Source organism: Mycobacterium sp. ACS4054 (genome assembly GCF_001667275.1).
In the GTDB taxonomy this organism is placed as follows: domain Bacteria; phylum Actinomycetota; class Actinomycetes; order Mycobacteriales; family Mycobacteriaceae; genus Mycobacterium.
Genome location: NZ_LZHV01000050.1, coordinates 1 through 56850, shown reverse-complemented (window position 1 = coordinate 56850; position 56850 = coordinate 1). Strand labels below are relative to the sequence as shown.

Annotated in this window: 53 protein-coding genes, 1 pseudogene and 1 riboswitch (1 of these 55 only partly in view); of the genes and pseudogenes, 31 read left to right on the top strand and 23 right to left on the bottom strand. The window is 67.9% G+C overall.

Going from position 1 to position 56850, the window contains the following annotated elements:
- The 3 genes in view from A5730_RS13150 to A5730_RS13140 are tightly spaced (at most 1 nt apart) and all read right to left on the bottom strand, a layout consistent with a single transcriptional unit that may run on beyond the window.
- Positions 1-397, bottom strand: the start of a protein-coding gene (locus A5730_RS13150) for an AMP-binding protein (RefSeq protein ID WP_067901105.1). 1220 nt of this gene lie to the left of the window's left edge; only the first 397 of its 1617 coding nucleotides appear in the window; the start codon lies at positions 395-397; its stop codon lies off the left edge, out of view.
- A 1-nt stretch (position 398) separates the two neighbouring features.
- A complete protein-coding gene (locus A5730_RS13145) occupies positions 399-1148 on the bottom strand; it encodes a GntR family transcriptional regulator (RefSeq protein ID WP_067900751.1) in 750 nt (249 codons plus the stop codon).
- Complete coding sequence (locus A5730_RS13140; protein ID WP_067900747.1) at positions 1148-2758, bottom strand: SMP-30/gluconolactonase/LRE family protein; 1611 nt, start codon at positions 2756-2758, stop codon at positions 1148-1150. Before A5730_RS13140 ends, A5730_RS13145 begins: the two co-directional genes overlap by 1 nt.
- A 213-nt stretch (positions 2759-2971) precedes the next feature.
- On the opposite strand from A5730_RS13140, the gene A5730_RS13135 reads away from it, so the two are divergent.
- From A5730_RS13135 to A5730_RS13100, 8 genes are all read left to right on the top strand, one after another.
- A complete protein-coding gene (locus tag A5730_RS13135; RefSeq protein ID WP_067900744.1) occupies positions 2972-3826 on the top strand; it encodes an SDR family NAD(P)-dependent oxidoreductase in 855 nt (284 codons plus the stop codon).
- Positions 3826-5226 carry an SRPBCC family protein gene (locus tag A5730_RS13130; RefSeq protein WP_067900741.1) on the top strand — a complete coding sequence of 467 codons (1401 nt, stop codon included), beginning with the start codon at positions 3826-3828 and terminating at the stop codon, positions 5224-5226. The genes A5730_RS13135 and A5730_RS13130 overlap by 1 nt, the downstream gene beginning before the upstream one ends.
- A complete protein-coding gene (locus A5730_RS13125; RefSeq protein WP_067900738.1) occupies positions 5223-7070 on the top strand; it encodes an NAD(P)/FAD-dependent oxidoreductase in 1848 nt (615 codons plus the stop codon). The genes A5730_RS13130 and A5730_RS13125 overlap by 4 nt, the downstream gene beginning before the upstream one ends.
- Entirely contained in the window at positions 7067-8017 is a 951-nt protein-coding gene (locus A5730_RS13120; RefSeq protein WP_067900736.1) for an SDR family NAD(P)-dependent oxidoreductase, read from the top strand. The genes A5730_RS13125 and A5730_RS13120 overlap by 4 nt, the downstream gene beginning before the upstream one ends.
- Positions 8018-8030: 13 nt before the next feature.
- The gene (locus A5730_RS13115) at positions 8031-9227 is read left to right on the top strand and encodes a CaiB/BaiF CoA-transferase family protein (protein WP_067901102.1); all 1197 of its coding nucleotides are present in this window, start codon (positions 8031-8033) and stop codon (positions 9225-9227) included.
- The gene (locus tag A5730_RS13110; RefSeq protein WP_067901099.1) at positions 9227-10945 is read left to right on the top strand and encodes a thiamine pyrophosphate-binding protein; all 1719 of its coding nucleotides are present in this window, start codon (positions 9227-9229) and stop codon (positions 10943-10945) included. Before A5730_RS13115 ends, A5730_RS13110 begins: the two co-directional genes overlap by 1 nt.
- Positions 10946-10959: 14 nt before the next feature.
- Positions 10960-12396 carry an aldehyde dehydrogenase family protein gene (locus A5730_RS13105; RefSeq protein ID WP_067900733.1) on the top strand — a complete coding sequence of 479 codons (1437 nt, stop codon included), beginning with the start codon at positions 10960-10962 and terminating at the stop codon, positions 12394-12396.
- A gap of 200 nt (positions 12397-12596) precedes the next feature.
- The gene (locus A5730_RS13100) at positions 12597-14600 is read left to right on the top strand and encodes an acyltransferase family protein (RefSeq protein ID WP_067900731.1); all 2004 of its coding nucleotides are present in this window, start codon (positions 12597-12599) and stop codon (positions 14598-14600) included.
- Here A5730_RS13100 and A5730_RS13095 read toward each other — a convergent pair.
- On the bottom strand, positions 14597-15256 hold the full coding sequence (locus A5730_RS13095; RefSeq protein ID WP_067900728.1) for an O-methyltransferase: 660 nt from the start codon (positions 15254-15256) through the stop codon (positions 14597-14599). The two genes, A5730_RS13100 and A5730_RS13095, sit on opposite strands and share 4 nt — an antisense overlap.
- Before the next feature lie 113 nt (positions 15257-15369).
- Positions 15370-15547, top strand: a riboswitch (M-box (ykoK) riboswitch).
- A gap of 267 nt (positions 15548-15814) precedes the next feature.
- Between A5730_RS13095 and A5730_RS24715 the strand changes: the two genes are divergently transcribed.
- The 5 genes from A5730_RS24715 to A5730_RS13075 all read left to right on the top strand — a co-directional run bounded on the left by A5730_RS24715 (position 15815) and on the right by A5730_RS13075 (position 20211).
- Positions 15815-16036, top strand: coding sequence for a hypothetical protein (locus tag A5730_RS24715; protein ID WP_156745796.1), 222 nt, complete (start codon positions 15815-15817; stop codon positions 16034-16036).
- Entirely contained in the window at positions 16033-17745 is a 1713-nt protein-coding gene (locus tag A5730_RS13090) for an NRAMP family divalent metal transporter (RefSeq protein WP_082946820.1), read from the top strand. Before A5730_RS24715 ends, A5730_RS13090 begins: the two co-directional genes overlap by 4 nt.
- Before the next feature lie 40 nt (positions 17746-17785).
- Complete coding sequence (locus A5730_RS13085; protein ID WP_067900725.1) at positions 17786-18397, top strand: hypothetical protein; 612 nt, start codon at positions 17786-17788, stop codon at positions 18395-18397.
- A gap of 70 nt (positions 18398-18467) precedes the next feature.
- A complete protein-coding gene (locus tag A5730_RS13080) occupies positions 18468-18758 on the top strand; it encodes a YiaA/YiaB family inner membrane protein (protein WP_067901093.1) in 291 nt (96 codons plus the stop codon).
- 136 nt (positions 18759-18894) lie between these two features.
- The gene (locus A5730_RS13075) at positions 18895-20211 is read left to right on the top strand and encodes an acyltransferase (protein ID WP_067900722.1); all 1317 of its coding nucleotides are present in this window, start codon (positions 18895-18897) and stop codon (positions 20209-20211) included.
- Between the two features lie 42 nt (positions 20212-20253).
- Here A5730_RS13075 and A5730_RS13070 read toward each other — a convergent pair whose 3' ends face one another.
- Genes A5730_RS13070 through A5730_RS13060 form a run of 3 tightly spaced genes read right to left on the bottom strand, consistent with a single transcriptional unit; the run spans position 20254 to position 22839 of the window.
- A complete protein-coding gene (locus A5730_RS13070; RefSeq protein WP_067822496.1) occupies positions 20254-20916 on the bottom strand; it encodes a response regulator transcription factor in 663 nt (220 codons plus the stop codon).
- Positions 20913-22052 (bottom strand): MacS family sensor histidine kinase, encoded by a 1140-nt coding sequence (gene macS / locus A5730_RS13065; protein WP_067900719.1) that lies wholly within the window; start codon positions 22050-22052, stop codon positions 20913-20915. Before macS ends, A5730_RS13070 begins: the two co-directional genes overlap by 4 nt.
- A 31-nt stretch (positions 22053-22083) precedes the next feature.
- Positions 22084-22839, bottom strand: a complete 756-nt coding sequence (locus A5730_RS13060) for a L,D-transpeptidase family protein (protein WP_067900716.1) — start codon at positions 22837-22839, stop codon at positions 22084-22086.
- 237 nt (positions 22840-23076) lie between these two features.
- On the opposite strand from A5730_RS13060, the gene A5730_RS13055 reads away from it, so the two are divergent.
- Positions 23077-24009 (top strand): LysR family transcriptional regulator, encoded by a 933-nt coding sequence (locus A5730_RS13055; RefSeq protein ID WP_067901091.1) that lies wholly within the window; start codon positions 23077-23079, stop codon positions 24007-24009.
- 3 nt (positions 24010-24012) lie between these two features.
- On the opposite strand, the gene oxc is transcribed toward A5730_RS13055, so the two are convergent.
- Positions 24013-25737: an oxalyl-CoA decarboxylase gene (gene oxc, locus A5730_RS13050; protein WP_067900713.1), complete on the bottom strand. Its 1725-nt coding sequence runs from the start codon at positions 25735-25737 to the stop codon at positions 24013-24015.
- Positions 25738-25986: 249 nt separating this feature from the next.
- On the opposite strand from oxc, the gene A5730_RS13045 reads away from it, so the two are divergent.
- Positions 25987-27564: a FadD7 family fatty acid--CoA ligase gene (locus tag A5730_RS13045; protein WP_067900711.1), complete on the top strand. Its 1578-nt coding sequence runs from the start codon at positions 25987-25989 to the stop codon at positions 27562-27564.
- A 4-nt stretch (positions 27565-27568) separates the two neighbouring features.
- Here the strand turns inward: A5730_RS13045 and A5730_RS13040 are convergent, their stop codons facing one another.
- Both A5730_RS13040 and A5730_RS13035 read right to left on the bottom strand, forming a co-directional pair.
- Positions 27569-29728 (bottom strand): elongation factor G-like protein EF-G2, encoded by a 2160-nt coding sequence (locus tag A5730_RS13040; protein WP_067900706.1) that lies wholly within the window; start codon positions 29726-29728, stop codon positions 27569-27571.
- 131 nt (positions 29729-29859) lie between these two features.
- Positions 29860-30276 (bottom strand): TIGR03668 family PPOX class F420-dependent oxidoreductase, encoded by a 417-nt coding sequence (locus A5730_RS13035; protein WP_067900703.1) that lies wholly within the window; start codon positions 30274-30276, stop codon positions 29860-29862.
- A gap of 142 nt (positions 30277-30418) precedes the next feature.
- Here A5730_RS13035 and A5730_RS13030 point away from each other — a divergent pair, with 142 nt between their 5' ends.
- The 4 genes from A5730_RS13030 to A5730_RS13015 all read left to right on the top strand — a co-directional run bounded on the left by A5730_RS13030 (position 30419) and on the right by A5730_RS13015 (position 35485).
- Positions 30419-31468, top strand: coding sequence for a S1C family serine protease (locus A5730_RS13030; RefSeq protein WP_067900700.1), 1050 nt, complete (start codon positions 30419-30421; stop codon positions 31466-31468).
- A gap of 121 nt (positions 31469-31589) precedes the next feature.
- Positions 31590-33368 (top strand): maltose alpha-D-glucosyltransferase, encoded by a 1779-nt coding sequence (treS, locus tag A5730_RS13025; RefSeq protein ID WP_067901088.1) that lies wholly within the window; start codon positions 31590-31592, stop codon positions 33366-33368.
- Positions 33361-34710 carry a maltokinase gene (locus tag A5730_RS13020; RefSeq protein ID WP_067900697.1) on the top strand — a complete coding sequence of 450 codons (1350 nt, stop codon included), beginning with the start codon at positions 33361-33363 and terminating at the stop codon, positions 34708-34710. Before treS ends, A5730_RS13020 begins: the two co-directional genes overlap by 8 nt.
- Before the next feature lie 64 nt (positions 34711-34774).
- Positions 34775-35485, top strand: a complete 711-nt coding sequence (locus A5730_RS13015; protein WP_067900695.1) for a YoaK family protein — start codon at positions 34775-34777, stop codon at positions 35483-35485.
- A gap of 37 nt (positions 35486-35522) precedes the next feature.
- Here A5730_RS13015 and ag85C read toward each other — a convergent pair whose 3' ends face one another.
- The 7 genes from ag85C to A5730_RS12980 all read right to left on the bottom strand — a co-directional run bounded on the left by ag85C (position 35523) and on the right by A5730_RS12980 (position 42764).
- Positions 35523-36554 (bottom strand): diacylglycerol acyltransferase/mycolyltransferase Ag85C, encoded by a 1032-nt coding sequence (gene ag85C, locus A5730_RS13010; protein WP_067900692.1) that lies wholly within the window; start codon positions 36552-36554, stop codon positions 35523-35525.
- A gap of 187 nt (positions 36555-36741) precedes the next feature.
- A complete protein-coding gene (locus A5730_RS13005; RefSeq protein ID WP_067900689.1) occupies positions 36742-37560 on the bottom strand; it encodes an ABC transporter permease in 819 nt (272 codons plus the stop codon).
- Positions 37550-38380 (bottom strand): ATP-binding cassette domain-containing protein, encoded by an 831-nt coding sequence (locus A5730_RS13000; protein WP_067900688.1) that lies wholly within the window; start codon positions 38378-38380, stop codon positions 37550-37552. Before A5730_RS13000 ends, A5730_RS13005 begins: the two co-directional genes overlap by 11 nt.
- Positions 38380-38838, bottom strand: a complete 459-nt coding sequence (locus A5730_RS12995) for a MarR family winged helix-turn-helix transcriptional regulator (RefSeq protein WP_067900685.1) — start codon at positions 38836-38838, stop codon at positions 38380-38382. The genes A5730_RS13000 and A5730_RS12995 overlap by 1 nt, the downstream gene beginning before the upstream one ends.
- 57 nt (positions 38839-38895) lie before the next feature.
- Positions 38896-39393 carry a metallophosphoesterase gene (locus A5730_RS12990; RefSeq protein ID WP_067900682.1) on the bottom strand — a complete coding sequence of 166 codons (498 nt, stop codon included), beginning with the start codon at positions 39391-39393 and terminating at the stop codon, positions 38896-38898.
- Positions 39394-39417: 24 nt separating this feature from the next.
- Positions 39418-42336, bottom strand: a complete 2919-nt coding sequence (locus A5730_RS12985; RefSeq protein WP_067900678.1) for an RND family transporter — start codon at positions 42334-42336, stop codon at positions 39418-39420.
- Positions 42333-42764, bottom strand: a complete 432-nt coding sequence (locus A5730_RS12980) for an MmpS family transport accessory protein (protein WP_067900676.1) — start codon at positions 42762-42764, stop codon at positions 42333-42335. Before A5730_RS12980 ends, A5730_RS12985 begins: the two co-directional genes overlap by 4 nt.
- Positions 42765-42989: 225 nt before the next feature.
- Between A5730_RS12980 and A5730_RS12975 the strand changes: the two genes are divergently transcribed.
- From A5730_RS12975 to A5730_RS12965, 3 genes are read left to right on the top strand one after another with little or no spacing between them, the layout of a single operon-like run.
- Positions 42990-43298 carry a metal-sensitive transcriptional regulator gene (locus A5730_RS12975; protein WP_067900675.1) on the top strand — a complete coding sequence of 103 codons (309 nt, stop codon included), beginning with the start codon at positions 42990-42992 and terminating at the stop codon, positions 43296-43298.
- 25 nt (positions 43299-43323) lie between these two features.
- Positions 43324-43932, top strand: a complete 609-nt coding sequence (locus A5730_RS12970) for a hypothetical protein (RefSeq protein WP_067900672.1) — start codon at positions 43324-43326, stop codon at positions 43930-43932.
- 23 nt (positions 43933-43955) lie between these two features.
- On the top strand, positions 43956-44357 hold the full coding sequence (locus tag A5730_RS12965; RefSeq protein WP_067900668.1) for a DUF302 domain-containing protein: 402 nt from the start codon (positions 43956-43958) through the stop codon (positions 44355-44357).
- Between the two features lie 25 nt (positions 44358-44382).
- Here the strand turns inward: A5730_RS12965 and A5730_RS24950 are convergent, their stop codons facing one another.
- Entirely contained in the window at positions 44383-44556 is a 174-nt protein-coding gene (locus A5730_RS24950; protein ID WP_197506248.1) for a hypothetical protein, read from the bottom strand.
- A 102-nt stretch (positions 44557-44658) separates the two neighbouring features.
- On the opposite strand from A5730_RS24950, the gene A5730_RS12960 reads away from it, so the two are divergent.
- Complete coding sequence (locus A5730_RS12960; protein WP_067900667.1) at positions 44659-45114, top strand: MaoC family dehydratase; 456 nt, start codon at positions 44659-44661, stop codon at positions 45112-45114.
- Positions 45115-45148: 34 nt separating this feature from the next.
- Here the strand turns inward: A5730_RS12960 and A5730_RS12955 are convergent, their stop codons facing one another.
- The gene (locus tag A5730_RS12955) at positions 45149-46444 is read right to left on the bottom strand and encodes an acyl-CoA dehydrogenase family protein (protein WP_067900664.1); all 1296 of its coding nucleotides are present in this window, start codon (positions 46442-46444) and stop codon (positions 45149-45151) included.
- An 82-nt stretch (positions 46445-46526) separates the two neighbouring features.
- On the bottom strand, positions 46527-47225 hold the full coding sequence (locus A5730_RS12950) for a GAF and ANTAR domain-containing protein (RefSeq protein ID WP_067900662.1): 699 nt from the start codon (positions 47223-47225) through the stop codon (positions 46527-46529).
- 173 nt (positions 47226-47398) lie between these two features.
- Between A5730_RS12950 and A5730_RS12945 the strand changes: the two genes are divergently transcribed.
- Positions 47399-48295: a manganese catalase family protein gene (locus tag A5730_RS12945; protein ID WP_067900659.1), complete on the top strand. Its 897-nt coding sequence runs from the start codon at positions 47399-47401 to the stop codon at positions 48293-48295.
- A 53-nt stretch (positions 48296-48348) separates the two neighbouring features.
- On the opposite strand, the gene A5730_RS12940 is transcribed toward A5730_RS12945, so the two are convergent.
- Positions 48349-48927, bottom strand: coding sequence for a hemerythrin domain-containing protein (locus A5730_RS12940; RefSeq protein ID WP_067900654.1), 579 nt, complete (start codon positions 48925-48927; stop codon positions 48349-48351).
- 120 nt (positions 48928-49047) lie between these two features.
- On the opposite strand from A5730_RS12940, the gene A5730_RS12935 reads away from it, so the two are divergent.
- A complete protein-coding gene (locus A5730_RS12935) occupies positions 49048-49965 on the top strand; it encodes a cation diffusion facilitator family transporter (RefSeq protein ID WP_067900651.1) in 918 nt (305 codons plus the stop codon).
- On the opposite strand, the pseudogene A5730_RS12930 reads toward A5730_RS12935, so the two are convergent.
- A pseudogene (locus A5730_RS12930) lies at positions 49962-51058 on the bottom strand (F420-dependent hydroxymycolic acid dehydrogenase). The gene A5730_RS12935 and the pseudogene A5730_RS12930 overlap by 4 nt on opposite strands.
- A gap of 73 nt (positions 51059-51131) precedes the next feature.
- Here A5730_RS12930 and A5730_RS12925 point away from each other — a divergent pair.
- Positions 51132-51737: a GNAT family N-acetyltransferase gene (locus A5730_RS12925; RefSeq protein WP_067900648.1), complete on the top strand. Its 606-nt coding sequence runs from the start codon at positions 51132-51134 to the stop codon at positions 51735-51737.
- Positions 51738-51774: 37 nt separating this feature from the next.
- Positions 51775-52143, top strand: a complete 369-nt coding sequence (locus A5730_RS12920) for a hypothetical protein (RefSeq protein WP_067900645.1) — start codon at positions 51775-51777, stop codon at positions 52141-52143.
- Between the two features lie 48 nt (positions 52144-52191).
- On the opposite strand, the gene A5730_RS12915 is transcribed toward A5730_RS12920, so the two are convergent.
- Positions 52192-52839, bottom strand: a complete 648-nt coding sequence (locus A5730_RS12915) for a TetR family transcriptional regulator (protein ID WP_197499824.1) — start codon at positions 52837-52839, stop codon at positions 52192-52194.
- Between the two features lie 97 nt (positions 52840-52936).
- Here A5730_RS12915 and A5730_RS12910 point away from each other — a divergent pair, with 97 nt between their 5' ends.
- From A5730_RS12910 to A5730_RS12895, 4 genes are read left to right on the top strand one after another with little or no spacing between them, the layout of a single operon-like run.
- On the top strand, positions 52937-54034 hold the full coding sequence (locus tag A5730_RS12910; RefSeq protein ID WP_067900642.1) for a ferredoxin reductase: 1098 nt from the start codon (positions 52937-52939) through the stop codon (positions 54032-54034).
- A 19-nt stretch (positions 54035-54053) separates the two neighbouring features.
- Positions 54054-55160, top strand: a complete 1107-nt coding sequence (locus A5730_RS12905; RefSeq protein WP_067900639.1) for an acyl-CoA desaturase — start codon at positions 54054-54056, stop codon at positions 55158-55160.
- Between the two features lie 47 nt (positions 55161-55207).
- Positions 55208-55732 carry an SRPBCC family protein gene (locus A5730_RS12900; RefSeq protein WP_197506247.1) on the top strand — a complete coding sequence of 175 codons (525 nt, stop codon included), beginning with the start codon at positions 55208-55210 and terminating at the stop codon, positions 55730-55732.
- Positions 55732-56772 (top strand): LLM class flavin-dependent oxidoreductase, encoded by a 1041-nt coding sequence (locus tag A5730_RS12895; RefSeq protein ID WP_067900636.1) that lies wholly within the window; start codon positions 55732-55734, stop codon positions 56770-56772. Before A5730_RS12900 ends, A5730_RS12895 begins: the two co-directional genes overlap by 1 nt.
- Positions 56773-56850 lie beyond the last annotated feature (78 nt).

Below are 56850 nucleotides of genomic sequence, written 5' to 3'. Positions count from 1 at the left end.
GGCCGCCGTAGCGGTGTGGCACGAAAACCATTGCCGTGCCGGCGTCTTCGAGGATGAAGCGCAGGTCATGTTCGCGCAGTGAGGGCAGGATCGGGTTCACCACCATCCCGGCCAGGGTGGCGGCCAGGTAGATGACGGCGGCCTCGTGCCAGTTCGGCAGCATGAACGACACCACGCTGCCCGCCGGCATGCGCGCCGACAGCGCCGTGGCCAGCGCGCCGGCCTGCGCGTGTAGCGTGGCGCAGTCGAGTCGAACGTCTTTGTCCACCAGCACCGTTCGCCGGGGCGATTCGATCGCGGCGGCCCGCAGCGAATCGGCCAGCGTGGTGTGCACCCACAGGCCGCGCCGATACGCCGCCGACGCGTGCGCGGCGTCCCACGCGGTCGGGGGGAGCACGTCAACCACCCTGGCCGCTGACGCGGCGCATGGTCATCGCGTAGCGAAACCTCGACGAGAGGTGGGTGTTGATCGTCACCTGGGCCACTTCGCCGTCGGAGGTGGTGTAGGTGCGCCGCATCTGCAGCGCGGCCGTTCCCGGTTCGACGCCGAGGCCGTCGGCGAGCTCGGGCGACAGCAGGACGGCCGCGATCTCTTGATGCAGCTGGGCGACGCTCACCCCGAACAGGTCCTCGATCAACGGAAAGATCGGGCCGGCATGGCGTTGCAGCAGCCTGCCGACCGCGGCGAAGCTCCGGTTGATGTAGTACTCCGTGCGGCAGACCGGCACCGACGCGCTGTCGGCCCGCCGGTAGCCGCGCACCGACAGCCACTGGGTGCCCACCTCGAGCCCGGTCCGAGCGGCCAAATCCTCGTCGATCGTGACCATCGCGTTGGATTCGATCGTCAGCTGCGCGCCGGCCGCGAAGGCAAGGAGATCGTTGATCGACATCGCGTCCTGGGCATACGAACTGGACGCCGGGCGCGGCACCACCCGGGTGCCCGCGCGCGGCCGGGACGCGACCAGGTTGTCCTCCCGCAGCCGGCGAAGCGCTTCGCGCACGGTGTAGCGGCTCACCGCGAAGCGCTCGCACAGTTGCTGCTCGGTCGGCAGCTGCGAGCCCACCGGATAAACCCCGTCGACGATCTCCTTGCGCAGCGTCCGCGCGATCTGCAGGTAGCGGTGATCACCGGCGACGGCCTGGGGCATCAGCGGCCGCCCGTCGGGCGCAATGCCAGCACGCTGCCGTCGCCGTCGGCCGAGATGTAAAGCGTCCCGTCGGCCGCGGCCGCGATGCCGGCAAACGGGCCCTGCGGCCCGGAAAACGGTGGCATCCCGCGCAACGGCTTGGGCGTCACGCCCGGCGGGGGACCGACCGGCAGGCCCGACGCGATCGATTGGCGCGCGTGGCTGGTCAAGTCGAACCGGATCACCGCCTTGGCGCCGGCGTCGACGATGTAGAGCAGGTCGTCACGCACCAGAATGCCTTGCGGCCGTTGTAGATCGGCGACGACGGTGTCGACGCTCGACCCGGTGACGCGGACCACCCGGCCGGCCCCGGCCTCCGCCACCAGGCACGCCCCGTCGGCATCGACCGCGACGCCGACGGGCTCGCGCAAACCGTTCGCCAGCACCTCGATCCCGCCCGACCGCAGCAACAGCACGCGCCCGGTGCCCAGCTCCGCGAACACCACCCCGCCGGGAGCCGTGGCCACGCCGTACAGCTGGTCGAAACCGTCTGCCAGCACCTCGGTTTCGCTGGCTTGCGGGCGGTAGCGGCTCACCTGGCCACCGGACGTGGTGACGATGAACTCGCCGGGGCCGCTCGCAGCCACGCCCCGCAGAAACCCCGGATACCCGGGGCTGAACAACATCCCCGCGGTGTGCAAGGAGCCATCGGGCAGGGCGGCGTAGAAGTACGTGCCGTCGGCGATGTGGAGCAGCCCGTCGTGACCCACCGCCAGGTCCATCGGCCAGTTCAGCCCACCCGCCAACACGGATTGCGTTGTGCCATCGAGCGATATCTCGGTGATCTCGCCGGTGAAGTTCGAGACGAACAGCCGGTCGCCGACGAAGGTGCAGTTGTCCAGCCCCGGATCCAGTTGCGCGAGCAGCCGCCGCTCGCCGGTGCGGGGATCGATGCGCAACACCTGCCCGCTGGCCACCTGGGTCGAGACGAGGTGGCCCTGCGCGTCGAACTTGACCGAGTCCGGCACGCCGAGATCGCCCGCGACGCGCTGCGGCTCGCCGCCGTCGGGGTCGACGCGCCAGATCTCGTTGGCGCCCATCACCGGGAAGTACAGCAGGCCGTCCGGGCCCACCTCCATGGCGTTCGGTGAGGGCACGTTCTCGAGAAGCACCCGCGGCGGCCCGCCCGCCAAATCGAACTCCAGCAGCCGCCCGCCCGCACGGCACTCACCGACGAACAGGCGGCCGCGGTGGAAGGTGATGCCGTTGGCCGACGGAACGTCGTCGCGCAGCACCCGCGTTCGTCCGCTGGTGTCCCGCACGCTGACCCGGCCGTCCATCACCTCGGTCGCGTACAGGTTGCCGCTCGCGTCGAACGCGACATCGTCGGGCGCCACGATGTCGCCGCCCTTGGGGCTGGCGGTCGTCAGCTCGCCGGTGCGGTGATCCAGCGCGCTGATCTGACTGCCGGTCACCTGGGCGATGTAGACGCGCCCGCCGGGCCCCGTGCGCAAGCCGTTGGCACCGTACAGCCGGCTCGGGGCGGTGACCCGCTCGAGGCCCCAGCCCTCGGCGACTTCGACCGGATGCGGCGCCGCATACCGCGAGGAGATGGACCGTGAAATGGTCATGCTCGCCGAGGTCCTTCCGTCCGCCGTCTGGGCTGGACGTTATCAACTCCGCCTAGTCCAGACAATAGCCGCGGAACGGCCCCGGCCCGGCCTTGACAGCGAAGTCCGCCGATCGGAATAGTGTTCTCCATCGGGCAGAATGCCATATTTTGTCCGGACAAAAAGTGCACGGGAAACCCGCTCCGCACGCTTGGCGGGAGGCGAAAGCAGGTCATGGACGATCACGGGCGCGGTCTGGGGCTCGACGGCCGCATCGTGGTGGTCTCCGGCGCCGGCGGGGGCGGCATCGGCACGGCCGTCACCGCCATGACCGCCCGGGCCGGGGCCACCGTGATCGCGGTGAGCCGGTCGAAGGAAAACCTCGACGAGCACGTCGCCCCGCTCGCGCAACAGGGGCTGGCCGTGGTGCCGGTCGCGGCCGCCGCGTCGACCGACGACGGCATCGCCACCGTGATCGATCAGGCCCGCCGCGCCGACGGCACCCTGTACGGGTTGGTCAATGTCGCCGGCGGCGCCGAGCCGTCGACGTGGATGCCCTCGACCCGGGTGACGCGCGGCGACTGGCGCACGATCTTCGCGGACAATCTCGAAACCGCGTTCTTCATGAGCCAGGCCGTGGCGAAGGAACTCGTCGCGCACGGGCTGCCGGGCTCGATCGTGTCGGTCTCCTCGATCAGCGGCATGAACACCGCGCCGTTTCACATCGCCTACGGCACCGCCAAGGCCGCGATCGCGGCGATGACCCGCACGATGGCCCTCGAACTGGCGGCGGCGGGAATCCGGGTGAACGCCGTGGCGCCCGGCGTCACCCAGACCGCGGCGTCGCGCACGTACGTCGACGAGGACCCAGAGCGGGACCGGCGGGCGATCGCGATGGGTCGGCGCGGGCGACCCGAGGAACAGGCCGGCGCGATCCTCTTCCTGCTCTCCCAGATGTCGAGCTACATCACCGGCCAGACGCTGCTCGTCGACGGCGGGCTGGGCCTCAAGTGGAGCCATCTCGGCGCCGACAACACGTCGCTGTTCTTGCACGACGAGTCCTTCCGCGCGGCGATCAGGAGGATGTGATGACCGAACCCGCCAACGGCGCGAATTCCGCAGCGGCCGAGGAACTGTCGAGGCCGATGACCGTCGGCGTCGAGGCGTACATCTGCCAGGACTACGCGCGCGCCGAACGGGACAAGCTCTGGCGCAGGGTCTGGCAACAGGTCGGCCGCGTCGAGGAGCTGCCCGAGGTGGGCAGCTACCTGACCTACGACATTCTCGACGACTCGATCATCGTGGTGCGCACCGGCGAACGAGAATTTCGTGCCCACCACAACGTCTGCATGCACCGGGGCCGCCGGCTGATCGACACCCCCGAGGGCGCCAAGAACGCCTGCGGCAGAGCGCGGAAGTCGTTCGTGTGCGGCTTCCACGGCTGGACCTACGGGCTGGACGGTGCGTGCACTCACATTCGCGAACAACAGGACTGGCAGGGCGCGCTTACGCCCGGAAACACGCACCTTCGACCGGTCCGGGTCGACACCTGGGGCGGCTGGTTGTGGATCAACATGGACCCCGACTGTGAACCGCTGGCCGACTACCTGTTTCCCGCCGCCAAGATCCTCGACCCGTTCGGCCTGGAAAACATGCGCTACAAATGGCGCAAGTGGCTGTCGTTCGACTGCAACTGGAAAGTGGCGCTGGAGGCCTTCAACGAGACCTACCACGTCTACACCACCCACCCCGAGTTCAATAAGTTCGGCGAATTCAAGGGGTGGGCCAAAGCACAAGGGCGGCATAGCAATATCGGCTACGACGCACCGGCGGACATGGAGGCCACCAAGTCCAAGATCCGCCTCGGCACCGGCGCCGATCCGCGCGTGTCGACCGCCGAGATGCAGGTGTACACGATGGAGGAGACCAACGCCACCACCACCCAGACCCTGGTGAGTGCGGCCAAGCGGCTGGTCGACGAATTGCCCGAAGGCACACCGGCCGACAAGGTGCTCGAGCACTGGCTGGCCTCGGCCCGCCGCGACGACGAGGCCCGCGGGGTGATCTGGCCGACGATCCCGCCGGACATCCTCGGGCAGGCCGGCACCGCGTGGCAGATCTTCCCGAACTTCCAGATCGGGCAGGGTCTGACCAGCGCGCTGTGCTACGGCGCTCGCCCGCATCCCAGCTATAACCCCGACAAATGCATTTTTGAGGTCTCGGTGTTCGAGCTGTTCCCGAAAGGCGAAGAGCCGCAGACACAGTGGGAGTACACGCCCGTCGGCGACCCTAGCTGGCGGTCCGTTCTGCCCCAGGACTTCTCCAACATGGCCGCCGTGCAGCGGGGCATGAAGTCGCTCGGCTTCGGCGGCACCAAACCGAACCCGTACCGCGAACGCAGCACCGTCAACCTGCACTACCAACTGGCGAAGTACATGGGCACCGGCGAACCGCAGGAGCTTTCAGGTGAGGAGCGCCCACTGGCATGACCGTGTACCGAGACGATTGCGGTCCGACGCAGACACCCGACGACATCGACATCGATGCGCTGCGAGAAAAATACCGGCTGGAGCGCGAAAAGCGGCTCCGCAAAGAGGGTTCCAAGCAGTACATCGAATTGGAGGACGACTTCGCGGGCTACTACGAGGTCGATCCGTACACGCCCGCCACACCGCGTGAGCCGATAGCGGAGGATATCGACGTCGCGGTACTCGGCGGTGGCTTCGCCGGCCTGCTGTCGGCGGCGCACCTGAAGAAGGCGGGCGTCGACGACGTGCGGATCATCGAACTCGGCGGTGACTTCGGCGGCGTCTGGTACTGGAATCGCTATCCCGGCATCCAATGCGACAATGAATCCTACTGCTACATCCCACTTCTCGAAGAGCTCGATTTCATGCCGTCGAAGAAGTTCGCCGACGGCGCCGAGATCTACCAGCACTGCCGCAACATCGGCAAGCATTTCGGCCTCTACGATTCGGCGATCTTCTCCACCCAGGTGCGCGACCTGCGCTGGGACGAAACGACCAACCGCTGGAAGATCAGCACCAACCGCGACGACGACATCCGCGCCCGGTTCGTGGTGCTGGCCTCGGGCCCCTTCCACCGGCCGAAGTTGCCCGGCATCCCCGGAATCAAGAACTTCAAAGGCCACGCGTTCCACTCGTCGCGGTGGGACTACGACTACACCGGCGGCGACACGACCGGCAACCTGCACAAGCTCGCCGACAAGAAGGTCGCCGTCATCGGCACCGGCGCCACCGCGATCCAGATCGCGCCGTTCCTGGCCCGGGACGCCCAGCGCCTCTACGTCTTTCAGCGGACACCGTCGACGGTCGACGAGCGCAACAACGCGCCCACCGACCCGGAGTGGGTCAAGACGCTGCGGCCCGGCTGGCAGCGGGAGCGGCAGCGTAACTTCCACTCCTGGACGTTCGAGGGCATGGCGCTGGGTCAGCCGGATCTGGTCTGCGACTTCTGGACCGAGCTGGGGCGCAACACCGCCGCCCGGGTGCTCGCCCTGGACGACCCCGCGTCGATGACTCCCGAGCAATTCATGGCGATAAGGGAGGAGGAGGACTACAAGCTCATGGAGCGGCTCCGCCGCCGTATCGCGGCTATCGTCGAGGAGCCGCAGACCGCCGAGGCGCTCAAGCCCTACTACCGATTCCTGTGCAAGCGGCCGCTTTCCAATGACGAGTACCTGCCGATGTTCAACCGGCCCAATGTCACCCTCGTCGACGTCTCGGATTCCAAAGGCGTGCAGCGCATCACCGAAAAGGGTTTGGTGGCAAACGGTGTCGAGTACGAGGTCGACTGCATCATCTATGCCAGCGGCTTCGAAATCACCACCGAGATCAGCCGCCGCTATTCGATCGAGACCATCGAGGGACGCGACGGGCTGTCGCTGTTCGACTACTGGCACGACGGATACAAGACGCTGCACGGCATGACCAGCCGGGGCTTCCCGAACCAGTTCTACACCGGTTTCACCCAGGTCGGCATCTCGGCCAACATCGCCGCCAACTACGAGCTGCAGGGCGAACACATCGCCTACATCATCGCCGAGGCGCTGAAACGGGGCGCGACCACGGTTGAGCCCACTGAGGCGGCGCAGGCCCAGTGGTGCGAGACGATCCGGGAAACCGCGATCGACAACTCGGCGTTCGACGCCCAGTGCACGCCGGGCTACTACAACAACGAGGGGGGCGGCGGGGGCGAGGGCCTCCGGTCGCACCTGGGCGAACCCTACGGCCCCGGGTTCTACGCCTTCGAGGACTTGCTGCGGGCGTGGCGCGACAAGGGCGAGTTGGGAGGGTTGGTGCTCGGCGCGTGAGCGAATCACTCTCAGCACAGCTGCGATTCGACGACCGCGTCGCCGTGGTGACCGGCGCCGGGCGTGGGCTGGGCCGTGCGTACGCCCACCTCCTCGCCTCCCGCGGGGCCAGGGTGGTCGTCAACGACATCGGCGGCCGGGTCGACGGCGAGGGGGTGGACGCGGGCCCGGCGGAGCGGGTGGTCGAGGAGATCACCGGGGCCGGCGGTCAGGCCGTCGCATCAACGGCGTCGGTGGCGACCCGCGAAGGGGGCGAGGCCGTCATCGCGACCGCGCTCGAGCGCTACGGCCGCATCGACATCCTGATCCACAACGCCGGTAATGTCCGGCGCGGCTCGCTGAAGCAGATGACCTACGAGGACTTCGACGCGGTGCTCGACGTGCATCTGCGCGGCGCCTTCAACGTGGTCCGGCCGGCGTTTCCGGTCATGTGCGCGGCGGGCTACGGCCGCATCGTGCTGACGTCGTCGATCGGCGGCCTGTACGGAAACCACGACGTGGCCAACTACGCGGCCGCCAAGGCCGGCGTGATCGGTCTGTCCAACGTCGCGGCGCTCGAAGGCGCCGCCGAGGGGGTGCGGTGCAACGTGATCGTGCCGGCCGCGGTGACGCGCATGGCGGATGGCATCGACACCTCGTCCTACCCCCCGATGGGCCCGGAACTGGTTGCGCCCGTGGTGGGTTGGCTCGCGCACCAATCCTGCTCGGTGACCGGTGAGGTGTTCATCGCGCTGGCGGGCCGCGTCGCGCGGGCGGTCGTCGCGGAGACCCCCGGGGTCTGCCGGCCGGCGTGGACGATCGAGGATGTCGGCAGCCATCTGGATGCGATCCGATACGCCGACGCGCCACTGATCTTCCCCGTCGTCCCGGACGGACACGACCGGCACATCCGCTACAGCTTCGAGCTGGCTTGCCGCTCAACGGATCAAGGGGCGCTGCGTGGGTAGCCCGGCGGGCCCGTTGGCCGGGGTGCGCGTGATCGACCTCACCGCAATGGTGATGGGACCGTACTGCACGCAGATCATGGCCGACCTGGGCGCGGACGTGATCAAAGTCGAACCCCCGCAGGGGGATAACACCCGCTACATCTCCGTCGGCCCGGCCCCGGGCATGAGCGGGGTGTTCGTCAACGTCAACCGCGGCAAGCGCAGCGTCGTGCTGGACCTGCGGACCGACGCCGGAACGCGCGCGTTGCGCGGTCTCGTCGAGACCGCCGACGTGTTCATCCACTCGATGCGCGCCAAGGCGATCGGCAAGCTCGGCTTCGGCTACGACGACGTCGCCGCGCTCAATCCCGCGATCATCTACACCAATTGCTACGGGTACTCCCGGCGCGGACCCGATCGCGACCGCCCCGCGTACGACGACACGATCCAGGCCGAGTGCGGCCTGCCCGCGGTGCAGCAGCAGTTGACCGGCCAGGCCGACTACGTCGGCACCATCATGGCCGACAAGATCGCCGGGCTGACGGCGCTGTACGCGACGATGATGGCGCTGTTTCACCGCGAGCGCACCGGACAGGGACAAGAGGTCGAGGTCGCCATGTTCGAAACCATGGCCTCCTTCATGCTCGTCGAACATGCCAACGGCGCCCTGTTCGACCCGCCGCTTGGGCCCGCGGTGTATCCGCGCACCGTGGCGCCCAACCGCCGCCCGTACCGCACCAGCGACGGCTACCTGGCCGCGTTGATCTACAACGACAAACACTGGGACGCCTTCATGAAGGCCGTGCGGCCACCGTGGGCCAGCGAGCAGTACTCGACGCTGGAACAGCGCGCCCGCGAGATCGACACCGTGTACGGACTGGTGGCCGAGACGATGAAAGAACGGTCCACCGAGGAGTGGTTAGCGCTCCTGCGCGAATTGGAGATACCGGCCGCGCCGCTGAACACGCCCGGCGCGCTGTTCGACGATCCGCACCTCAACGCGGTCGGCATGTTCGAGACGGTGGACACCCCGCACGGGCCGGTGCGCTTCCCCGGCGTACCCACCTGGTTCTCCCAGACGCCGGGCCGCGTCGCGGGGCCGGCGCCGGAGCTCGGCGCCCACACCGAAGAAGTGCTCGCCGAAATCGGCGCGAGCAGACACAAAATCGCACGAAACGCCGTGCCAAAAGGTGATTTTGCGTCCGCTCGCGAGGGAAAGGAACTGTGCTGATGGGCGTGCCCGTCTACAAGCGCGTGCTCGACCTGTTCGAGGCCGAGGGGGTGAACACGCTGTTCGGGATCCCGGACCCGAACTTCGTGCACATGTTCGCCGAGGCCGACGCCCGCGGGTGGTCGGTGGTCGCACCGCATCACGAACTGAGCGCGGGATTCATGGCCGAGGCGGCGTCGCGGATGACGGGCAAACCCGGCCTGTGCATCGGCACGCTGGGGCCGGGCATGGCCAACATGGCCGGGGCGATCCAGTGCGCGCTGGTGGAAAACTCGCCGGTGATCTTCCTCGGCGGCCAGCGCGCCCGCGTCACCGAGCGCCGGGTGCGGCGCGGGCGCATCCAATTCGTCCGCCAGGAGCCACTTTTCGCGGCGTCCGTGAAGTACAGCGCGTCCATCGAATACGCCGACCAGACCGACGAGATCGTCCACGAGGCGCTCCGCCGGGCCATGTCCGGCACGCCCGGCCCGGCCTACATCGAGTACCCGTCGCACGTCATCCTCGAAGAGTTGGACGTGCCGGATCCGCTGCCGCCGCACCGTTACCGGCTCGTCAACCAGACCGCCGGCGAGCGCGAGGTGGCCGAGGCGGCGAAACTGATCCGCGCCGCCCGGAGCCCGATCCTCTTGGTCGGGCACGCGGTGCACACCTCGCGCACCGGTGCGGCGGTCAGGCAGCTGGCCGATCTGATGGCGTGCCCGGTGATCCAGACCTCCGGCGGCACCTCGTTCATCGAGGGCCTCGAGGACCGCACCTTCGCCTACGGCTTCTCGCCGGCGGCCGTCGAGGCGGTGGTGACATCCGACCTGTGCGTCGCGCTGGGCACCGAGCTCGGCGAACCGAGCCACTACGGCAGGACCCGGCACTGGGCACAGAACGACGCAACGCGCAAATGGGTTCTGGTCGAACAGGATCCGGTCGCCGTCGGCGTCAACCGGCCCATCGACGTGCCCCTGGTCGGCGACTTGCGGGGGGTGGTGCCCCAGCTGGTGGAGGCGCTGCGCGACAGCCCGCGGAAGGCTTCGGCCGCTTCCAAGGCCGATCTGGACCGGTGGATCTCCGAGGACGCGGCGGAGCTGGCGCAGCTCGCAGAGAACGCCCCGACCGGCCGGACGCCCGTCCACCCGGCGCGCTTCGTCGTCGAGGCGACCAAAGCATTCCCGAAGGACGGCATCCTGGTCCGCGACGGGGGAGCCACCGTCATCTTCCAGTGGACCTATTCGCAGGCCAAGCCGCGCGACGTCATCTGGAACCAGAACTTCGGCCACCTCGGCACCGGCTTGCCCTACGCGATCGGCGCCTCGGTCGCCGAGGGGGGTAAGCGCCCGGTGATGCTGCTGACCAGCGACTCGGCCTTCCTCTTCCACATCGCCGAGCTGGAAACGGCCGCGCGCCAGCAACTTCCGCTGGTGTGCGTGGTGGGTGTCGACCACCAGTGGGGCCTCGAGGTGGGCGTCTACAAGCGCACCTTCCCGCAACCGTCGCCGCAGCCCGGCGTGCACTGGAGCAAGGATGTGCGCCTCGACAAGGTGGCCGAGGGCTTCGGCTGCCACGGCGAGTACGTCGAGAAGGAGGAGGAGATCGGCCCGGCGATCGCGCGGGCCTACGCGAGCGGCAAGGCGGCCGTCGTCCACGTCTGCATCGATCCGAAGGCCAATTCCGAGGAGATGCCCAAGTACGACGAGTTCCGCACCTGGTACGCCGAGGGCACCCAATAAGACAAGGAGCAGTCATGCGCGAATACCTCAAGTTCTACATCGACGGCCGGTGGGTCGATCCGGTGCGCCCCAACACATTCGATGTCGAGAACCCGGCCACCGAACAGGCCTCGGGGAGGATTTCGCTCGGCTCGGCCGCCGGCGTCGACGTGGCGGTCACCGCCGCCCGGCGCGCTTTCGCCGGCTGGTCACAAACCAGTCGCGAGCAGCGCCTCGATCTGCTGGAGGCCATTCTCGCCGAATACGGCAAACGCGCGGGCGATCTCGCCGACGCGGTCACCGAGGAAATGGGCGCCCCGCCCTCACTGGCCGCGGGCCCCCAGGTGCAACTCGGGCTCGGGCACCTGGTGACCGCGATCGACGTGCTGAAAAACTTCGAGTTCTCCGAGCAGCACGGGGCGACGCTGATCTCCAAGGAGCCGATCGGCGTCTGCGGGTTGATCACGCCGTGGAACTGGCCGCTCAACCAGATCGCGGTGAAGGTGTATCCGGCGCTGGCGACGGGCTGCACGATGATCCTGAAACCGTCTGAGGTCGCGCCGTATTCGGCCTACATCTTCACCGAGATTCTCGACGCGGCGGGGGTGCCGGCCGGTGTCTACAACCTGGTCAACGGCGACGGTCCCGGCGTCGGCGTGGCCCTGTCGAGCCATCCCGACATCGACATGGTGTCGTTCACCGGCTCCACGCGCGCCGGCGTCGAGGTGGCACGCAACGCCGCAACGACGGTCAAGCGGGTGACCCAGGAACTCGGCGGCAAGAGCCCCAACATCGTCCTCGACGACGCGGGCTTCGCCGACAGCGTCCGCGCCGGCGTGCTCAACATGATGCCCAATTCCGGGCAGAGCTGTAACGCGCCGTCGCGCATGCTGGTCCCGAACTCGCGGATGGCCGAGGCCAGCGCCATCGCGCGGGAAGTCGCCGAACAGGTGAAGGTGGGCGACCCCGCCGACAAGACCGCGATCGGTCCGGTGGCGTCGCGGGCGCAGTTCGAGAAGGTCCAGCGCCTGATCCAGCAGGGCATCGACGAGGGCGCGACCGTCGTCGCCGGCGGTCCGGGACGGCCCGCGGGGCTGCAGACGGGCTACTACGTCAAGCCGACGGTCTTCGCGAAGGTCACCAACGACATGACGATCGCCCGCGAGGAGATCTTCGGGCCGGTGCTCTGCATCCTGGGCTATGACGACATCGATCAGGCCGTCGAAATCGCCAACGACACCGACTACGGCCTGGCGGGCTATGTTTCGGGCGCCGACGCCGACCGGGCGCGCGAGGTGGCCCACAGGATCCGCGCCGGATGGGTGACGATCAATCACGCCTTCGACATGAACGCGGCGTTCGGCGGCTACAAGCACAGCGGCAACGGGCGCGAATGGAGCGAATTCGGCTTCCACGAGTACCTGGAAGTCAAGAGCACGCTCGGCTACGCGCCGGACAAGGCTGCCCACTGACGCCGTTGCGTGTCCTCCACTGAATCCGGCGCCCCCGCCCTTAAGCTGGCTCCGATCAAGAGGAGGGGCAGCGACGTATCGGCATCAACTATGGCGCCGGGCGACACGAAGGTCAGGGCGCGCTAACCGCGAGCGCTGAGCCGGGCGGGACTCATCCCGCGCCGGCGCGTCGTGCTCCGCGGCCCCGGTGGGTCGCGCCCGTGCGCAGAGTCGGCCGACTGGCGATCTGGGATAAACCCGAGCGGCGCAGCGGAATTCCCGCACTCGACGGATTGCGCGCGATAGCCGTCGCGCTGGTACTGGTCGGGCACGGCGGCATCCCCGGGGTGAGCGGCGGATTCATCGGCGTCGACGTCTTCTTCGTGCTCAGCGGCTTCCTGATCACCTCGCTGCTCCTGGACGAACTCGGGCGCACCGGCCGTATCGAGCTGACCGGCTTCTGGATTCGCCGCGCGCGCCGGCTGCTGCCCGCCCTGGTCTTGATGGTGCTCACGGTCGCCGCGGCCCGCCAGCTGCTTCCCGATCGGTCCCTCACCGGCCTGCGCGACGACGCGATCGCGGCGTTCCTGTGGATGGCGAACTGGCGGTTCGTCGCCCAAAAGACCGACTACTTCACGCAGGGCGCCCCGCCGTCACCGCTGCAGCACACCTGGTCGCTCGGGGTGGAGGAGCAGTATTACTTCGTCTGGCCGGTGCTGCTGATCGCGGTGACGCTGGCGTTGGCCGCGCGGGCCAGGCGCCGCTTCACCCGGGCCACCGTGGGCGGCGTCCGCTTCACCGCGTTCCTCATCGCCACCGTCGGCGCGCTGGCTTCGGCGGCGGTCGCCGTGGTGATGGTGTCCGACAACGCCCGCGACCGCGTCTATTTCGGCACCGACACCCGAGCGCAGGCGTTGCTCACCGGCGCCGCGGCGGCGGCCCTGCTGGTGCGCGACTGGCCCTCACTCAACCGCGGTTGGTGCCTGATCCGCACCCGGTGGGCCCGGCGGGTCGCACGCGTCCTGCCGCTCGCCGGCCTGGCGGGACTCGCGGCGGCGACCCATTACGCCACCGGCAGCAGCGGCGAGTTCCGCCACGGGCTGCTCATCGGGGTTGCCATCGCGTCCGTCTTCGTGGTGGCGCCGGTGGCGTTGGAGCAGCGCGGGGCGGTCGCCCGCCTCCTGGCCGCGCCGCCGCTGGTGTGGCTGGGCACCATCTCCTATGGGGTCTATCTCTGGCACTGGCCAATCTTCTTGGTGCTCAACGGGGAACGCACCGGATGGACCGGGCTGCCACTGTTCGCCGCCCGGTGCGGCGCGACGGTGGCGCTGGCCGCGCTGTCGTTCTGGCTGATCGAGCAACCCATCCGGCGCTGGCGGCCGGCGCGCGTGCCGCTGTTGCCGTTGGCGGCGGCGACGGTGGCCAGCGCGGCGGCAGTGACACTGCTGGTGGTTCCGGTGGGGACCGGGCCCGGCCTGCGCGAGGTCGGGCTGCCGCCCGGCGTCTCGGCGGTCGCCGCGGTGTCCCCGTCCCCGCCGGGTGGTGGACACCCGGCCGGGCCGCGCGATCCCAATCGGCCGTTCACCGTCTCGGTGTTCGGGGATTCCATCGGGTGGACGTGGATGCATTACCTGCCGCCCACACCGGGATTCGCGTTCCTCGACCACACGGTCATCGGCTGCAGCCTGGTGCGCGGCACACCGTACCGCTACATCGGTCAGACCCTGGAGCAGCGACCGGAATGCGACGGCTGGCCGATCCGGTGGTCGACGCAGGTCGGTCAGGACCAGCCGGACGTCGCGCTGCTGATCATCGGCCGTTGGGAAACGGTGGACCGCGTCAACGAGGGGCAATGGACCCACATCGGTGATCCCACCTTCGACGCGTACCTCAACGGCGAGCTGGAGCGGGCGCTGAACATCGTGAGTTCCACCGGCGTTCGCGTGGTGGTGGCCACCGTGCCGTACAGCAGGGGCGGCGAAAAGCCGGACGGCCGGCTGTATCCGGAGGACCAGCCCGACCGGGTCAACCTGTGGAACACCATGCTGCGCAAGACGGTCAGCCACCATCCGAACGTGCAGATCCTGGATCTGAACAAGAAGCTCTGCCCGGACGGCGTTTACACCGCCAAGGTCGACGGCATCAAGGTGCGCAGCGACGGCGTCCACCTCACGCCCGAAGGGGTGAAGTGGTTGACGCCGTGGCTCGAGGAATCCCTGCGCTAAGGTCCGGTGCGGCAGCTGATTTCCATGCTGTCGCTGTCCCGCACCGCGAAGTTGAAACTCACGTAGCCGTTTGCGGGATCGCGCACGCGGTCCAGATACGGCTGGGTGTCCGCGGCGCTGGTGTTGTCGGCGACCACCAGTGCACCCGTCGACAACCGGGGCTCGAGCAGCTCGATCACCGGCAGATACAGGTCCTTCCAACCGTCCAGCAAGACGAAGTCGACCGGTTGGTTCAGGCCGGCCAGCGTGGCCAACGCGTCCCCTTCGAGGATGGTGATCACGTCGTCCAGACCGGTTTGCTCGAACGTCCTTCGCGCCGCGGCGATCTTGGTGTCGTTGAGCTCGGTCGTCACCACCCGGCCGGCGCCGTTGTCGCGCACCGCGGACGCCAGGTGGACGGCTGAGATGCCGAACGACATGCCGAATTCGACGACCGTCGCCGGCCGGGTCGCGCGCACCAGGGCGTACAGCAGCCGGCCGGCTTCGGGCGTCACCGGGATGTAGAACTCGCTCATCGCGTCGGCGCGCTCCCGCGCGGTCATCGGCCGGTCGAAATCACCACGCCTCTCCCGCAGCAGCGACATCTGCTCCTTCGCCTCGGTGTACATGCGGTCGAGCACGGTCGCGACCTTCGAATGCTGCAAGGTATTGGGCATGTCATCGAGGGTAGGCGTCGGCGTCCCCGCGCAGCTAGGAGCGGCCCGACCTGCCGTAATGGTTATGTAAATGAGTTTGACGCCCTCGAAACCGCGGTGTACAAATGGTTTCGCAAGCACCTCGGTAGGTGAGGCGTCTGCATGGACACAGGCCACTGACCCCGAACGTCGAGAGACGCCCCGGGTCAGGACAGCTCTTCCCGGACCCAAGGGTTGAGCCCAAGTGGCTTCCGGGCCCATCGGCTCCGGATACGCCGTGCAGTGCCGAAGCTCCGACGAGAGGGGTGCGGCCGGCGGCACGCCGCCGGCATTCGGTTCCCTCCCGTTCCAGGTGACATGTGAGGACACCCGCGTGTGTCGTGGCCGTGAGGAGGTGAGGGCGAGATGAGTCCGGGCGATAGTCCACATCCGAAATCCGTTTTGTCCCGAACCGGTTTCGGCCTTCCTTCCGCCGCCTGAGCCTCGGCATCGCCGGCGACTCACCACGAGTTTCCGGGCCGCCGCTGATGCGCGAGCGCTTTTGACCGAGCCGATCGGGCCTCCGCAAAGGAGAAGATCATGGCTTTTGTTGTCACACAACGCGTTACCGGTCGCACCGGCGGGCGTGGGCGGGCGTTGCTCCGGTCGGCGCGGCTGCTGGCCACCAAGCTGCACGCGCGCAGCGCCCTGACTCCGCAGGAGCGGGCCAACCTGTACGTGTCGCGGATGCCCATCGCGGTGGTGACCGCGTCGCTGGGTGGACACCCCTCGACCGGGACGGGTTCCACGAGAACACGATGACGGTCTCGCCCGAGGCCGTGGGCGCCGTCCGCCCCGGCGATGCCGCCGCGCCAACGCATTCCGTCGTCGGCCACACCGGTGACATCGTCGGGGCATTCGGTCGCATCCGGCGCGACGGTGCCGGTGCCTTCGAGGCGGCCCGCTGGCGCCGGCTGCGCACTCTGCTGGTGATCACCGGCCCGGGGCTGATCGTGATGGTCGGCGACAACGACGCGGGCGGTGTCGCGACCTACGCGCAGGCCGGGCAGAACTATGGCATGGCGCTGCTCTGGACGCTGGCTCTGCTGATCCCAGTGCTGTACGTGAACCAGGAGATGGTGCTCCGGCTCGGCGCGGTCACCCGAATCGGCCACGCGCGGCTGATATTCGAGCGCTTCGGCAAGTTCTGGGGGGCGTTCAGCGTCGGTGACTTGCTGATCCTCAACGCCTTGACGATCGTCACCGAATTCATCGGCGTCGCGCTGGCGCTCGGTTTTCTGGGGTGCCCCAAGGTGGTCGCCATCCCGGCCGCCGCCGTCCTGCTGTTCGCGGTGGTGGCCGGGGGGTCGTTCCGCAGGTGGGAGGCTCTGATGTTCCTGCTCATCGCGGTGAACGTGCTGGTCATCCCGATGGTGCTGATGGTGCATCCGACCCTGAAAGGGGTTGCCGGCGGCCTGGTTCCGCGCTTCGCGGGCGGGGTCAACTCCACCGTGCTGCTGCTGGTGATCGCGATCGTGGGCACGACGGTGGCGCCCTGGCAACTGTTCTTCCAGCAGTCCAACGTGGTGGACAAACGCATCACCGGCCGCTGGATCGCTTACGCGCGAGCCGATTTGATGATCGGGATCGTCGTGGTGATGGTGGGTGCGACGGCACTGATGGCGGTCACCGCCTTTGGTTTGACGGGCGCGGGCCAGTTCACCGATGCCGGCGCGGTGGCGGCGGCGCTGTCGAAACACCTGGGCGGCACAGTCGGAACGCTCTTCGCGATCATCCTGCTCGATGCCTCGCTGATCGGGGCGAACGCGATCGGGTTGGCTACCACCTATGCGCTCGGGGACGCGATGGGCAAGCGGCACTCGCTGCACTGGAAGATCCGCGAAGCCCCTGTGTTCTATGGCGGGTATGCCCTGCTGCTCGCGGTGTCGGCGGCGGTGGCGTTCAGCCCGGATCACGTTCTCGGTCTGGTGACTCAGGGAGTGCAGGCCCTCGCCGGTGTCCTCCTGCCCTCGGCCACCGTCTTTTTGGTGCTGCTGTGCAACGACCGGGCGGTGCTGGGCCCGTGGGTGAACAGCGGGCGGCAGAACGTCGTCGCGTGGACCATCGTGTGGTCTCTGGTGCTGCTGTCGTTGGCGCTGACTGCGACGACGTTCTTCCCGACGCTGTCGACGTTCACTATCGAAATGGGCCTCGCGGTCGGCGCGGTGATCGGCGGGGTCGTCGGAGCCGCCGTGATCCTTGCCGGGCGCCGATACGCCGCGCTGCGCACCGGGGAAGCCGTCGCGTTCGACGGCGCCTCGGCGCTCAGGCGCGCCGAACGTCGCGCCCTCCGGCATCAGGATCGGCTGAACTGGCAGACCCCCGATCTCGCCGGCCTGGCCCGCCCGGCGATGTCGCCGATCAGGCGGGCGGGGCTGTTCACGCTGCGGGCCTATCTGGTCGTGGCGGTGGCGCTGGTCGTCGTGAAGATCGTGCAGACCGGCGTCGTGGGCCCGGCCGCCTCCTTGTGAGGCGTATCTTCGAGGGCACCCCGCTGCGGAAGGAAAGTCCATGGAGGTCGCCGGCATCGGTGTCGCCCGCGTCGCGCTCGCGACCGTCGTGGCCGGCGTGGCCCTCGCCGGGTGCGGCGGCAGCAACAACGCATCTCTGACGTCGTCCTCGCGTTCGGCCGCGCCCTTGACCAGTTCCAGCGTGGCCAGTCCGGCACCGGGCCAACCCACCGATTACAGCGCTTTGCTGATCAAGGTGACCGACATCGGCGGGGACCTGACCACCCCGCAGCCCCCGGTGCTGAACCCCAACAACGCACCGGGGGTGGCGCAGTTGTTCGCGAGCGCCGACAACAGCCGGCGGATCGGTGACACCATCCTGATCGTCGCCGACCCCGCGACGGCGGCCGCCGGAATCGACAACACCAAGACCAATTACGGCGGCAAGGTCAGCGGCACGTGGCAACCGGTCGACGTCGGCTCCAACGGGACGATGATCTCGGGTACCTCGCCCGACAACGCCCAAGCGGTGACGGTCCTGCTGTTCAGCGAGGGCAGGGCGCTGGTCAATCTCGAATTCGACAGCGCGGCAGGCGATCCGATCGATCCGGCGGTGGCCACCGATATCGGGCGTAAGCAGGACGCCGCCATCAGGAAGGGCCTGCCCGGCTAACCAAACGCCGGGACGGATTTGAGTAGTTTTGCGGATTCGGTCCGCCGGTGCGCCGCGCATGCTGGGTGGCATGACCATTCCCAACAGCATGTCCAAGACAACCGCCGCCTTCTTCGTGCAAGCCGCCGCAGCCTTCGGTATCAGCTTCGTCGCCGCGCTGGCCGGCATCTACTTCCTTCCCCTTGATGCTTGGCAGCGGCTGTTTCTCGGCATCACCTTCCTGTTCTTGGTGTCGAGCGCATTCACCCTGGCCAAGGTGATCCGCGACCAGCACGAAGCCGCGACCGTTCGGGTGCGTCTCGACGAAGCGCGCATCGAGAAACTGCTGGCCGACTACGACCCCCTCAACACCGCGAATTGAGTAGTACTACTCGCGCGCTACGCGTAGAACCGCTCGGGCGCGGGCGCACCCGAGCCGCGATGCTTAGTTCATGCCCACGCGCACCGGCGAACACCGTTTGGCGCCAACAATTTTCCGAAAGGTAGGTCTGTACTCCATGCCCGCTCTGGCAAGATTTCCCGACGTCGCCGAGGTCGCGGCCGCCACCCCGGCCGACCGCGATCGCGTCCTGGACGTCATCCGCATCACCTCGCTGGTCGGTGTGGTGCTCGGCCACACCGTGATGGCCATCAGCATGATCCGCGATCACGTGTTGATCTGGGACAACCTGCTGACCACGTCGGCATGGTTTCAGGCGGCGACCTGGATCCTGCAGATCATGCCGCTGTTCTTCTTCGCCGGCGCCGCGGCCTGCGCATCGTCGTGGTCGCCCGGGACCAACTGGGGTGACTGGCTGCTGAAACGCTGCACGCGGCTGTTTCGGCCGGTGTTCTACTACCTGGCCTTCTGGGCCGTGGTGTTGACGGTGCTTTACCGCCTTGTGCCGCAGCATGTTTACCAGCCGGTCGCGGGTGTGAGCACCCAGCTGTTGTGGTTCCTGGGCGCCTACGTGCTGGTGCTGGCCGCGATGCCGCTGTTGTACCGCGTCACCACCGCCGGGCGCCTGGCCGCGGGGGTGGCCGCCGTCTACGGGACGATCGCGGTCATCGACGCCTGCCGGCTGCACTGGCCGGCGCTGATGCCCCTGGGCTACCTCAACCTGGCCGTGTGGCTGATCCCGGCCATGTTCGGCATCGCCTACCGCCGCGGCCTGCTCGCCGGCCGCGCCGCACTGGTCGTGGCAGCCACCTTCTTCGCCGTGGACGTCGCGCTCGTGCAGTGGGGGCCGTACCAGATCAGCATGGTGGGCACCGGTGATCACCAGCTGTCCAACACCAGCCCGCCGTCGCTGCTGCTGGCCGGGCACGCAATCATCCTGAGCGCCTTGGCGATCGCCGCCGCGCCGGCGATCTCTCGCTGGGCCCAACGACCCCGGGTGTGGTGGTGGACCGCGATCGGCAACTCCGGCGCGATGACGCTGTACTTGTGGCACATGCCCGTGTTGCTGGGCGTGCACCTGGCCTTCGACTACCTCGGTTGGCCTCGTTACCCGGGGGCCCACGATTTCCTCGCCGTGAGCCTGGCTCAGGTGCTCGTCGTGGTCGGGGTGGTGGCGGTGCTGTTCGTCGCGCTGCGGCCGCTGGAGAACAACCCGCTGTCCGGTTGGGACGGCGCCCCCACGGTCACCGCCCGCGGGCGGGGGACGGTCATCGGTGCGCTGTTGTGCGTGGCGGGCGTCGCGATCCTGGCCGCCATCAGGTGGGGTCTCAAAGACGACGGCCTGGTCTGCATGGCGGTGATGGTGACCGCGCTGGTTGCCGCCCGCGCGGTGACCGCGGCACCGGCGCAGCGCCGCACAACAATTGGTGGATAGGCGAGGGATCCGATGACCCGCGGGGCAGTCGTGCCGCGCGGGTCACGGCTCCTCATCGAGGCCATGCTCGATGGCGTAACGGGCCAGCTCCACCCGGTTGGCGACCTGCAGCTTGCGAAAGGTCGCCTGGACGTGGTTTTCCACCGTGCGGTGGCTGAGCGAGAGCCGCTGGGCGATCTGCTTGGCGGACAGCCCCTTTGCGACGAAGCGCAACACCTCGGTCTCGCGTGCGGTGAGGGCGGGCCGAGCGGGACCGTCATCCTTACTCTGGGCGATCCGGCGGTACTCACCCAGCACCAGCCCGGCCAGGCTGGGGGTGAACACGGCGCGGCCCTCGGCCGTGGCCGTCACCGCCTGCGTCAGTTCGGCTTTGGATGCGCTCTTGACGAGGTATCCGGTCGCGCCGGCTTTGACGGCCTCCAAGACATCCTCGCGCTCGTCGGACGCCGACAGCACCAGCACCCTGGACGACGGGGAGACCGCCAACACCGCGGCGGTCGCCTGCGCGCCGTCGCCGTCGGGCAGTTGCATATCCATCACGACCACGTCGGGCTTGACCACGCTCGCCCGCCGCTGGGCGGCGGCCACGCCGTCGGCGGTGGCGACCACGGTGAAACCCTCGTCGGCCAGGTCGCGGGCGACCGCGTCGCGCCAGATCGGATGGTCGTCGACGACCATCACCGTCGTGGTCACCGCCCCGGTCATCGGGTCCCTTTGCGCGGCACGCACAGCTCCCACTCGGTGCCCTCCCCGGGTTCGCTGTGCAGTTGGGCGGTGCCGCCCAGCGAGTCCAGCCTGCCGACGATGGATTGGGAAATGCCAAGGCGCCCTTGGCCGGCCGCCTCCGCGAGGCGACCCGCGGCGATTCCCACCCCGTCGTCGCGGACGCTCACCAGCACCGAGTCGCCGAGGTCTTCGACGAGCACGAACGCGCGGGCGCCGGGGCCGGCGTGCGCGCGCACGTTGTCCAGCGCGTTGCCCACGGCCGCGTCGAGCTCGGTACCCACGAAGCGCGGCAAGGGCACCGGCGTCGGGGGCAGGCTCAGTGACACCCGGTCGGACTCCCGGCGGCGCAGCAGGCTGCTCAGGTCGATCGTCGCGCCGTCGGCGCCCGGATCGATGTCCGTGCAGGCGAGCCAGCGCCGCAGGGCGCGCTCCTGCTCGCTGGCTAGGTCGGCCAGTTCGGCTGTGGCGCCGCCGATTTCGTGGCCCTTCTTGGCCACCAGGGCCAGCACCTGGATAGCGCCGTCGTGGACTTCGCGGGACAAGCGGTCCCGTTCCTGCACGGCGGCGGTCAATCGGGCCGCCCGTTGCAGCTCGTCGTGGGCGCGCCGCGCGGTCTGGGCGGCCATCCCGATCGCCATCCCGATGGCGAGTTCGATTATGGCGGTGGCGTTATGACCCAGGTTGAGGGCGAGGTAGTTCTTGACCGCGAAGTTGGTGGCCATCACCACCAGTCCGGTCAACATCCCTCCCGCGGGGCCGAACTGGATGGCGGCCGAAATCGTGGGGTTGCTGGCCCACAACGTCGTCGGCCACGTTTGGTTCTCGGCCGCCCAGTGCGGGTCGGCGACGATGGTGTTCGACGACATGAGCAGCACGACAATCACGATCTCGGCGAGCACCCAGGAGGGCCTGCGCCCGAACCCGCGCAAGTAGGCCACCGCGCAGGCCGCGCTCCATCCGATCAGCACCGCGAACAGCGCCCACCCCAGCGCGGGCCGGCGCAGATCGGGATTGACGGCTATCTGAAATCCGGTCGCGTAGATACAGCTCAGCAGCCGAAACACCTGTGCCGCACGCCAAAGCGGCGTAGTGGGATCCAGGCCGTTTCTCGCCATCACGGGAGGCCGGGAGTCCGCCGGGCCGGTGTCAGGCGACGACTTGGATCGGATCGCCGATGTTCACCTGGTTGAAGTACCAGGCGGCGTTGTCCGGGCTGAGATTGATGCAGCCGTGGCTCACGTTGGCGTAGCCCTGGGAGTCGACCGACCAGGGTGCCGAATGCACGTAGACACCGCTCCAGGTGACTCGGACGGCGTATTGGGCGGTGATCTTGTATCCCTCGGGCGAACTCAGCGGGATGCCGATGGTCCGCGAATCCATCACCACCGAGCGCTCCTTCTCCAGGGCGGTGAAGTTGCCGATCGGGGTGGGCCGGCTGGGCTTGCCCATCGAGGCGGGCATGGTGCGCAGCACTTCGCCGTTGCGGCTGACGGTGAAGGTGTGGCCGGACAGGCTGGCGACCCCGAGCAGCGCATCTCCGGTGTCAAAACCCGTCGTCAGGGCCTGGATGCCGACCGAGACGTGGGTGTGGGTGGGCCAGTACTGGTTCGGCACCCACTGCACCACGTTGTTCTCGACCCACTCGAAGTGTCCGGGCGTGTTGCTGGGCGAAGTGACGTGGATCGACCGCTCCGCGGCGGCGCGATCGCTGACCGGCGCACTGAACCGCACCACGACCGGGTGCGCCACGCCCACGGTCGCGCCGTTAGCCGGCAAAACCGAGGCAACGACGGGCGCGGGCTGCGGTACCGGCATCGACGCGTGGCTGCGGCCGGGCGATGCGACCAGACCCATTGCTGTGATCGCGACCATAACAAATAGATAACGAACACCTCGACGCATAGCGCCCGCCCTTCGAGATGGTGCGATTGACACGACTGTATTCTACCGGTTGTTCCCCCGTTACCGCTTTCAGCAAACTTTCTCGGCCTCGCCAGGTCATGTTCGGCGTGATCACCGTGGACTCTTGGGGGTTCGGTGCCAGCACAGGTGCTTCGGCAACGGACCGGGCCGCCGGACTGGCTGGCGCGCCGTCGACCCGCTAGCCTCAGCAAAATCCCGGAGCCCGAGGAGGTGCGGGTGCTCTTCCGTCAGCTGGAGTACTTCGTCGCGGTCGCCCAGGAGCGCCATTTCGCGCGGGCCGCCGAGAAGTGCTTCGTGTCGCAACCCGCGCTGTCCGCCGCGATCGCGAAGCTGGAACGGGAACTGAACGTCACGCTGATCAATCGTGGGCACAGCTTCGAGGGCCTGACGCCCGAAGGCGAGCGGTTGGTGGTGTGGGCCAGGCGCATTCTCGCCGAGCACGACGCCTTCAAGGCCGAGGTGCACGCGGTTCGGTCAGGCATCACCGGCATGTTGCGGCTGGGCACGGTCCCCACCGCGTCGACGACGGCCTCTTTGGTGCTGTCGGCGTTCTGTTCGGCGCACCCACTGGCCAAGGTGCATATCCTTTCCCGACTGGCGGGCAGCGAACTGTACCGGCGGCTGCGGGAATTCGAACTGGACGCCGCGATCGTGCACGCCGCGCCCGACGAGGCCCACGACGTTAATTTCGTGCCGCTGTACACGGAGCACTATGTGCTGTTGTCGCCGGCGGACATGTTGGGGTCCGCCGCCCCGACGATGACCTGGCCCGAGGCCGCACAGTTGCCGCTGGCGTTGCTCGCGCCCGAGATGAGGGACCGCCAGATCATCGACAAGGCCTTCGCCGACCACGCCATCGAAGTGGCTCCGCAGGTCGAAACCGATTCCGTCGCTTCGCTTTTCGCTCAGGTCGCCGCGGGGAACTGGGCATGCATCGTTCCGCACACCTGGTTGTGGAGCTCGCCGCTGGGCCCGGAGGTCCGCGCGGTGCGGATGGTGGATCCCGTGCTCACCGCCGACGTCGCCCTGGCCACCAACGCCGCCGGACCCGGATCGCCGATCGCCCGCGCGCTCGCCGCATGCGCCGCGGGGCTATCGCTGGACGAGTTCTTCGACGCGCAGTTATCGCGCATCACCCATCGACTTTGACCTTCACGCGGCCGACGCCTTGCTGGTGGGGTTCAGGCTCGCCAGGTGCCCGCTTTCCACCCCGGCCGCGGGGTCGAGCTCGCAGTCGATGATCGACGGCGTGCGCGCGGCGATCGCCTCGGACAGCGCGGACCGCAACTCCGCCGGGGTCCTGACGTGATAACCCTTGCCGCCGAAGGCCTCCGCGATCAGCTCGTGACGCGCGCGCGCGTTCAGCACGGTGGGCGCCGGGTCGGTTCCGTTGGGGGCTTCATCGCCGCGGTAGACGCCGCCGTTGTTGAGAATGACGACGGTCACCGGCAGCCGGTAGCGGCAGATGGTCTCGATTTCCATGCCGCTGAAGCCGAATGCGCTGTCACCCTCGATCGCGACCACGGGTTCGCCCGTCTCGACGGCGGCGGCGATGGCGTACCCCATGCCGATGCCCATCACGCCCCAGGTTCCCGTGTCCAGCCGGTGCCGCGGCAGCTCCATGCCGATGACGTTGCGGGCCAGGTCCAGCGCGTTGGCGCCCTCGTTGACCACATAAACGCCCGGATTCTCCTGCAGCACCGCGCGAATGGCGCCCAGCGCGTTGTAAAAGTGCATGGGGTGGGGGTCTTCGGCCAACCGCTCCCGCATCTTGGCGTCGTTGCGGGAGGTGCGCTCGGTCAGCTCTTCGGTCCAATCCGCCGGCACCGTGATGCGATGGGTGGCCAGGCCGTCGCGCAGCGCCGACATCACCGAGCCGATGTCGCCGACCAGGGGCGCCGCGATCGGCTGATTGCTGTCGAATTCGGACGGGGCGATATCGACTTGCAAGAACTTGGCGTCCGCGGACCATTGCGGCGAATCCCCGTGGCCGAGCAGCCAATTCAATCGCGCGCCGACCAGCAACACGACGTCCGCGCGTGCGACCGCCAGCGAGCGCGCCGCCGCCGCGGACTGCGGGTGGGAATCCGGCAGCAGCCCCTTGGCCATCGACATCGGCAGGAACGGAATCCCGCTCGCCTCGACGAAATCACGAATCACGTTGTCCGCCTGGGCGTATGCCGCGCCCTTGCCGAGCACGATCAGCGGCCGCTGCGCTTGCGCCAGCACCTGCAGCGCGCGCTCGACCGCCTCGGGTGCCGGTGGCTGCCGGGGCGCGGGGTCGACGACCCGCCAGACGGTGTCCGCCCCGGCCGCCGCGTCCATGGCCTGCCCCAACACCTCACCGGGAATGTCGAGGTACACCCCGCCGGGCCGGCCGGAGACGGCGGTGCGGACGGCGCGCGCCACGCCGCGCCCGATGTCCTCCACCCGGCTGATGCGATAGGCCGCCTTCGCGAATGGCCGCGCGGCGTTGAGCTGGTCGAGGTCCTGGTAGTCACCGCGCTGCAAGTCGACCAGCGCGCGATTGCTGGAGCCCGAGATCTGAATCATCGGAAAGCAGTTCGCGGTGGCGTTGGCGAGCGCCGGCAACCCGTTGAGGAAACCGGGCCCGGACGTCGTGAGGCAGACGCCCGGCCGGCGGGTCAGGAATCCCGCCGCGGCCGCGGCGTTGCCGGCCGAGGTCTCCTGCCGGAAGCCGATGTAGCGGATCCCGGACGCCTGCGCGACGCGGGCGAGGTCGGTGATCGGGATGCCGACGATCCCGTAGATGGTGTCCACGTCGTTGGCCTTGAGCGCCTCGGCCACCAGGTGGAAGCCGTCGATCAAACGCGCGGACTCGGGCGCCTGGTCTGCAGATGCCGAAACTGCGGTCATGGTGGCGGCTCCTCGCGTGTGGTTCTTGAAGTATGCGTCGGCCCTTACTCTGACGCGCCCGCCCGGCCGGTGTCCAAGACCGCGCCGCTATGCAGCGATTCATCCCATCTATCGGGGCTGTTCAATGCCGTTATGGGCGCGTCGATAGCCGGCGGTTATCGGACGTGAGTGAATCGATATTGGACGCGCCGCCACGCCGCCCGGCATGGTTCGAGCAGATGATGGTGACGAGGGAAAGGGAGCGCGGCGATGGGGACTGAGACGATCACCGGCGGCGACGGGACGACGCAGACTGCGGGACCCCGCATCGCCGACCTTGTCCAGGACGCGGCACGTCGATACCCGGAGGCGCCCGCGCTTGTCGTCAGCGCCGATCGGATCCCGGTCAGCTATCGCGAGCTACTCCGATTGGTGGAGGACCTGGCCGGGCAGCTGACGCGGGGCGGCCTCCTGCCGGGTGACCGCGTCGCGCTGCGCTTCGCGAGCAACGCCGAGTTCGTCGCGGGGCTGCTGGCGGCTTCGCGGGCCGACCTGGTCGCGGTCCCGCTGGATCCGGCCCTGCCGGTCGGGGAGCAGCGCGCCCGCAGCGAGGCGGTGGGGGCCCGGGCGGTGCTGATCGACGGTGACGCGCCCGACGACGAAGGGCTCCTGCCCTGGTGGCCGCTCGCGGTGACGGTCCGCGACGCCGAAGGCGCCGCCACGGTGCGCCTGGACGGCGGCGCGGCTCCCGCACAACACTTTTCGACACCCGAGGGCCTTCGTGACGACGACGCGATGATCATGTTCACCGGCGGCACCACCGGGGTGCCGAAGATGGTGCCCTGGACCCGCGGCAACCTGGCGGCCTCGGTGCGGGCCATCGTCGCCGGATACGGGCTCGGGCCCGCGGACGCCACCGTTGCCGTGATGCCGCTCTACCACGGCCACGGGCTGCTGGCCGCGCTGCTCGCGACCCTGGCCTCCGGGGGCGCGGTGCTGCTGCCGGCGCGCGGACGGTTCTCGGCGCACACCTTCTGGGACGACATCGATGCGGTCGGCGCCACCTGGTACACGGCCGTCCCGACCATCCACCAGATCTTGTTGGAGCGGGCCGAAACCGACCGACCCGGCAACGCGGCATTGAGGTTCATCCGCAGTTGCAGCGCGCCCCTGACGGCCGAGACGGCGCAGGCGCTGCAGGGCGCCTTCTCGGCGCCGGTGGTGTGCGCCTTCGGCATGACCGAAGCCACCCACCAGGTCGCGACGACCGAGATCGGTCACACCGAAAACCCGGCTGCCACACCGGGTCTCGTGGGCCGCTCGACCGGACCGGAGATTCGGATCGTCGGCCCCGACGGCCGCCCGGTGCCGGCGGGTGAGGTCGGGGAGGTCTGGCTGCACGGGCCGAGCGTGGTCCGCGGTTACCTCGGCGACCCGGCGATCACCGCCGCCAACTTCACCGACGGGTGGCTCCGCACCGGCGACCTCGGAACGCTTTCGGCGGCGGGCGAACTCGTCATCCGCGGCCGGATCAAGGAACTCATCAACCGGGGCGGGGAGAAGATCTCCCCGGAACGCGTCGAGGGCGTGCTGGGCAACCACCCCGACGTGCTGGAGGTGGCCGTCTTCAGCGTGCCGGACAGGCTGTACGGCGAGGCGGTGGCGGCGGTGATCGTGCCGCGGGGGTCCGCCGCGCCGACCGCGGAGGAACTCGCGGCGTTCGCCAGCGACCGGCTGGCCCCCTTCGAGGTGCCGGCCAGCTTCCAGCAGGCGACGGAGCTACCGCACACCGCGAAGGGCTCGCTGGACCGTCGCGCCGTCGCGCAGCGGTTCGGCGGCGGGGCGTAACGCCTCAGACGCCGGCCTTCACGCGGGTGGCCGCGGCCTCCGGCATGGGTTCATAGCGGGCGAAGCCACGAGTGAACGACGCGGCCCCGTGGGCCAGTGACCGCAAGTCGATCGCGTAGCGCGTCAACTCCACCTGGGGCACCTCGGCTTTGACCAGCGTGCGTTCGTTGCCCGCGGTGTCGGTGCCCAGCACGCGACCGCGGCGACCCGACAGGTCGCCCATCACCGCGCCGACGAAGTCGTCGGGCACCAGCACCGAGATCTCGTCGATGGGCTCGAGCAGGCTGACCTTCGTCGCCGCGGCGGCCTCCCGCGGCGCCAGCGCGCCCGCCGCCTGGAACGCGAAGTCCGACGAATCCACGCTGTGCGCCTTGCCGTCGAGCAGGGTCACCCGAATGTCGACGACGGGATAGCCGGCGTGCACGCCCTTTTCCATCTGCGCGCGCACACCCTTCTCCACGCTCGGGATGAATTGCCGGGGCACCGCGCCGCCGACCACCTTGTCGAGGAACTCGAATCCGGAGCCCTCCGGCAGCGGCTCCACTTCGATGTCGCACACCGCGTACTGACCGTGGCCGCCGGACTGCTTGACATGGCGGCCGTGCCCTTTTGCTTTGCCGCCGAACGTTTCTCGCAGCGGCACCCGGAGTTCCACGGTGTCGACGGTGACGCCGTACCGGTTGGCCAGCGCGTCGAGGACCACGCCGGCGTGGGCCTCGCCCATGCACCACAACACGATCTGGTGGGTTTCTTGATTCTGCTCGATCCGCAGCGTGGGGTCCTCGGCGGCCAGCCGGCCCAGCCCCACCGACAGCTTGTCCTCGTCGGTCTTGGCGTGCGCCTGGATGGCGACCGGGAGCAGGGGCTCGGGCATCGTCCACGGTCTCAGCACCAGCGGCTCGGCCTTGTCGGAAAGGGTGTCCCCGGTCTCGGCCCGGCTGAGCTTGCCGATCGCGCAGATGTCGCCCGCGACCACGGCCTGGGCGGGGCGTTGCTGCTTGCCGAGCGGGAAGGACAGCACTCCGACGCGTTCGTCTTCGTCGTGGTCGGGATGCGTGTGGCCGTTCCCGTTGACCGCGCCGAAGAACGACGCGAAATGGCCCGACACATGAACCGTCGTGTCGGGCCTGATGGTCCCGGAGAAGACCCGGACCAGGCTGAGCCGTCCGACGTAGGGGTCCGACGTCGTCTTCACCACCTCGGCCAGCAGCGGCGCGTCGGGGTCGCAGGTCAGGGTCGCGTGGGTGGCGCCCTGCGGCGTAAACACCTCCGGCAGCGGGTGTTCCATCGGCGACGGGAATCCGCGGGTGGCGACCTCCAGCAATTCCAGGGTGCCGACGCCGGTGCTGCTGCAGACCGGGATCACCGGGAAGAACGACCCGCGGGCGACGGCCCGCTCCAGGTCCTCGATGAGCACCGCCTCGTCGATGGATTCACCGCCGAGGTAGCGATCCATCAGCGACTCGTCCTCCGATTCCTCGATGATGCCCTCGATCAGGGTGCCGCGGGCCTCCTCGATCCGATCGGCGTCGGACGGGTCGGGCAGTTGCATGGTCCGCTTGCCGCCGGCGTATTGGTACCGGGTCTGCGACAGCAACCCGATCAGGCCTTCACAGGACGGCAGGTGAGTCGGCAGGTACAGCGGTAACACCTTGTCGCCGAACGCATTCTGCGCGGCGGCCAGCGCCTCGGAGTAGTTGGCGCGGGTGTGGTCGAGCTTGGTGATCACCACGGCGCGCGGCATGCCGACCTGATCGCATTCCTGCCACAGCGATTTGGTGGGCTCGTCGACGCCCTCGTTGGCGGCGATCACGAACAGCGCGCAATCCGCGGCGCGCAGGCCGGCCCGCAGCTCGCCGACGAAATCCGCGTACCCGGGGGTGTCGACCAGATTGATCTTGATGCCGTCGTGCGCCAGCGAGGCGACGGCCAGCCCGACGGACCGCTGTTGGCGGATCTCGGCGTCGTCGTAGTCGCACACCGTGCTGCCGTCGGTGACGGAGCCCGCCCTGGTGAGCACCCCGCCGGCGACCAACAGCGCCTCGACCAGGGTGGTCTTGCCGCCGCCCGACGGGCCGACCAGGACGATGTTGCGCACATCGCCGGGACCGTTCGCGGTGGGAGCGGCCGCTGCGCCCTGGGAAGCATTCGCCTTGTCCGCCATGCCGTTCCTCCAGTTCTCCGCCATCGCCCGTGCGCCGGCGCGGTGTGCGCTAGCTCACAGGGCCACAAGCAACTTTTCCCCCAACCGCGGCCCAACACAAGGCCACGGGACGGCCACAATTGCGCCGGCCGTCAGGCGTGCCAGCTCGACCAGCGGCGCACGGCGATCGCGATCACCGGCCCGTCCAGCGGAACAGTTTGGTACTGGGGGTATTTGGCGCGCAGCAGCCGATATGCCGCCGCCGTCGCCGCGCCGCCGGTGTGGATGGTGGCCGCACCGTCGGCCCGAACCCACCACAACCGCGTCCAGTCATCGGCGTAGTGGTCGACCAGCAGGCTCACGTGCGGGTTCTCTTCGATGTTGGCCAGCCGGCGCAGCCGCCGCGTCGTCTTGGGTTTGGCGTCGACGGCGGTGTACACCACGTCGGGCGAATCCCCGGCTACCGCGAATACCACCGGCACTAGGTGGGGGAGACCGTCGGGCGTGATCGTGCCCAGTCGGGCCACCGGGGATTGGCTGAACCTGGCCTGGGGGTCGAATTCGCCCACCGTGTCAGCCTAGGCGCGGAACGCAACCTAGCCACTGCCATGAATAGCTACCTGCATTACGGTTATATACAGACAATTGTGCCGCCCAGAATCGCAAGGCCGGGGCAGCTTGGTGTTACCGCGACGCAGGAAGGGTGACGGGATGAGCAAATCGCACCACCGCTCCGTCTGGTGGTCATGGTTGGTCAGCGTGTTGGCGGCGGTCGGACTGGGCCTCGGTTTGGGCACCGTGCCGGCGGCCGCGTCGCCGTTCACCGCGCCGCAGGCTCCCCTTGACCCGGCGGCATTGGCCGGCCAGGTGGGGCCGCAGGTGGTCAACATCAACACCAAGTTCGGCTACAACAACGCGGTGGGCGCCGGCACCGGCATCGTCATCGACCCCAACGGCGTCGTGCTGACCAACAACCACGTCATCTCCGGGGCGACGGACATCAGCGCGTTCGACGTCGGCAACGGGCAGACGTACGCCGTCGACGTCGTCGGCTACGACCGCAGCCAGGACATCGCGGTGCTGCAGCTTCGCGGGGCGGCCGGGCTGCCGACCGCCGCGATCGGCGGCGGGGTCTCGGTAGGCGAGCCGGTGGTCGCGATGGGCAACGCCGGCGGCCAGGGCGGAACGCCCAGCGCCGTGTCCGGCAAGGTCATCGCGCTCAACCAGTCCGTCTCGGCGACCGACACCCTGACCGGCGCGAACGAGTCGCTGGGCGGCCTGATCCAGGCCGACACGCCGATCCGGCCCGGGGATTCGGGTGGCCCGCTGGTGAACAACGCCGGGCAGGTCGTCGGCGTGAACACCGCCGCCACCGACAACTACAAGATGTCGGGCGGCGGGCAGGGCTTCGCCATCCCGATCGGCCGGGCGATGGGCGTGGCCGGCCAGATCCGCTCGGGCGCCGGCTCGAACACCGTGCACATCGGTCCCACCGCCTTCCTCGGCCTGGGCGTGACCGACAGCAACGGCAACGGCGCGCGCGTCGAGCGGGTGGTCACCGGCGGCCCCGCCGCGTCGGCCGGGATCTCACCCGGTGACGTCATCACCGGCGTCGACAACGTCGCGATCACCGGGGCCACGTCGATGACGGACGTGCTGGTCCCGCACCACCCCGGGGACAACATCGCGGTCCACTACCGCTCCGCCGGTGGCGGCGACCGCACCACGAATGTGACGCTGGCGGACGGACCTCCGGCCTGACGCCCGCGCCGATCACCCCCGACTGGCGGCCAAATGGCTTGCCAGCGGGCGTATTTCGCGGCATGTGCATGGGCGTGATTTCGAATGTCGCGCCTCGGGTACCCGTGGCATCGTGGATTTGATGAACGACGCAAGAGAAGCTGTCGAGCACCATCCCGCGGGGGGCAGTCACGTTCAGGACGGCGTGGTCGAGCACCCCGACTCCGATGACTTCGACAACGCCGCCGCCCTGCCCACCGACCCGACGTGGTTCAAGCACGCCGTGTTCTACGAGGTGTTGGTCCGGGCGTTCTTCGACGCCAACGCCGACGGCTCGGGTGACCTGCGGGGGTTGCTCTCGCGCCTGGACTACCTGCAGTGGCTGGGCATCGACTGCATCTGGCTACCGCCGTTCTACGACTCGCCGCTGCGCGACGGCGGTTACGACATCCGGGATTTCTACAAGGTGCTGCCCGAGTTCGGCACGGTCGAGGATTTCGTCGCGCTGCTCAATGCCGCACACGAGCGGGGCATCCGCGTCATCACCGATTTGGTGATGAATCACACGTCGGAGTCGCACCCCTGGTTTCAGGAGTCGCGGCACGACCCGGACGGCCCGTACGGCGACTTCTACGTCTGGAGCGACACCAGCGAGCGCTACACCGACGCCCGGATCATCTTCGTCGACACCGAGGAGTCCAACTGGACCTTCGATCCGGTGCGCCGCCAGTTCTACTGGCACCGGTTCTTCTCACATCAGCCGGACCTGAACTACGACAACCCGGCCGTGCAGGAAGCCATGATCGACGTGCTTCGCTTCTGGCTGGGCCTGGGCATCGACGGGTTCCGGCTGGACGCCGTGCCCTACCTGTTCGAGCGCGAAGGCACCAACTGCGAGAACCTGCCCGAGACGCACGCCTTCCTAAAGCGCGTCCGCAAGGTGATCGACGACGAATTCCCGGGCCGGGTGCTGCTGGCCGAGGCCAATCAGTGGCCGGCCGACGTCGTCGAGTACTTCGGCGACACCAGCACCGGCGGCGACGAATGCCACATGGCGTTCCACTTCCCGCTGATGCCGCGCATCTTCATGGCGGTTCGCCGGGAATCGCGCATTCCGATCTCGGAGATCCTGGCGCAGACGCCGGAGATCCCCGACATGGCGCAATGGGGGATCTTCCTGCGCAACCACGACGAGCTGACGCTCGAGATGGTCACCGACGAAGAGCGCGACTACATGTACTCCGAGTACGCCAAGGATCCGCGGATGAAGGCGAACGTCGGAATCCGGCGCCGGCTGGCGCCGCTGCTGGACAACGACCGCAACCAGATCGAGCTGTTCACCGCGCTGCTGCTGTCGCTGCCCGGCTCGCCGGTGCTGTACTACGGCGACGAGATCGGCATGGGCGACGTGATCTGGCTGGGGGATCGCGACGGTGTGCGCACCCCGATGCAGTGGACGCCGGACCGTAACGCCGGGTTCTCCAAGGCCAACCCCGGCCGGCTCTACCTGCCCGCCAGCCAGGACTCGGTCTACGGCTACCAGGCGGTCAACGTGGAGGCCCAGCGGGACACCTCCACGTCGCTGCTGAACTTCACCCGCATGATGCTGACCGTGCGGCGCCGCCACGAGGCCTTCGCGATCGGCTCGTTCGAGGAGCTGGGCGGCTCCAACCCGTCGGTGCTGGCGTTCGTGCGCCAGGTGCGCGACGGCGGCGACACGGTGCTGTGCGTCAACAACCTGTCGCGCTTCCCGCAGCCGATCGAACTCAATCTGCAGCACTGGAGCGGTTGCACGCCGGTGGAACTGACCGGCCACGTCGAGTTTCCGCGGATCGGGCACCTGCCCTACCTGCTGACCTTGCCGGGGCACGGGTTCTATTGGTTCCAGCTGACCGCATGTGAGGAGGACTCGCGTGACTGACCCAGCCAAACTGCCGTGGTCGGACTGGCTCCCACAGCAACGGTGGTACGCCGGACGCAACCGGGAGCTGACCTCCGCCGAAGCCGCCGTGATCGTCCCGCTCCGGGACGACCTCGACCTGGTCCTGGTCGACGCGCACTACGCCGACGGTTCGTCCGAGCGCTACCAGGTGATCGTGCGATGGGATGCCGCGCCCGTGTCCGAGTACAGCACCGTGGCCACCATCGGCGCCGCCGGCGACCGCACCGGCTTCGACGCCCTGTACGACACCGATGCGCCGAAATTCCTGCTGTCGTTGATCGACGCGTCGGCCGTGCGCGGTTCGTCGGGTACCGAGGTGCGGTTCGTCAAGGAACCCGACGTGGGGTTGCCGCTGGAGGCCATGCCGCACGTCTCCGACGCCGAGCAGAGCAACACCAGCGTCATCTTCGACCGGGACGCGATCTTCAAGGCGTTTCGCAGGGTCAGCAGCGGCATCAACCCCGACATCGAGCTGAATCGGGTGCTGGGCCGCGCCGGCAACCCGCACGTGGCCCGGCTGCTGGGCACCTACGAGATGCCCGGCTCGGCGGGCACCCCCGACGCGGCGTGGCCGCTGGGCATGGTGACCGAGTTCGCGGCCAACGCCGCCGAGGGCTGGGCGATGGCCACCGCCAGCGTCCGCGATCTGTTCGCAGAGGGTGACCTGTACGCCCACGAAGTCGGCGGTGACTTCGCCGGCGAGTCCTTCCGGCTCGGCGAAGCCGTGGCGTCGGTGCACGCCACCCTGGCCGAATCGCTCGGAACGGCGCAGTCGGCCTTCCCCGCCGACACCGTGCTGACGCGGCTGTCGTCGACGGTGGCGAAGGTTCCCGAGCTGCAGGAGTACGCGACGACCATCGAGGAGCGGTTCGCCAAACTCGCGGGCGAGGCGATCACCGTCCAGCGGGTGCACGGCGACCTGCACCTCGGTCAGGTGCTGCGCACCCCCGAGAGCTGGCTGCTGATCGACTTCGAGGGCGAACCGGGGCAGCCGCTCGACGAGCGCCGGGCGCCGGATTCGCCGCTGCGCGACGTGGCCGGTGTGCTGCGGTCCTTCGAGTACGCCGCGTACGGGCAGTTGGTGGATCAGGCGACCGACAAGCAACTGGCCGCCCGGGCCCGGGAGTGGATCGAGCGCAACCGGACCGCGTTCTGCGAGGGCTACGCCGCCGCCTCCGGGACGGACCCGCGGGATTCGGCAGAGTTGCTGGCCGCCTACGAACTCGATAAGGCGGTGTATGAAGCCGGTTACGAGGCGCGCCACCGGCCCGGCTGGCTGCCGATTCCGCTGCGATCCATCGCCCGGCTCACCGGCTTATAGGCGCAGCATAGGAGTTTCCTATGCGTCCCCTGCGGGGTCGGCGAGCCTCTGACAGCATGTCAGCGTGGCAAGCGAAATTTTCAATAGCGAGGCGCGACTGTCGTGGGTGCTGGCGGGGCTGGCCGGTGTGGTGGGCGCGATCTCGTTCACCCACTCCGCGGGCTACTTCGTGGTTTTCATCACCGGCAACGCTCAACGGGCCGTGCTCGGTTATTTCACCGGTGATGGGTGGCTGGCCGTAAGCGCCGGGCTCCTCATCGCGGTGTTCGTCGCCGGCGTGGTCGTTGCGTCGCTGTGCCGGCGCTTTTTCTGGGTAGACCATCCGCACGGCCCGACGGTGCTGACCACCTTCAGTTTGGCGGCCGCCACCGTGGTCGACGTGCTCGATGAGGGGTGGGAGGAGAATCTCGTCGACTTCTTGCCGATGATGCTGCTGGCGTTTGGTACCGGGGCGTTGAACACCTCTTTTGTCAAGGATGGCGAGGTTTCGGTGCCGTTGAGCTATGTGACCGGCACGACCGTCAAGATGGGCCAGGGCATCGAGCGCCACATCGCTGGTGGTGGAAATGTGTCGGACTGGCTCGGTTACTTTCTGCTGTTCGCCAGCTTCGTGGTGGGCGCGACCGTCGGCGGCTTCATCAGCGTTGTCGTCAACGGGACCTGGATGCTGGTGATGGCCACGTCCCTATGCGCGGTGACGACCGGGTACACGTACTTCCACCAGGACCGGCGCGCCCTGTTGATGGAACGGTCCGAGAAAAAGCATCGGCAGTAGCGCTGACCGGTGCGCTACTGCCGATGCTGCTCGGGGGTCAGGCGGCCGGCTGCGCCGGTTGCGCCGGTGGTGCCGGTTGTGCCGTGGTGTTGCTGGCCAGCAGCACCTGCTGAATGTCGGGCTTCATCGCGACCAATTGCTGGTTCCAGTACGGCCACGAGTGCGTCCCGTTGGCCGGGAAGTTGAACGTCCCGTTGCGCCCGCCGGCGGCCGCGTAGCTGTTCTGGAACTGCTGGTTGGTGCGCAGGGTGAGGCCTTCCAGGAACTTGGCCGGCATGTTGTCGCCGCCCAGGTCGCTGGGTGTCCCGTTGCCGCAGTACACCCAGATCCGCGTGTTGTTGGCGACCAGCCGCGGAATCTGCAGCATCGGGTCGTTGCGCTTCCACGCCGGGTCGGTCGACGGTCCCCACATGCTGTTGGCGTTGTAGCCACCCGAGTCGTTCATCGCCAGCCCGATCAGCGTCGGCCACCAGCCCTCGGACGGGTTGAGGAAGCCCGAAAGCGAAGCGGCGTAAGGGAATTGCTGCGGGTAGTACGCGGCCAGGATCAGGGCGGAGCCGCCGGACATCGACAGGCCCACCGCGGCGTTGCCGGTCGGTGAGATCTGCTTGTTGGCCTGCAGCCACAGCGGCATCTCCTGGGTCAGGAACGTCTCCCACTTGTAGGTGTAGTTCTGCCCGTTACCCGACGACGGCTGGTACCAGTTGCTGTAGAAGCTGGACTGGCCGCCGACCGGCATAACCACCGACAGGCCGGACTGGTAGAACTCCTCGAAGGCGGGGGTGTTGATGTCCCAGCCGTTGTAGTCGTCCTGGGCCCGTAGCCCGTCGAGCAGGTACACCGCGTGCGGTCCGCCGCCTTCGAACTGGACCTTGATGTTGCGGCCCATCGACGGTGACGGTACGTCCAGGTATTCCACCGGCAGACCCGGCTTCGAGAACGCGCCCGCGGTGGCCGATACGCCGGCGGCGGTGACGAGGCCGGACATCAGGGCAGCCCCCATAGCCGCGACCGCCAGTTGGCGCGGCATGGTTGCCGCGGCGCCACGCAACTTTCCGAAGAACTTCATAGCTCTCTACCCATCCCAACTTTCATCTGCCGCGTGCCGCGGTCGAATCCGTTCGCTGGGCAGTCAAACACGGGGAGAGGGCGCAAATCGCTTGTCAGGGCCGCAGCTTCACATCGCGGTTGGCTAACGATTGGGCGTCGGCCGGAAATCGTTGCCGATCGGTCACGATCGGCTATCGAGGCGATAACTAGGCGACGAGGCGGCGCAATAGCGTTGAGGCCGAGGCGATTCCGAGCACGGCCGCGACCACCAGCACGACGACGTCCACCGGGTTGAACGGCGTGCCGATGAGTAGACCCCGCAGGGCGTCGACCTCGTAGCTGAGCGGGTTGACCCTGCTCAGCACGTGCAGCCAGGTCGGCATCACGTCAACCGGGTACAGCGCGTTGGAGGCGAAGAACAACGGCATCGTGATCGCCTGCCCGATTCCCATCAGGCGATCCCGGTTTCGCACCAGACCGGCCAGCGTCATCGACAGGCAGGCAAAGAATGCGGCGCCGAGCATGACCACCGCCATCGCCGCCACGATCCGCAGTGGGTTGACCGTCAGACCGACGTTCATCAGGTAGGCCAACGCCATCACGCCGACCACCTGGGCGACCGAGCGCACGCCGGCCGCGAACGCCTTGCCGGTGATCAGTGCCGACGCGGGCGCCGGCGTCACCATCAGCTTGGCCAGCACCCCGGCGTCGCGGTCCCAAATGATCTGGATGCCATAGAAAATGGAGATGAACAGCGCCGACTGGGCGATGATCCCCGGCGCCAGGAAGGCCAGGTAGGACACCGATCCGGTGTGGATGACGTGCAGGTGGCTGAACGTGGTCCCGAAGATCAGCAGCCACAGCGCCGGTTGCACCATCCGGGTGACCAGTTCGGTCCGGTCGTGCTGCAGCTTCTGCATTTCGACGATGGCGAACGCACCGATCCGGCTGAACAGGGCGCCGACCCGCTGCCACCCGTGGGGTGCGCGCACCAGCGGTGTGGGCATCGCGTTATCAACCGACACGACGCGCAACCTTTCTCGCCGAACGGATTTCGCCGAACGAACCCGCCGAGTCCGACGACGCCTGCTCGTCCGCCAAGCCGGACGCCGCGTAGTGGCGGAAGACGTCCTCGAGGGTCGCGCGCGGCGACACCGTCGACTTCAACTTGGCCGGTGTGCCGACCGCCCGCAACTCGCCCCGGTGCATCAGCGCCACGCGATCGCACAACGCGTCGGCCTCTTCCATGTAGTGGGTGGTCAACAGCACGGTCATGCCGAACTGCGCCTGCATCTTTTGCACCTGCGTCCAGACGCCGTCACGCGCGATCGGGTCGAGTCCCACGGTGGGTTCGTCCAGGACGAGCAGCGACGGGCGGTTCACCAGCGCCTGCGCCACCTCGAGGCGGCGGACCATGCCGCCGGAGTAGGCGGCGGCCACCCGGTCGGCCACGTCAAGCAGGTCCATGGCCGCCAGCGCCTGCTCGACGCGATCGGACCGCGCGGCCCGCGGCACGCCGTAGAGCCGCGCGAACCACTCGACATTCTGCCGGCCCGTCAGCGCGGGCTCGATCGAGAGTTGTTGCGGGACATAGCCGATGTTGCTGCGGATGTCCGTCGTCTGGTGGCGGGCGTCCAGCCCGAAGACGCGCAGTTCGCCCTGCTGCACCGGTGCCAGCGTGGTGAGCATGCGGACCATCGTCGTTTTCCCGGCTCCGTTCGGGCCGAGCAGGCCCATCGTCTCGCCGGGCCGCACCTGCAACGTCACGTCGTTGACCGCGGTGAAGTGGCCATACCGGTAGCTCAAGTGCCTGGCGTCGATCGCCATCGGCAGTGCTGCGCTCATCATCGTCGCTCCTGCAGTGTTCGGGTCATCGTCTCGATGACCTCCAATCCCCTTGTCAACGACTCGATTTGATCCTCCTCGAGCTCGGCGAGCACCTCCGCCAGCACCGCTCGCCGCGCGGCGCGAGACGCGTCGACGATCTGCTGGGCGGGCTCGGCGAGGTGCAGCCGCCCGACCCGGCGGTCCGTGTCGCCAACGGACCGAAGGAGCAGCCCGCCCGCGACCAACTTGGAGACCAGAGTGGAGGCGGTGTTGGGCGCCAGCCCGAGCTCGGCGGCGGCGGCGTTGACCGAGATCCCGGGCTGCCGGCCCACCAGCCACAACAGCTCGGACTGCGATTCGCTGAGCCGTGACGAGTCGAAGCCGCGGCCGGCCGACCGCCGCAATTGGCGACGGAATCGGCCGACGACGCGGAACACGTCGGTGACCACATCGGTACTCTCCTTCACTTCTCCCATAATACCTCTGTAGCCGAGCTATTTATGTGCGCAAGCTGTGCAGAAGGTATGTACCCGCTACTTCGGAAGGCGATGCAGGATCACGTCGGACAGGGCGCCGTCCTCGGCGCGGGCCGTCATATAGGTGCAGAACGGCTGGCGGCGGCGATCCGTAGGCGAACCCGGATTGAGCATGCGCAACCCGGTCGCGGTGGTGGTGTCCCACGGGATGTGGCTATGCCCGAAAACCAGCACCTGGGTGTCGGGGTACAGCCGCGACATCCGGGCTTCGCGGCCGCTCGAGGCACCGGTCTCGTGCACCACCGTGAAACGCACCCCGGCCAGCGTGACGTCCGCGCGCTCCGGGAGCCGGGCCCGCAGCGCCGGGCCGTCGTTGTTTCCCCAGCAGGCGACGAGCCGGGCCGAACGGCTGTCGAGTTCGTCGAGCAGTTCGGGCACCACCCAGTCGCCCGCGTGCAGGACGACGTCGGCCGCCTCGACCTCCTCCCAGACCCGTGCGGGCAGGTCGCGAGCGCGGTTCGGGACGTGGGTGTCGGATATCAGCAGCAGCCGCACAGTCCCATCTTGCGCCAGCGGCTCTCAGCTGGTCCTCGACGCCATCGCCTTATCGGGCTCGCTGGTCCGCGCATCGGCCCGCTCTCCCAGCAGAAGGGAACGGACGAGGTTACGCGGACCGAAGGGCCGGAGCATGGAACTGGCCGGGCGCGGGCGCACGCGGATCGGCCACCAGAACCACCGCCCCAGCAGCGCCGCGATCGACGGCGTCATCAGCGAGCGCACGACCAACGTGTCGAACAGCAGGCCGAGGCCAATCGTGCTGCCCGCCTGGCCGATTGAGCGTAGGTCGCTGGCGACCATCGACATCATCGTGAAGGCGAACACCAGGCCGGCCGAGGTGACGACGCCACCGGTCTCGCCCATCGAGCGAATGATGCCGGTTCTCAGTCCGGCGCCGATCTCCTCCTGGAATCGCGACACCAGCAACAGGTTGTAGTCGGATCCCACCGCGAGCAGGATGATCAGTCCGAATACCGGTGCGATCCAGTTCAATTCGAGTCCTAAGAGGTGTTGCCACACCAATACCGAGAGCCCGAAGGCGGCGCCCAGTGACAGCAGGACGGTGCCGACGATCACCACCGATGCGACCAGCGCACGGGTGATGATCAGCATGACGACGAAGATCAGGGTGAGCGCCGCCAGCCCCACGATCAGCAGGTCGTAATGCGAGCCCGACTGGATATCCCGATAGATGGCTGCCGTCCCGGCCAGGTAGAACTTGGCACCGGTGAGGTTCGTCCCCTTCACTGCATGGTGCGCGGCGGCCAGCTCCGGCAGCACCGCCGAAATGCCCGCGGGTGTCGCCGGATCCGCGTCGTGGGTGATGATGAAGCGCGCGGCCTTCCCGTCCGGCGACAGGAAGAGTTTCAGGCCGCGCTGAAAGTCCGGATTCTGGAACGCTTCCGGCGGCAGGTAGAAGTAGTCGCCACTCCGGGAGGCGTCGAACGCCTGACCCATCGCGCTCGCCGTGTCGGTCATCTGCGACATCTGCGTGACCAGGCTGGAGAAGCTGCTGTGCATGGTGAGCAGCGTCCCCTGCATCGATTGGGCGACGGCGATGATCGGTGGGAACTGGGCGAGCAGCTGCGGCAATATGGCGTCGACATTGCTCACGTCGTTGATCAGCGTCCTCATGTTCTCGCTGAACTTGTCCACGCCGTCGATAGCCTCGAACACCGACCTCGAGGCCCAGCACACGGGGATGTTGAAGCAGTGCTGTTCCCAGTACAGATAACTGCGGAACGGCCGCGCGAAATCGTCGAAGTCGGCCAGGTGGTCGCGCATCTCGTCGAGGGTGGCCTGCATTTCGTGCATGTCGCCGACCATGCGATGAGTGGCGCCGCTCATCTGCCCGACCAGGCCCTGGATCCGCTGCATCGACGAGATCATGGCGCCGAGGTCGTCGCTCATCTTGAGCATGTCGTCGGTGCGGTCCTTCATGAACTGGATGTTCTGCCGGATCGGAATCGATTGTGCGCTGATCTGGAACGGTATTGACGTGTGCTCGATCGGGCCACCCAGCGGCCGGGTGATGCTTTGCACCATCGCGATGCCAGGGGAGGCGAAGACCTCTTTGGCGAGCCGGTCCAGGATGATCATGTCGCCGCTGTTCCGCATGTCGTGGTCGCTCTCGATCATGAGGATGTCGGGATTCATTGTGGCGGCGCTGAAGTGGCGCTCGGCGGCGGCGTATCCGACGTTCGACGGCAGTCCGCTCGGTATGTAATAGCGGTCGTTGTAGCTGACCTTCATGCTCGGCATGATCAGGATGCCGACGATGGCGATGACCAGCGAGGCCGCGAAAACCGGGCCTGGCCAGCGCACCGTGGCGGTGCCGATGCGGCGCCACCCGCGCGTCTTGATCATCCGTCTCGGGTCGAGCAGGCCGAACCGACTGGCCACCGCCACAACGGCCGGCGCGGCGGTCATCGCTCCAGCGACGACGACGAGCAGACCCAAGGCCGAAGGTATGCCCAGCGCCTTGAAGTAGGACAGCCGCGCCAAGTGCAGGCAGAAGGTGGCTCCCGCAATCGTCAAGCCCGAGCCCAGGATGATGTGCGACGTCCCGCGAAACATCGTGTAATAGGCGGTCTCTCGATCCTGACCGGCCTGACGCGCCTCCTGATACCGGCCGATGAGGAAGATCGCGTAGTCGGTTCCGGCCGCGATCGCCAACGACGACAACATAGCGACGACGAACGTGGAGAACCCCAACAGGCCGGTGTTCCCCAGTAGCGCGACAAGCCCCCTCGCCGTGCCCATCTCGAAGCCGACCATCACCAGCACCAGCAGCACTGTGCTGATCGAGCGATAGGCGATGAACAGCATGATCATGATGACCACACCCGTGACGCCCATCATCTTGAACATGCTCTTGTCGGCGGCCTCGTTCATGTCGGTGGTCAGCGGAGCGGGGCCGGTGACATAGACCTTGAGCCCGTGCGGGGGATCCGACTTTTCGACGATCTGCCGCACCGCGTCGACGGACTGGTTCCCCAGTGTGCTGCCCTGGTTGCCCGCCAGGTTGAGCTGTACGTAAGCGGCTTTGCCGTCACGGCTTTGGACGCCCGCGGCGGTGAGCGGGTCACCCCAGACGTTCTGCACGTGTTGGACGTGCTTGGGGTCCGCCTGCAGCTTGCGCACCAAGCCGTCGTAATAGTGGCGCGCCTCGTCACCGAGTTGCTTGTCGCTCTCCAGGACGATCATCGCGATGCTGTCGGAATCCGACTCGTGGAAGGTGGCACCGATGCGCTTGGCGGCGACCATTGCCGGCGCGTCCTGCGGCGACATCGTCACCGCGTGGTTGCGCGCGACCGACTCGATCGGTGGCACAAGCACATTGAGGGCCACGGTCAGCAGCAGCCACGCCAGCAGGATCGGCACGGCGAACCTGCGGACGAATCGCATGAACCTCGGCCGGGCGTCGGTTTCGGTGTTCATCCGGCTTTGACCAAACAGGAGGTTTGCGCGTGCCGCCCGGCTGAGGACCGCTCGTCCTTGACCTCACCGTTGACGGTGATGCGGCACCCGATGTCGTCGCTGTTGCCTTGCGCCACCAGGCTGGCGATGACGGCCGGCACGGTCGTCGTTACCGTGAGGGTCCATGGCAGGTTGGTGAAGTCCGCCTGTTCCGGCTGCGCGTTCTTGTCCAGGTAGCTCACGCTTCCCGTTGTGCCGCTGGGCCCGTACACCTCGTAGGTCACCCGTTTGATGTGCGTGGGCTCGAGCGGTTCGGCGCTGGTGCCCGTGGCGGTGAAGATTGCGTCGGAGCCGAACACCCCGCGGAGCCGGTCGACGGCGACGACGCCGAGGGCGACCGCCGCCACGACGACGAACGGCACCCAAGCCCGTCGGAGAAACGTGGACACTGACGTTTCCTTTCGCTCAGTCTCTTCGCTACGGATTACGCGCGCCTCGCCGCACCCGATAGGGCCATTCGGCCTGCACCTTGGGGCCGCCAGGCACCCTCGGCAAGTCATGCGCGACCCGATACCCGCGGGACACGCGCCCACTCACAAGCTAGTTATACCATACCCCTGGGGGTATCTTCGGGAAACCAGCGTATACCCAGTGGGGTATGGTATGAAGGAGTCATGGCAATTGAAGTTAGCGGCGGTGCGTCGCCCAAATCCCACGATGCGGCTGACATGGACGCCGTGCTCGCCCGGCTGCGTCGCGCGCAAGGTCAGCTCGGCGGGGTCATCGCGATGATCGAACAGGGGCGCAGCTGCAAAGACGTCGTGACCCAGCTGGCCGCCGTGTCGCGGGCGCTGGACCGCGCCGGATTCAAGATCATCGCCTCGGGCCTGCGTGATTGCATCGCCCGGCCGGAAGGTACTCCCACCGACGGGGCGGCCGTGTCGATGGACGAGCTGGAAAAACTGTTCCTGAGCCTGGCCTGACGGGCTTGACGAAAGGCGAAAAGCTATGAACCCCGGTGGTCGAGCCGGATCCGAGGTCACGTTGTGGTTGGACCCGGTGTGCCCGTTCTCCTGGAATACCGCGCGCTGGCTGCGCGCGGTCGCCGAGAAGACCGGCGCGGTGGTCGATTGGCAGCTGATGAGCCTCGCGGTGCTCAACGAGGGACGCGAACTCCCACCCCCTCAGCAGGCCCGCATGCGCGACTCCCAGAAAATCGGCCGGCTGATGGCCGCCATCGCGCGGGAACGGGGCGTAGCCGGGTGGACCGCCGCATATTTCGCGTTCGGTGAGCGGTACTTCGATCGCTCCGAACCCATCGACGACGGTCTCATCGGCCACCTGCTTGCCGCGGCGGGCGCCCGCCACACCACCGCCGCGGTCATCGCCGACGAGTCGTTGGACGAACTCGTGCGGCGCGGACACCGGGCGGGACAAGACGCGCTCGGCGAAACCGGGGGCAGCCCGATCATCCGGATTGACGGGCATGCGTTCTTCGGCCCGGTCCTGACCGCCCTACCCGAACCGAACGAGGCGATCGCGATGTTCGACGCGATCGCCACGTTGGCCGCGGTGCCGCAATTCAGTCAGCTGCAACGGCCACGCGCCGCGGCCTAACCCATCGAGTCCGAGGAGGAAAAATGACATCAGGATTGACCACCACATTGCACACGTCGTTCGACGACGCGGTGAAGCGGACGACGGACGCTCTGGCCGCACAGGGTTTCGGCGTGCTCACCACCATCGACGTCCAGGCCACCCTCAAGCAGAAGCTCGGGGAGGACATGGAGAACTACCTCATCCTGGGCGCCTGCAACCCGAACTTGGCGCATCGCGCCCTGGGCATTCACCGCCAGATCGGCCAGCTACTTCCGTGCAACGTGGTGGTGCGCACCGACCCCGACAGCGCGGACGGTGCGGTTCTCGTCGAGGCGATGGATCCACAGCTGATGGTCAAGGTGACCGGCGAGCAGGGGGCCCTGCAGGAGGTCGCGGATCAGGCCACCGCCAAACTGCAAGCCGCGATAGGCGCGCTCGGGTAATCGACCGGTAGGGCCGCGTGGCGCGTCAGCCTCGCTGGCTCCTCGCTTCGGCGCCCGTTTCGCCCGCGTCGAAGCTGTCGTCGGAACCGGCGGCCCCCACGTAAGAGCCGTCGTCTTCGCCCGCGGCGGCACGCGACCGCGACTCGTGCGTTTCGGGTTCGACGTCGTCCTCGGCCTTGTGGCCCTTATGGTCTGGCATGTTGTCCTTCCGTGCAGCTTGCGGCGTTCGGGTAGGCATTCCCCCGTCGCCCGCGGTGAAACACGCGATATGGTTACCACCCGGAGTCAAGGAGGACCCTCAATGCGCACCTTCGAATCAGTAGCCGACCTCGCGGCCGCCGCCGGCGAACCCATCGGGCACAGCGACTGGGTGACCATCACCCAGGAGGACGTCAACCTGTTCGCCGACGCGACCGGCGACCACCAGTGGATCCACGTCGACCCCGAGCGCGCGGCCGCCGGTCCGTTCGGCGGGACGATCGCCCACGGTTTCATGACCCTGGCGCTGCTGCCGCGGCTGCAGCACCAGATCTACACCGTCAACGGCATCAAGTTGGCAATCAACTACGGCCTCAACAAGGTTCGCTTTCCCGCGCCGGTGCCGGTCGGCTCCCGGGTGCGCGCGCAGACGTCGCTGGTGAGCCTCGACGACGTCGGAAACGGCGCCGTGCAGGCGACCATGGCGACGACGGTGGAGATCGAGGGCTCGGCCAAGCCCGCGTGTGTGGCCGAAAGCATCGTCCGCTACATCACCTGACCGATTCGCGGATCGCGCGGCGGCGGGAGCGGATTTAGAAGTCGGCGATCGCGTGCTCGAGCCGCTCGGCCAGCCGGGCCTGCGCCTCCGCGCGTCGGGTGGGAATGTGCGCCGACGGGAATGGCGTTGTCACGGGCTGGTATTCACGCAAAGTCCGCCGCGCGACCGTCATCTTGTGCAGCTCGGTGGCGCCGTCGGCGATGCCCAGTGATTCGGCGGCCACCATCATCTTGACGAAGGGCATCTCGTCGGAGACGCCGAGCGCGCCGTGCAGGTGCATGGCTCGCTGCACGACGTCGTGCAGGACTTGGGGCATGGCCACCTTTACAGCCGCGATGTCGCGGCGCACCTTCTGGTAGTCGTGGTGCTTGTCGATCAGCCACGCGGTGCGTAACACCAAGAGCCGGAACTGCTCGATCTGAATCCAGCTGTCGGCGATCTTCTCCTGGGTCATCTGGAAATCCGACAGCCGCCCGTGCCGCGTCTTGCGCGACACCGCACGCTCACACATCATGTCAAAAGCGCTGCGCGCCAACGCGATCGTACGCATCGCGTGGTGGATGCGGCCGCCGCCGAGGCGGGTTTGCGCGATCATGAACGCCTGCCCCTCACCACCGAGCACGTGGTCGGCCGGCACGCGGACATCGGTGTAGCGGACGTAGCCGTGGCTGGCCCGCGCCGAGGACTCGGCGCCCACGCCGACGTTGCGCACGATCTCGATGCCCGGTGTCTCGGCCGGCACGATGAACAGCGACATCTTGTCGTAGGTGCGGGCTTCGGCGTTGGTGACGGCCATGACGATGAAGAACGACGCATGCTTGGCGTTGGTGGAGAACCACTTCTCGCCGTTGAGCACCCAGTAGTCGCCGTCGCGGGTCGCGGCGGTGACGAATTGTCCGGGGTCGGAACCACCTTGGGGTTCGGTCATCGAATAGCAGGAGGTGATTTCGCCGTCGAGCAGAGGCTGCAGGTAGCGGGCCTTCTGTTCGTCGGTGCCGAACATCGCCAGGATCTCGGCGTTGCCCGAATCCGGCGCCTGGCAGCCGAACACCGACGGCGCCCAGCGGGAGCGGCCGAGGATCTCGTTGAGCAGCGCGAGCTTGACCTGACCGAAGCCCTGCCCGCCGAGCTCCGGCCGTAGGTGCGCCGCCCACAGCCCCTGGTCCTTCACCTGCTGCTGCAACGGCCGCAATATCGACATCATCTCGGCGTTCTTCTTGTCATACGGGTCGAGAGCCACCAGGTCGAGCGGTTCGAGCTCGTCGACCATGAACTTCTCGACCCAGTCGAGCTTGGCCTGATATTCCGGGTCCGTTTCGAAATCCCACACTTCTGACCACCCGTTCCCCGGCGCGGCGTCGCGCCGGACTCGTCGATGAAGCCACCCCATCGTAGATGGGGGCGCTGCGGGATCAGTCCCCGCGGCGGGTATCGACGACGCGCTGCGCGATGTCGACGAGCTTGGTCTGACTCTCCTGGGACAGGCGGCGCAGCAGGTCGAACGCGCGCAGTTCGTCCACGCCGTAGCGCTCCATGATGATGCCTTTGGCCTGGCCGATCCGGTCCCGCGTCGACAGGGCCGACTGCATCTGCTGGCCGTGGCGGCTCGCCATGATCGCCGAGGCGGCGTGCGCGGCGAACACCGAGCCGATGGTCTCGGCCTCGGTGTCCCACACGTTCGGCCGGAAGCTGAACAGGTTCAGCGCACCCGCCGTCCGATCGGCCGTGTACAGCTTGAACGAAAGGCTGCTCAGCACACCGTGTTCCACGGCGGCCGGTGCGTATCGGGGCCAGCGCGGTTCCTCGCGCAGGTCGTCGGTCCGCACGATCGTTTGCTTGAGGGCCGCGTCGTGACAGGGGCCCTCACCGAAATCGTGCTGCAGCTTGTCCAGCTGCGCTGCCAGGCCGTCGGTGTCGGCGACCGATTCGAAATCACCGCCCCCCTTCACCAGCAACACCCCCGCGATGTCCGCCGCCGGTATCAGCTCCACCGCGGCGGTGGTCACGTCGATGAGGACGTCACCCAGAGAGCGTGGCGCGGCAATGTCGCGGGCCAGCTCGGCCATCCGCATGGCCAGCTCGTGCTTCGAGGTTGGGTCTAGAGACTCCATGGGCGCGATTGTGCACGATGTGGCTTCACCGCGTAACCCGGGTCACCGTCGGCGCCGACCCGGGCGGCTCGATACCTCCAGCTAACCGGTTTGTTGCGGACGTCCGTTTGTTCGTATAGCTCGCGGGTACCCGCCGTCGACCAGAACCTTCTCGTACCCCCATGGAGGCCCCAGTGTTCGTTCATAACAAAGATCTTCAATTCGAGGTCCGCGTCGACCGGCCCGACCCGCGGTTCGCGACGCTGCTGATGGACCAGTTCGGCGGCGCCAACGGGGAACTCACGGCCGCGTTGCAGTACTTCACCCAGGCCTTCGTGCTGCGCCAGAAGAACCCGAAAATGTACGACCTGTTCATGGACATCGCCACCGAGGAGCTCAGCCACCTCGAGATGGTCGGCTCGATGATCACGATGCTGCTCGACGGGCTCAACGACAACCTCAAGATCGCCCACCAGAAATGCGACTGGATGCCGGCCGTGGCCAGCGGCGACGGGCGCGACAGCATCATCCACTCGGTGTCGGTCAACCCGCTGTTCCTGGTGCTCAGCGGCGGCGGGCCGGACGTCAAGGACTCGGGGGGAAATAACTGGACCGGCGCCTTCATCGACGCCAACGGCGACCCGACCGTTGACCTGCGCAACAACATCGCGGCGGAGTCCCGCGCCAAGATCGTCTACGAGTACCTCAAGCAGTACACCGACGATCCCGGCGTGCAGGACACCCTGACCTTCCTGATGACGCGAGAAGTGACGCACTTCCAGCAGTTCACCGCGGCACTCAACGAGCTTCCGGTGAACTTCCCGCCGGGGCAGCTGCCGGGCGACCCGCGTTTCCAGAACGTCGCGTTCAACATGTCCAATGGTGGCGGCGAATCGATCCGTGGGCCGTGGAATCAGGGTCAGGGCCCGTGGCCGAAGGGCATGGAGTGGGAATACGTCGAAAAGCCCGAACAGCAATGGTTGGGCGGCAGCACGCGCCAGAACCAGGGTGCGCAGCAGAATCCGCAGGGGTCACCCGCCATCACCGCCGAGAAGCCGTTCACGCACGAACAGCACACGCCCACAAGCTAATTAAAGACACGGAGACCGGGCGCTGAGGATTCAGCGCCCGGTCTTCGAACTGACTATTTGACCTGCGGGTCCGGCGGGTTGTCGTCGGCGCGACCGGTAAACGCGTCGCGCACGTGGTCGACGACCGCCGCCGCCATGCCCATCGTCTTGAGCACGGCCGGATGGGGCGGGGTGTCCGGGTGGGGCCGCGTCGGAGCGATTTTCTTTGCCTGCTCAAGCTTTTCGCCGATCTTCTCCAGCTCTTCCCGGTCGATCGCCAGCTCGACCTGCGGCCACACCACATCCTGCTCGTAGGCGATGTGTTCGCGGCCCGCCTTGATGAACTCCTGCAGCGCTTCGTGATAGTCCGGTTCGCCCGGCTTGCCGTCCTCGAGCCGCTGCAACAGCTTCTTGCCGGCCTGCTCCTGCTCGATGGCCTTGTCGACGATCCCGTCGCCGATCGCCTTGCGCACCGCCGGCCAAAAGAATTGCTCCTCAATGGCTTCGTGCTGCGACTCGGCGATGACGAGATTGTTCACTACGGTTTCCAAACCGCTCGCCTCGGCACCCGAGCCCGACGGCGCGCCGTCGAGCGACTCGAACAGACCCAGCACGCTTTTATGGTCCTGGCGAAGAAAAGTGATTGCGTCCATGCGTTGCCTTCCAGTCGGGCTTGTCACTCGAGGTGGCCTGCGGATACCCGGGGCCGAGGTGATGAAACGGGGCACTGCGCGTGGAGTTTCACGCCGTCTGATGCGGGGTAGCTCTACGCGATGGCGGCCGACGGGACGACGAAGTCTGTCGTGGTGGCGTTCGCCGCCAACGCCGGAATCGCGGCGGCGAAGTTCGTCGGTTTTGTGGTGACCGGAAGTTCGGCCATGCTCGCCGAGTCGGTGCATTCGCTGGCCGACACCATCAACGAAGTGCTGTTGCTGGTCGGCAAGCACGCTGCCCTCAGGCGGCCAGATGCGTTGCACCAGTTCGGGTATGGTCGAAGCCGCTATTTCTATTCGTTCATCGTGGCGCTGCTGGTGTTCGTGCTCGGCGCGGTGGCGGCGGGGTACGAGGGGTTTCGCAAGCTTTCCCATCCCGAGCCACTGAGCACACCGGGCGTCGCCGTCGCGATCCTCGTCGTCGCCGCGATCCTGGAGGGGTTCAGCCTGCGCACCGTGCTGCGGGAGTCCAGACGGTTGAAGGGGCCCGACAGCTGGTGGCAGTTCGTTCGCAACTCGCGCGTCCCGGAGCCGCCGGTGGTGTTGTTGGAGGACAGCGCCGCGCTGCTGGGTCTGGGCCTGGCGTTTGCCGGCGTGACGCTGACGGTGGTCACCGGAAACCCGTTGTGGGACGCGGTCAGCACGCTCGGCATCGGTGCGCTGCTGGCCGTGATCGCGGTGGTGCTGATCGTCGAGACGCACAGCCTGTTGATCGGCGAGGGCGCAACGACCAACCAGTGCAAGATGATTCGAACCGCCCTGCAGCGGGCCGAACACGTCGAGTCGGTGGTTGACCTGCGCACCCAATACCTGGCCCCAGACCAGATGGTGGTGGCCGCCAAGATCGTGTTCGGGCCCGAGAAGGAGTTCGCGACGGCCGCCGGCGTGATCAGGAATGCCGAGGCGCGCATCCGCCAGACGGTGCCGGCGGTGCGCGTGGTCTACATCCAGCCCGAGCTCGATTCCACGTCGGGCTAGCGCAACTTGGGCAGGACGTTGGCGCCGTAGAACTCGATGGCCGTCAGCGGATTGCCTTGGGGAAAATGCAGAAACGGCACCGCGCCTGCGTCGAGGACCGCTTGCGTCGCCTTGATGTGCGGCGCGGGGTCGGTGCCGACTGTCCAGTTGGCCAGCACCTTGTCGATGTGGTTGACCTGCGCGGCGCGCTGGATTTCGACCGGGTTGGGCTGGTCGACCGCGCCGGCGGTGAAGCGCCAGAGGCCGGCGGCGGCGCTGGCTTCGGCGTCGTCGCCGACTACCGCGAACAGCTCGGCGCGCTTGCCCAAGCCGCCCACGTCGCGGCCGGCGGCCCGTGCGCCGGCGCCGAAGGCGGCCAGCAGCGTCGGGTTCGTGACATCCCGAACCTGACCTATCCAGCCGTCGCCGTACTGTCCGGCAATCGTTGCGCTCTTGGGTCCGCTGGCGGCCACGAAGATCGGCGGCGGCGTCGGCGGCACGTCGTAGAGCTTCAACGCGTTGGTCTGAAAATAGCGTCCCGCGAACGACGTTCGCGCTCCGCTCCACAACTGCCGAATCAGGCCGATCGCCTCGACGAGACGGTCGTGGCGCTCGGTGTACTTGCCGAACGCGTTGGTCGCCGCCTGTTCGTTGAGCCGTTCGCCGGTGCCGACCCCCAGGAACACCCGTCCGGGATACAGGATCGCCAGCGAGGCAAAGGCTTGCGCCACCGTGGCCGGGTGGTATCGGTAGGTCGGACACGTCACCCCCGTGCCGAAGGAGATGCGGCTGGTGGAGTTGCCGGCCAGCGCCAGGGTCAGCCACGGGAACATCGAGTGGCCCTCGTTGTCCTGCCATGGCTGCAGGTGGTCGCTGGCCCAGACATGTTGGAATCCGGCATGTTCGGCCGCCTGGGCGTGTGCTACCAGCTGGTCGGTGCGGAACTGCTCGTGCGAGAGCACCACACCTACCGCCTTGGCGGCGGGCGGCGGGGGGACGCGGGCGTGGAGTGGTCGGCGCCGGGCCGCCCACAGCCCGCCGCAAGTCCCGCGGTGCCGACCATGCCCGCCCCGGCGGCCATTCGCCCGAACGCGCGACGCGTAACGCCGGTCACCGGACTAACGTACCCGCAGGTGCAGCGATCACACCCGTGCTAGGACGGTCGCTCACCGGCTAGCCTGACTCGGGTGAGCCCCCAGACACGCCCGGCGCGCAAGGCCGATGTTCGCGAACTTTCGCGCACGCTGGGCCGGGCCTTCTTCGACGACCCGGTGACGACCTGGCTGCTGCCCGATCCCAAGGCTCGCACCGCACACCTGCACCGATTGTTTGCGACGATGACCCGCCACCACCACCTGGGCTGCGGCGGCGTCGAGGTGGCCTCCAACGGCCGGGGCATCGGCGGCGCTGCGCTGTGGGATCCGCCGAATCAGTGGCGCGAGACGCGCCGGGGCGAACTGGCGATGATCCCGACGTTCCTGCGCGTGTTCGGCCTGCGCACGGCGCGCGCACGCGGGCTGCAGGACCTGATGAAGCGCACGCATCCCGAAGAGCCGCACTGGTATCTCGCCGTGATCGGCAGCGATCCGTCCGTCCGCGGGCAGGGCTTCGGCCAGGCGCTGATGCGGTCGCGGCTGGACCGCTGCGACGCCGAATACTGTCCCGCCTATCTCGAGTCGAGCAAGCCCGAAAACGTCCCGTATTACGAACGTTTCGGTTTCACGGTGACCCGCGAGATAGTCGTGCCCGACGGCGGCCCGACCATGTGGGCGATGTGGCGGTGGCCGCGGTAGCGTTTAGCCCCCCAAGCCGGCGGGCAACCGTTCCCGCATGAGCGAAAACGCGGACTTTCCCGAGGAGGGCGGGCCGGGCGACACCCTGAACGCGAGCGAAGGCACCGATTCGGACGAGCTTTACAACGACGACGGTGACATCGTCGTGGACCCGCCTGAGGACTGGAGCGAAGCGAACCGGTTCGGCATGACCGCTCGGGAAGAGCGTGAGGGCGAATCCCTGGATGCCCGGCTGGCGGAGGAGGAGCCCGAGATCTCCGTAGACGACGCGGCCATCGCGCCGCCCGACGGTCGCCCTGGCCGCGCGCACCGGGGCCAAATCGACGGGGTCCCCGAAGACGGGGAGTCGCTGTATGAGGTGGTCGACGAGAACGGGGCGCCGGACTTCACCCAGACGACGGAGTGAGGGAGCCAGTGTTCGACTGTTCACTGCACGAGTGGGCGGCGCGCGTCGCTAGGGGCTGCTCTTCCAGCCGGCGATGCCGATCGCGATCATCCGCAACTGCTTGACCGCGATCCGCCGGATGTCTTCCAGCGCCTCGGTGCTCTGCGCATCCTCGATGGCCTCGGCGATGACGATCATCGCGTTGACGAACAGGGTCGCCAGCACGTTGAGGTCCTCGGTGCTCCATTCGTGCAGCCGCGGAAAGCGCGCGAGGTCGGTGGCCAACTCGGAGGTGATCAGCCGGATCTCGGTGCGGATTGCGTAGCGCAGCACGCTCAGGCCGCTGTTGCGCTCGCGCGCGATGAAACGCCAATGCTCCCGCCGCTGTGCGACGCTCGCGACCAGGATTTCCACGGACGACTCGATCACCCGGTTCGGATCCAGCTTGCCGGCCCGCGCGTCGCGCAGGGTGTCGCGCAAGCTTCGGAACGATTCGTCGATCAAAACCAGGCCCAGGGCCTCCATCGACTCGAAGTGGCGGTAGAAGGCCGCCGGGACGATGCCGACCTCCCGCGTCACCTCGCGCAGGCTCAGGCTGGAAAAGCTGCGATCCTGCAGCAACTTGAGCGCCGCGGCGATGATGGCGCGCCGGGTCGCCTCCTTGCGCTCCTCGCGAGACCGGCTTTCGCGTGAGCGTTCGCGACCAGAACCGCGCACCCGTGAGCTAGGAGTACGGCTGTTCACTATGTGAACCCTACCACAGACCAGCAGTAAAGCCTTGACTGACCGGGTGGTGCGGCCCCACGGTATACATATGTTCACTCAAACGACTTCTGGTCGGGCCCTCGCTCGGAGTCTTCGGAAGCGAGTCTTGGGTTCAGACCTCCTCGACCTCCTCACCGGCCCGCACGGCGTCGACCGGTACACCGAGCTGGTGGCGCCGACCTGGACGCTGGACGAGGCCCGCGCCAAGGTGATCGACGTGCGGCGCACCACCGCCCGCAGCGTCACCCTCACGCTCGCCCCGAACGACAGCTTCGCGTCCGCTTGGACCGTCAAGGCCGGCCAATACGTCAACCTGGCCGTGGAAATCGACGGCCGGCGGCACACCCGCTGCTACTCGCCGGCCAACGCCGAAGGTGCCGCCAACCTCGAGCTGACCATCGGTCGGCACGACGGCGGGCTGGTGTCCAACTACCTCTATGAGCGCGCCCACCGCGGCATGGTGGTCGGCCTGGCGGGTGTAGGCGGCGACTTCGTGCTGCCGGCGCGGGGATCCCAGAGACCTCGGCGGATCCTGTTCGTCTCCGGCGGAAGCGGCATCACCCCGGTGCTGGCGATGCTGCGCACCCTGATCGCTGAGAATCACCCGGGCGAGATCGCGTTCATCCACTACGCCCGCACCCCTGCCGAGGCGTGCTATCGCGACGAGCTGGCGAGCATGCCCGGCGTTCGCGTGCTGCACGGCTACACCCGGGCCGACGGCGGCGACCTCACCGGTCGATTCGGTGCGGCGCATCTGCAAGCGGCGATGCCGGCGCCCGATGCGGTGTTCGTCTGCGGTCCAACGCCTTTGGTCGAGGCCGTGCGAAACCAGTGCGACAACGTCTACACCGAAAGCTTCGTGCCGCCGTCGTTCGAGGCGCCGGCCAACCCGTCGGGCGGACGGATCACCTTCTCCGACAGCGGGGTCGACGTCGTCGACGACGGACGCCCCCTACTGGAACAGGCCGAATCGGCCGGCCTGTCACCCGAAAACGGCTGCCGGATGGGCATCTGCCACACCTGCACCCGGCGTAAGACCACCGGCACGGTGCGCAACCTGATCACCGGCGCGGTCTCGACCGCTCCGGATGAGGATGTGCAGATCTGTGTGTCCGTCCCGGTCGGTGATGTCGGTCTATCGCTGTGACCAATTTGGAGGAAAAGCCATGACACAGAACAAGATCACCCTGACCCCCGAGCAGGCCGACGAATTCGGCCGCGAGCTGGACGCCATCCGGGAACGCGTGATGGCCAGCCTGGGCGCCGAGGACGCCGACTACATTCGCCGCGTCATCAAGGCCCAGCGCGCGCTGGAAGTCGGCGGGCGTGCGTTGCTGTTCCTGCCGCCCGCCTGGCTGCTGGGCACCACGATGCTGGGCCTGTCGAAGATCCTGGACAACATGGAGATAGGCCACAACATCATGCACGGCCAGTACGACTGGATGCGTGACCCGACGATCTCCGGGCGGTCCTTCGAGTGGGACACCGCGTGCCCGGCGGACCAATGGCGCCATTCGCACAACTACATGCATCACACCCACACCAACATCGTGGGGATGGACCGCGACATCGGCTACGGCATCCTGCGAATGAGCGAGGACCAGCGTTGGCAGCCCTACTTCCTAGGCAACCCGCTCTACGCCTTCCTGCTGATGGTGCTGTTCCAGTACGGCGTCGCGCTGCACGAGCTGGAAACCGAGCGCATCCGTGCCGGTGAGATCGAGCTCGCCGACAAGCGCGACGTGCTGCGGCAGATCTGGAAGAAGACCCGCCGGCAGACGCTCAAGGACTACGTGGCCTTCCCGTTGCTGGCCGGGCCGTTCGCGCCGTTCGTCTTCGCGGGCAACCTGTCCGCCAACCTGATGCGCAACGTGTGGTCGTACATGATCATCTTCTGTGGCCACTTCCCGGACGGCACCCAGGAATTCACGGTCGAGGAGACCCAGGATGAGTCCCGCGGCATGTGGTACTTCCGCCAGGTCCTCGGTTCGGCAAACCTGACCGGCGGCAAGCTGTTTCACTTGCTCTCCGGCAACCTGTCCCACCAGATCGAGCACCACCTGTTCCCGGACATGCCGGCGCGCCGCTACGCCGAGATCGCGCCCGAGGTGCAGGAGATCTGCGAGCGCTACGGCATCCCCTACAACAAGGGACCGCTGCTGCGGCAGTTCGGCACCGTCGTCCGCAAGATCGTTCGGTTGACCTTCCCGGACTCGATCCGGCGGAAAGAACCCACCGGCCGGCCGGCCGACTCAGTGCCCACCGCGGCCTGAGGCGTCGCCCACGTCCCCCGCGCGCCGGGCATTGCGCGCGGGGGACAATGGGCTGCGTGGAGTGGACCGGCGCGCGCTACGCGGACAAACCGACGGTGGAGGCATCGACGTGGATCGATGCCGATCCGTCCCGGGTGTGGGGCCTGGTTTCCGACATCAAGCTGATGCCGACGCTCAGCAACGAGTTGCAAGCCGTGGAGTGGGCCGAGGGCGCCGACGCCCCGCGGGTGGGCGCCCGGTTCGTCGGGCACAACGAGCACGACGCTTTCGGGCGGTGGAGCACCACGTCGCAGATCGTCGCGTGCGACGAGCCACGCGAATTCGCCTGGGCCGTCGGTCAACCCGACAATCCCGCCGCGATGTGGCGGTTCCGGCTGACGCCCCGCGATGGCGGCACCGCGCTGAGCTACTGGATGCAGATGGGCCCGGGGCGCTCGGGGTTGTCGGTGGCCATCGAATCGATGCCCGACAAGGAGCAGAAGATCGTCTTCGTGCGGATGCGCGAATTCGAGGCCGCGATCGGCAAGACGCTCGCGGCGATCAAGAGACTGGCCGAGCACGGGGTGCGCTGATGCGCACCGCGACGACGGTCGAGCTGTCCAGCGCCGCCCGGGAAACCGCGGACTTCGTCGTCGAGGCGGAGAAGCTGGGCCTCGACGTGTGCTGGGTCGCCGAGGCCTGGGGTTCGGACGCGCCGTCCGCGCTGGGCTATCTCGCGGCGCGCACCGAGCGGATCCTGCTGGGCTCGGGGGTGCTGCAGGTCGGCGTGCGCTCGCCCGTCATGGTGGCCCAGACCGCCATCACGCTGTCAAACTTGTCCGGCGGCCGGTTCCTGCTCGGGCTGGGCGCGTCGGGTCCGCAGGTGATCGAGGGCCTGCACGGCGTCTCGTTCAGCCGGCCGCTGGCGCGCATCGCCGAAACCGTCGACATCGTGCGGCAGGCGTGCACCGGGGGCAAAATCTCGTACGCGGGCAAGCAGTTTCAGATTCCGCTGCCCGACGGCGAAGGGGTGCCGATGCGGTTGTCGACCCGGCCCGAGCACCCCATCGGAATCTACCTGGCCGCGCTGTCACCGGCGATGCTGCGGTTGACCGGTCGGATCGCCGACGGCTGGCTGGGCACCAGCTTCGTTCCGGAGGGCGCCGGCGAGGCGTACTTCTCGCACCTCGACGAGGGCCTGACCGCCGCCGGCCGCACGCGCGCCGACGTCGACATCTGCCAGGGCGCCGAAGTCGCCTTCGCGTCCGACGACCACGAGCTGCGCGACATGGTCGCCGCGCGCAAGAAGGAGCTCGCCTTCAGCCTCGGCGGGATGGGCTCGTCGAGCACGAACTACTACAACCAGGCCTACAGCAGGCAGGGTTGGGCCGACGTCGCCGCCGAGGTGCGCGAGCGCTGGCAGCGGGGCGACCGCGACGGGGCGGCGGCGTTGGTCACCGACGACATGGTCCTGGCCACGACGTTGATCGGCACCGAGGAGATGGTCCGCGCCCGGTTGGTGGTGTGGCGGGAGGCCGGCGTGAACACCGTGCGGCTGTATCCGGCCGGCGACACGCTGGAGGCCAAGCTTTCGACGCTCGGGCGGGCCATCGAGTTGGTCGCCGAGGTCTAGGTGTACTCGGTCGTGACGTTGGTAGCAGGCGTGTCGGCTTGATGTGAGGAGAACCCCCGGGTGGGGTGTGGCTTGTCG

What these genes read in the sequence shown, in the direction of transcription:
- A5730_RS13145 (WP_067900751.1), bottom strand. Translation starts at nt 1,148, where the DNA reads ATGCCCCAGGCCGTCGCCGGTGATCACCGCTACCTGCAGATCGCGCGG.
- A5730_RS13140 (WP_067900747.1), bottom strand. Translation starts at nt 2,758, where the DNA reads ATGACCATTTCACGGTCCATCTCCTCGCGGTATGCGGCGCCGCATCCG.
- A5730_RS13135 (WP_067900744.1), top strand. Translation starts at nt 2,972, where the DNA reads ATGGACGATCACGGGCGCGGTCTGGGGCTCGACGGCCGCATCGTGGTG.
- A5730_RS13130 (WP_067900741.1), top strand. Translation starts at nt 3,826, where the DNA reads ATGACCGAACCCGCCAACGGCGCGAATTCCGCAGCGGCCGAGGAACTG.
- A5730_RS13125 (WP_067900738.1), top strand. Translation starts at nt 5,223, where the DNA reads ATGACCGTGTACCGAGACGATTGCGGTCCGACGCAGACACCCGACGAC.
- A5730_RS13110 (WP_067901099.1), top strand. Translation starts at nt 9,227, where the DNA reads ATGGGCGTGCCCGTCTACAAGCGCGTGCTCGACCTGTTCGAGGCCGAG.
- A5730_RS13105 (WP_067900733.1), top strand. Translation starts at nt 10,960, where the DNA reads ATGCGCGAATACCTCAAGTTCTACATCGACGGCCGGTGGGTCGATCCG.
- A5730_RS13095 (WP_067900728.1), bottom strand. Translation starts at nt 15,256, where the DNA reads ATGCCCAATACCTTGCAGCATTCGAAGGTCGCGACCGTGCTCGACCGC.
- A5730_RS24715 (WP_156745796.1), top strand. Translation starts at nt 15,815, where the DNA reads ATGGCTTTTGTTGTCACACAACGCGTTACCGGTCGCACCGGCGGGCGT.
- A5730_RS13090 (WP_082946820.1), top strand. Translation starts at nt 16,033, where the DNA reads ATGACGGTCTCGCCCGAGGCCGTGGGCGCCGTCCGCCCCGGCGATGCC.
- A5730_RS13085 (WP_067900725.1), top strand. Translation starts at nt 17,786, where the DNA reads ATGGAGGTCGCCGGCATCGGTGTCGCCCGCGTCGCGCTCGCGACCGTC.
- A5730_RS13080 (WP_067901093.1), top strand. Translation starts at nt 18,468, where the DNA reads ATGACCATTCCCAACAGCATGTCCAAGACAACCGCCGCCTTCTTCGTG.
- A5730_RS13075 (WP_067900722.1), top strand. Translation starts at nt 18,895, where the DNA reads ATGCCCGCTCTGGCAAGATTTCCCGACGTCGCCGAGGTCGCGGCCGCC.
- A5730_RS13070 (WP_067822496.1), bottom strand. Translation starts at nt 20,916, where the DNA reads ATGACCGGGGCGGTGACCACGACGGTGATGGTCGTCGACGACCATCCG.
- macS (WP_067900719.1), bottom strand. Translation starts at nt 22,052, where the DNA reads ATGGCGAGAAACGGCCTGGATCCCACTACGCCGCTTTGGCGTGCGGCA.
- A5730_RS13060 (WP_067900716.1), bottom strand. Translation starts at nt 22,839, where the DNA reads ATGCGTCGAGGTGTTCGTTATCTATTTGTTATGGTCGCGATCACAGCA.
- oxc (WP_067900713.1), bottom strand. Translation starts at nt 25,737, where the DNA reads ATGACCGCAGTTTCGGCATCTGCAGACCAGGCGCCCGAGTCCGCGCGT.
- A5730_RS13045 (WP_067900711.1), top strand. Translation starts at nt 25,987, where the DNA reads ATGGGGACTGAGACGATCACCGGCGGCGACGGGACGACGCAGACTGCG.
- A5730_RS13040 (WP_067900706.1), bottom strand. Translation starts at nt 29,728, where the DNA reads ATGGCGGACAAGGCGAATGCTTCCCAGGGCGCAGCGGCCGCTCCCACC.
- A5730_RS13030 (WP_067900700.1), top strand. Translation starts at nt 30,419, where the DNA reads ATGAGCAAATCGCACCACCGCTCCGTCTGGTGGTCATGGTTGGTCAGC.
- treS (WP_067901088.1), top strand. Translation starts at nt 31,590, where the DNA reads ATGAACGACGCAAGAGAAGCTGTCGAGCACCATCCCGCGGGGGGCAGT.
- ag85C (WP_067900692.1), bottom strand. Translation starts at nt 36,554, where the DNA reads ATGAAGTTCTTCGGAAAGTTGCGTGGCGCCGCGGCAACCATGCCGCGC.
- A5730_RS13000 (WP_067900688.1), bottom strand. Translation starts at nt 38,380, where the DNA reads ATGAGCGCAGCACTGCCGATGGCGATCGACGCCAGGCACTTGAGCTAC.
- A5730_RS12995 (WP_067900685.1), bottom strand. Translation starts at nt 38,838, where the DNA reads ATGGGAGAAGTGAAGGAGAGTACCGATGTGGTCACCGACGTGTTCCGC.
- A5730_RS12985 (WP_067900678.1), bottom strand. Translation starts at nt 42,336, where the DNA reads ATGAACACCGAAACCGACGCCCGGCCGAGGTTCATGCGATTCGTCCGC.
- A5730_RS12975 (WP_067900675.1), top strand. Translation starts at nt 42,990, where the DNA reads ATGGCAATTGAAGTTAGCGGCGGTGCGTCGCCCAAATCCCACGATGCG.
- A5730_RS12970 (WP_067900672.1), top strand. Translation starts at nt 43,324, where the DNA reads ATGAACCCCGGTGGTCGAGCCGGATCCGAGGTCACGTTGTGGTTGGAC.
- A5730_RS12965 (WP_067900668.1), top strand. Translation starts at nt 43,956, where the DNA reads ATGACATCAGGATTGACCACCACATTGCACACGTCGTTCGACGACGCG.
- A5730_RS24950 (WP_197506248.1), bottom strand. Translation starts at nt 44,556, where the DNA reads ATGCCAGACCATAAGGGCCACAAGGCCGAGGACGACGTCGAACCCGAA.
- A5730_RS12960 (WP_067900667.1), top strand. Translation starts at nt 44,659, where the DNA reads ATGCGCACCTTCGAATCAGTAGCCGACCTCGCGGCCGCCGCCGGCGAA.
- A5730_RS12950 (WP_067900662.1), bottom strand. Translation starts at nt 47,225, where the DNA reads ATGGAGTCTCTAGACCCAACCTCGAAGCACGAGCTGGCCATGCGGATG.
- A5730_RS12940 (WP_067900654.1), bottom strand. Translation starts at nt 48,927, where the DNA reads ATGGACGCAATCACTTTTCTTCGCCAGGACCATAAAAGCGTGCTGGGT.
- A5730_RS12935 (WP_067900651.1), top strand. Translation starts at nt 49,048, where the DNA reads ATGGCGGCCGACGGGACGACGAAGTCTGTCGTGGTGGCGTTCGCCGCC.
- A5730_RS12920 (WP_067900645.1), top strand. Translation starts at nt 51,775, where the DNA reads ATGAGCGAAAACGCGGACTTTCCCGAGGAGGGCGGGCCGGGCGACACC.
- A5730_RS12910 (WP_067900642.1), top strand. Translation starts at nt 52,937, where the DNA reads ATGTTCACTCAAACGACTTCTGGTCGGGCCCTCGCTCGGAGTCTTCGG.
- A5730_RS12905 (WP_067900639.1), top strand. Translation starts at nt 54,054, where the DNA reads ATGACACAGAACAAGATCACCCTGACCCCCGAGCAGGCCGACGAATTC.
- A5730_RS12900 (WP_197506247.1), top strand. Translation starts at nt 55,208, where the DNA reads ATGGGCTGCGTGGAGTGGACCGGCGCGCGCTACGCGGACAAACCGACG.
- A5730_RS12895 (WP_067900636.1), top strand. Translation starts at nt 55,732, where the DNA reads ATGCGCACCGCGACGACGGTCGAGCTGTCCAGCGCCGCCCGGGAAACC.